44 protein-coding genes (1 of these 44 running past the window's edge) are annotated in these 57671 nt (G+C 47.4%); 26 read left to right on the forward strand and 18 right to left on the reverse strand.

The window, feature by feature from the left end:
- The first annotated feature begins 329 nt into the window (after positions 1 to 329).
- Entirely contained in the window at positions 330 to 2441 is a 2112-nt protein-coding gene (locus H8S65_RS13245) for a M3 family metallopeptidase (protein WP_186930428.1), read from the forward strand.
- Between the two features lie 23 nt (positions 2442 to 2464).
- Positions 2465 to 2845 carry an L-rhamnose mutarotase gene (locus tag H8S65_RS13250; protein WP_186930429.1) on the forward strand — a complete coding sequence of 127 codons (381 nt, stop codon included), beginning with the start codon at positions 2465 to 2467 and terminating at the stop codon, positions 2843 to 2845.
- A 159-nt stretch (positions 2846 to 3004) separates the two neighbouring features.
- On the opposite strand, the gene H8S65_RS13255 is transcribed toward H8S65_RS13250, so the two are convergent.
- The 8 genes from H8S65_RS13255 to H8S65_RS13290 all read right to left on the reverse strand — a co-directional run bounded on the left by H8S65_RS13255 (position 3005) and on the right by H8S65_RS13290 (position 13282).
- Positions 3005 to 3778 (reverse strand): prephenate dehydrogenase, encoded by a 774-nt coding sequence (locus H8S65_RS13255; protein ID WP_008147592.1) that lies wholly within the window; start codon positions 3776 to 3778, stop codon positions 3005 to 3007.
- Between the two features lie 13 nt (positions 3779 to 3791).
- A complete protein-coding gene (locus H8S65_RS13260; protein WP_186930430.1) occupies positions 3792 to 4862 on the reverse strand; it encodes a bifunctional 3-deoxy-7-phosphoheptulonate synthase/chorismate mutase type II in 1071 nt (356 codons plus the stop codon).
- Positions 4863 to 4883: 21 nt separating this feature from the next.
- Entirely contained in the window at positions 4884 to 6080 is a 1197-nt protein-coding gene (locus H8S65_RS13265) for a pyridoxal phosphate-dependent aminotransferase (protein ID WP_186930431.1), read from the reverse strand.
- The gene (locus H8S65_RS13270; protein ID WP_005638685.1) at positions 6055 to 6900 is read right to left on the reverse strand and encodes a prephenate dehydratase; all 846 of its coding nucleotides are present in this window, start codon (positions 6898 to 6900) and stop codon (positions 6055 to 6057) included. The genes H8S65_RS13265 and H8S65_RS13270 overlap by 26 nt, the downstream gene beginning before the upstream one ends.
- 310 nt (positions 6901 to 7210) lie before the next feature.
- On the reverse strand, positions 7211 to 7591 hold the full coding sequence (locus H8S65_RS13275; RefSeq protein ID WP_186930432.1) for an ATP-binding protein: 381 nt from the start codon (positions 7589 to 7591) through the stop codon (positions 7211 to 7213).
- A gap of 255 nt (positions 7592 to 7846) precedes the next feature.
- Entirely contained in the window at positions 7847 to 8260 is a 414-nt protein-coding gene (locus tag H8S65_RS13280; protein ID WP_186930433.1) for a hypothetical protein, read from the reverse strand.
- Positions 8261 to 8318: 58 nt separating this feature from the next.
- Positions 8319 to 9245, reverse strand: coding sequence for a hydrogen peroxide-inducible genes activator (locus tag H8S65_RS13285; RefSeq protein WP_186930434.1), 927 nt, complete (start codon positions 9243 to 9245; stop codon positions 8319 to 8321).
- A gap of 5 nt (positions 9246 to 9250) precedes the next feature.
- Positions 9251 to 13282, reverse strand: coding sequence for a hybrid sensor histidine kinase/response regulator transcription factor (locus H8S65_RS13290; protein ID WP_186930435.1), 4032 nt, complete (start codon positions 13280 to 13282; stop codon positions 9251 to 9253).
- Positions 13283 to 13623: 341 nt separating this feature from the next.
- Here H8S65_RS13290 and H8S65_RS13295 point away from each other — a divergent pair, with 341 nt between their 5' ends.
- The 14 genes from H8S65_RS13295 to H8S65_RS13360 all read left to right on the forward strand — a co-directional run bounded on the left by H8S65_RS13295 (position 13624) and on the right by H8S65_RS13360 (position 37134).
- Positions 13624 to 16797 carry a SusC/RagA family TonB-linked outer membrane protein gene (locus H8S65_RS13295; protein ID WP_436277882.1) on the forward strand — a complete coding sequence of 1058 codons (3174 nt, stop codon included), beginning with the start codon at positions 13624 to 13626 and terminating at the stop codon, positions 16795 to 16797.
- Positions 16798 to 16810: 13 nt separating this feature from the next.
- Positions 16811 to 18502, forward strand: coding sequence for a RagB/SusD family nutrient uptake outer membrane protein (locus H8S65_RS13300; protein ID WP_255489216.1), 1692 nt, complete (start codon positions 16811 to 16813; stop codon positions 18500 to 18502).
- Between the two features lie 293 nt (positions 18503 to 18795).
- The gene (locus H8S65_RS13305) at positions 18796 to 20163 is read left to right on the forward strand and encodes a DUF6055 domain-containing protein (protein WP_186930437.1); all 1368 of its coding nucleotides are present in this window, start codon (positions 18796 to 18798) and stop codon (positions 20161 to 20163) included.
- A gap of 33 nt (positions 20164 to 20196) precedes the next feature.
- Complete coding sequence (locus tag H8S65_RS13310; protein ID WP_186930438.1) at positions 20197 to 22194, forward strand: retaining alpha-galactosidase; 1998 nt, start codon at positions 20197 to 20199, stop codon at positions 22192 to 22194.
- A 4-nt stretch (positions 22195 to 22198) separates the two neighbouring features.
- Positions 22199 to 23692: a M61 family metallopeptidase gene (locus tag H8S65_RS13315; RefSeq protein ID WP_186930439.1), complete on the forward strand. Its 1494-nt coding sequence runs from the start codon at positions 22199 to 22201 to the stop codon at positions 23690 to 23692.
- A 144-nt stretch (positions 23693 to 23836) separates the two neighbouring features.
- Positions 23837 to 26296, forward strand: a complete 2460-nt coding sequence (locus H8S65_RS13320) for a glycoside hydrolase family 127 protein (protein ID WP_186930440.1) — start codon at positions 23837 to 23839, stop codon at positions 26294 to 26296.
- Positions 26297 to 26443: 147 nt separating this feature from the next.
- A complete protein-coding gene (locus H8S65_RS13325; RefSeq protein WP_186930441.1) occupies positions 26444 to 28840 on the forward strand; it encodes a glycoside hydrolase family 127 protein in 2397 nt (798 codons plus the stop codon).
- A 38-nt stretch (positions 28841 to 28878) separates the two neighbouring features.
- The gene (locus H8S65_RS13330) at positions 28879 to 30990 is read left to right on the forward strand and encodes a S9 family peptidase (RefSeq protein ID WP_186930442.1); all 2112 of its coding nucleotides are present in this window, start codon (positions 28879 to 28881) and stop codon (positions 30988 to 30990) included.
- A gap of 133 nt (positions 30991 to 31123) precedes the next feature.
- A complete protein-coding gene (locus tag H8S65_RS13335) occupies positions 31124 to 31612 on the forward strand; it encodes a Dps family protein (protein ID WP_186930443.1) in 489 nt (162 codons plus the stop codon).
- 399 nt (positions 31613 to 32011) lie between these two features.
- Positions 32012 to 33568, forward strand: a complete 1557-nt coding sequence (locus H8S65_RS13340) for a DUF7824 domain-containing protein (RefSeq protein WP_186930444.1) — start codon at positions 32012 to 32014, stop codon at positions 33566 to 33568.
- A 48-nt stretch (positions 33569 to 33616) separates the two neighbouring features.
- Entirely contained in the window at positions 33617 to 34645 is a 1029-nt protein-coding gene (locus H8S65_RS13345) for an agmatine deiminase family protein (protein ID WP_186930445.1), read from the forward strand.
- 29 nt (positions 34646 to 34674) lie between these two features.
- Positions 34675 to 35562 (forward strand): carbon-nitrogen hydrolase, encoded by an 888-nt coding sequence (locus H8S65_RS13350; RefSeq protein ID WP_186930460.1) that lies wholly within the window; start codon positions 34675 to 34677, stop codon positions 35560 to 35562.
- A complete protein-coding gene (locus tag H8S65_RS13355; RefSeq protein ID WP_186930446.1) occupies positions 35559 to 36560 on the forward strand; it encodes an aminodeoxychorismate synthase component I in 1002 nt (333 codons plus the stop codon). Before H8S65_RS13350 ends, H8S65_RS13355 begins: the two co-directional genes overlap by 4 nt.
- Complete coding sequence (locus tag H8S65_RS13360; RefSeq protein ID WP_186930447.1) at positions 36544 to 37134, forward strand: aminotransferase class IV family protein; 591 nt, start codon at positions 36544 to 36546, stop codon at positions 37132 to 37134. Before H8S65_RS13355 ends, H8S65_RS13360 begins: the two co-directional genes overlap by 17 nt.
- On the opposite strand, the gene H8S65_RS13365 is transcribed toward H8S65_RS13360, so the two are convergent.
- The 3 genes from H8S65_RS13365 to recQ form a co-directional block, all read right to left on the reverse strand.
- On the reverse strand, positions 37056 to 37802 hold the full coding sequence (locus H8S65_RS13365; RefSeq protein WP_186930448.1) for a murein L,D-transpeptidase catalytic domain family protein: 747 nt from the start codon (positions 37800 to 37802) through the stop codon (positions 37056 to 37058). The genes H8S65_RS13360 and H8S65_RS13365 overlap by 79 nt on opposite strands.
- Positions 37803 to 37835: 33 nt before the next feature.
- Positions 37836 to 38846, reverse strand: coding sequence for a L,D-transpeptidase (locus H8S65_RS13370; RefSeq protein ID WP_255489219.1), 1011 nt, complete (start codon positions 38844 to 38846; stop codon positions 37836 to 37838).
- A gap of 68 nt (positions 38847 to 38914) precedes the next feature.
- Positions 38915 to 40744 carry a DNA helicase RecQ gene (gene recQ, locus H8S65_RS13375; protein WP_186930450.1) on the reverse strand — a complete coding sequence of 610 codons (1830 nt, stop codon included), beginning with the start codon at positions 40742 to 40744 and terminating at the stop codon, positions 38915 to 38917.
- 130 nt (positions 40745 to 40874) lie between these two features.
- Here recQ and H8S65_RS13380 point away from each other — a divergent pair, with 130 nt between their 5' ends.
- On the forward strand, positions 40875 to 42134 hold the full coding sequence (locus tag H8S65_RS13380; protein ID WP_186930451.1) for a DEAD/DEAH box helicase: 1260 nt from the start codon (positions 40875 to 40877) through the stop codon (positions 42132 to 42134).
- A 76-nt stretch (positions 42135 to 42210) separates the two neighbouring features.
- Complete coding sequence (locus tag H8S65_RS13385) at positions 42211 to 43626, forward strand: Gfo/Idh/MocA family protein (RefSeq protein ID WP_186930452.1); 1416 nt, start codon at positions 42211 to 42213, stop codon at positions 43624 to 43626.
- Between the two features lie 194 nt (positions 43627 to 43820).
- Here the strand turns inward: H8S65_RS13385 and H8S65_RS13390 are convergent, their stop codons facing one another.
- Entirely contained in the window at positions 43821 to 44996 is a 1176-nt protein-coding gene (locus tag H8S65_RS13390) for a phosphoribosylaminoimidazolecarboxamide formyltransferase (protein WP_186930453.1), read from the reverse strand.
- Positions 44997 to 45022: 26 nt separating this feature from the next.
- Positions 45023 to 45514 carry an NUDIX hydrolase gene (locus H8S65_RS13395; protein ID WP_186930454.1) on the reverse strand — a complete coding sequence of 164 codons (492 nt, stop codon included), beginning with the start codon at positions 45512 to 45514 and terminating at the stop codon, positions 45023 to 45025.
- Positions 45515 to 45622: 108 nt separating this feature from the next.
- Here H8S65_RS13395 and H8S65_RS13400 point away from each other — a divergent pair, with 108 nt between their 5' ends.
- The gene (locus H8S65_RS13400) at positions 45623 to 45844 is read left to right on the forward strand and encodes a hypothetical protein (RefSeq protein ID WP_186930455.1); all 222 of its coding nucleotides are present in this window, start codon (positions 45623 to 45625) and stop codon (positions 45842 to 45844) included.
- Positions 45845 to 45893: 49 nt separating this feature from the next.
- Here the strand turns inward: H8S65_RS13400 and H8S65_RS13405 are convergent, their stop codons facing one another.
- Positions 45894 to 47963, reverse strand: coding sequence for a DNA topoisomerase 3 (locus tag H8S65_RS13405; protein WP_186930456.1), 2070 nt, complete (start codon positions 47961 to 47963; stop codon positions 45894 to 45896).
- Positions 47964 to 48034: 71 nt separating this feature from the next.
- On the opposite strand from H8S65_RS13405, the gene H8S65_RS21095 reads away from it, so the two are divergent.
- Positions 48035 to 48169, forward strand: a complete 135-nt coding sequence (locus H8S65_RS21095; RefSeq protein WP_255489220.1) for a hypothetical protein — start codon at positions 48035 to 48037, stop codon at positions 48167 to 48169.
- A gap of 75 nt (positions 48170 to 48244) precedes the next feature.
- Here the strand turns inward: H8S65_RS21095 and H8S65_RS13410 are convergent, their stop codons facing one another.
- Positions 48245 to 49453, reverse strand: a complete 1209-nt coding sequence (locus H8S65_RS13410) for a BT3233 family polysaccharide utilization protein (RefSeq protein ID WP_186930457.1) — start codon at positions 49451 to 49453, stop codon at positions 48245 to 48247.
- 183 nt (positions 49454 to 49636) lie between these two features.
- Positions 49637 to 51232: a beta-N-acetylhexosaminidase gene (locus H8S65_RS13415; protein WP_186930458.1), complete on the reverse strand. Its 1596-nt coding sequence runs from the start codon at positions 51230 to 51232 to the stop codon at positions 49637 to 49639.
- Between the two features lie 353 nt (positions 51233 to 51585).
- Between H8S65_RS13415 and H8S65_RS13420 the strand changes: the two genes are divergently transcribed.
- The gene (locus tag H8S65_RS13420; protein ID WP_004291422.1) at positions 51586 to 52821 is read left to right on the forward strand and encodes a site-specific integrase; all 1236 of its coding nucleotides are present in this window, start codon (positions 51586 to 51588) and stop codon (positions 52819 to 52821) included.
- An 11-nt stretch (positions 52822 to 52832) separates the two neighbouring features.
- On the forward strand, positions 52833 to 53195 hold the full coding sequence (locus tag H8S65_RS13425; RefSeq protein ID WP_004291423.1) for a hypothetical protein: 363 nt from the start codon (positions 52833 to 52835) through the stop codon (positions 53193 to 53195).
- A 77-nt stretch (positions 53196 to 53272) separates the two neighbouring features.
- Here H8S65_RS13425 and H8S65_RS13430 read toward each other — a convergent pair whose 3' ends face one another.
- Positions 53273 to 53578: a helix-turn-helix domain-containing protein gene (locus tag H8S65_RS13430; protein ID WP_004291424.1), complete on the reverse strand. Its 306-nt coding sequence runs from the start codon at positions 53576 to 53578 to the stop codon at positions 53273 to 53275.
- 31 nt (positions 53579 to 53609) lie between these two features.
- Positions 53610 to 53909 carry a helix-turn-helix domain-containing protein gene (locus H8S65_RS13435; RefSeq protein WP_004291426.1) on the reverse strand — a complete coding sequence of 100 codons (300 nt, stop codon included), beginning with the start codon at positions 53907 to 53909 and terminating at the stop codon, positions 53610 to 53612.
- A 138-nt stretch (positions 53910 to 54047) separates the two neighbouring features.
- Between H8S65_RS13435 and H8S65_RS13440 the strand changes: the two genes are divergently transcribed.
- The 4 genes in view from H8S65_RS13440 to H8S65_RS13455 are tightly spaced (at most 60 nt apart) and all read left to right on the forward strand, a layout consistent with a single transcriptional unit that may run on beyond the window.
- A complete protein-coding gene (locus H8S65_RS13440) occupies positions 54048 to 54473 on the forward strand; it encodes a helix-turn-helix domain-containing protein (RefSeq protein ID WP_004291432.1) in 426 nt (141 codons plus the stop codon).
- A gap of 3 nt (positions 54474 to 54476) precedes the next feature.
- Positions 54477 to 54827, forward strand: a complete 351-nt coding sequence (locus H8S65_RS13445) for a helix-turn-helix domain-containing protein (protein WP_004291454.1) — start codon at positions 54477 to 54479, stop codon at positions 54825 to 54827.
- A 20-nt stretch (positions 54828 to 54847) separates the two neighbouring features.
- Positions 54848 to 56419: a DUF3945 domain-containing protein gene (locus H8S65_RS13450; RefSeq protein WP_004291455.1), complete on the forward strand. Its 1572-nt coding sequence runs from the start codon at positions 54848 to 54850 to the stop codon at positions 56417 to 56419.
- A gap of 60 nt (positions 56420 to 56479) precedes the next feature.
- Positions 56480 to 57671 carry the 5' portion of a type IA DNA topoisomerase gene (locus tag H8S65_RS13455; RefSeq protein WP_004291456.1) on the forward strand. The gene runs 896 nt beyond the window's last position, so the window shows 1192 of its 2088 coding nt (coding positions 1–1192); its start codon is at positions 56480 to 56482; its stop codon lies beyond the right edge, outside the window.

Here is a 57671-nt window from a genome sequence, read left to right on the forward strand (position 1 = left end):
AATGATTTTGTCCATATTTTTTGTTTGCACTTATAATATAGACTTTTATTTTTTAAGCTGTGCTCTTTTATTAATCAAATACACTAAAAGCAGCCATACAGCAAATGTGAACAAGACCCATTTGAATTAGAAGGGGTAGAAAATCGAATTAGATGCGGTAGTAGTTTCGATCCGAACCAATGGCTTTTTTATAAATGTGACAATAAGGGGTGAAAAAGGCAAGAAATCAGTCGCAGCCGCCCTGACCGTTTTTATCTCCGAAAGATATTGCCTATTTTTGTAACGGTTATCGAAATAGTTATTTATTCATATATAAACCAGGAAAAAGAATGAAGAGAACATTTATTGCTGCCGGTTTGGCCGTTATGTTGAGCGCATGCGGTTCGACCGACAAGAACGAAAAAACAACAGAGAACCCTTTTATGACAGAGTTCACCACTCCGTTTGGCGTCCCTCCGTTCGACAAGATTACGTTAGCCGATTACAAGCCTGCTTTTTTGCAAGGTATGGAAGAACAGAAACAGGAGATCGATGCGATCGTGAAACAGCGTTCCATGCCTGATTTTGAAAATACAATTGTCGCGCTCGACCAGAGCGGAAAGTTGCTGAAAAGGGTGAGTTCCGTGTTTTATGGCCAGAACAGCGTAAATACGAATGACGAAATGCAGGCGCTCAGCCGCGAACTCTCTCCGCTGCTTTCTAAACATAGTGACGATATCAGCCTGAATCCGGCCCTTTTTGACCGTGTGAAGTCCGTTTATGACAACCAAGCCAAATTCAATCTGGACAAGGAGCAGAAGAAACTGCTGGAAGAAACCTATAAGGATTTTGTTCGTGGCGGAGCCAATCTGCCTGCCGACAAACAGGAGAAGTTGCGTGAGCTGAACAGCAGCATTTCCATGCTTCAGCTTACTTTCGGCCAGAACATGCTGAAGGAAACAAACGATTTTCAGTTGGTGGTCGATAAAAAGGAAGACCTTTCCGGCCTGCCCGAAAGCCTGGTTGCGAATGCGGCCAAAGCAGCTAAAGCAGCCGGGATGGAGGGGAAATGGCTTTTCACGTTGCATAATCCGAGTGTGATGCCTTTCCTGCAATATGCGGATAACCGCGCTTTGCGTGAGAAAATCTTCAACGGCTACATCAACCGGGGCAATAACGGCAATGAGGCCGACAATAAGAAAGTCGTCCGCGATCTGATCACCCTGCGCCTCGAAAAGGCGAAACTGATGGGATATGACGATTATGCTTCCTTCGTCCTGGAAGATCGCATGGCGAAATCTTCGGATAAAGTATATGCCTTGCTGAACGAAGTCTGGACACCTGCTCTCGCTAAGGCCAAAGAGGAGCTGGCCGATATCAATGCCGAAATCAGGAAAGAAGGCGGTAACTTCGAGGCGGAAGGCTGGGACTGGCGTTATTATTTTGAAAAAGCGAAAAAAGCGAAGTTCGATCTGGACGAGAACCAGGTGCGTCCTTACCTGAAATTGGATAATGTCCGCGACGGCGCTTTCTATGTCGCCAATAAATTGTACGGTATCACTTTTACACCGGTCCGGAATATCCCGTTGCCCCATCCCGAAGCGCAGGCTTTCGAATGCAAGGATCAGGACGGTACGCATTTAGGAATCTTGTATTTCGATTTCTTCCCGCGTGCAAGCAAAAGGGGAGGCGCCTGGTGCGGAACCTATCGTTCGCAGACCTATAAGGATGGCAAGCGGCTGGCCCCGGTTGTTACGATCGTATGCAACTTTACCCAGCCGGCGGAAGGGCAACCTGCCTTGTTGAGCGCCGACGAAGCGGAGACGTTGTTCCATGAGTTCGGTCACGGCCTGCATAATCTTTTCAAAGATGTTCATTATTACGGAGTGTCGGGTGTCCCACGCGATTTTGTCGAGCTGCCGTCTCAGATTATGGAACATTGGGTATTCGAACCGGAAGTGTTGAAAGTGTACGCAAAGCATTACCAGACGGGCGAAGTCATTCCGGCTGCCCTGATCGGGAAACTGGATAAGAGCGGCAAATACGGACAGGGCTTCGCAACGACCGAATATCTGGCTGCTTCCTTGCTCGATATGGATTTTCATATCCTGAAAGAAGTACACGACGGCGCTGATGTCATGATGTTTGAAAAGGCGGTCTTGGGTGACCGGGGTTTGCTGGAACAAATTCCTCCCCGCTACCGGACGACTTATTTCAACCATACGATGGGCGGCGGCTATACAGCCGGCTACTACAGTTATATCTGGGCGGAAGTGCTGGATGCCGACGCTTACGAAGCATTCAAGGAAACTGGCGATATCTTCAATCCTGAAATGGCAGCCAAATTCCGTACGTATGTCCTGACACCGGGCGGAATCGACGATGCGATGGATATGTACAAGAACTTCCGCGGCAAGGAGCCGGGCACGGAACCTTTATTGAAGAACAGAGGTCTTAAATAAATCCCATAATCAGATTTGAGAAGATGAAACAGACTGGATATAAAACGAAGGAGTACGGCGTACCGACAAAACGGTATTGCCAGACATTGGATCTGAAAGATGATCCCGAACTGATCGCCGAATACCGGAAACGGCATACGGAGAACGAGGCGTGGCCGGAGGTTCTGCAAGGTATACGGAGTGTCGGCATTTTGGAAATGGAGATTTATATCCTGGGTAACCGTCTTTTTATGATTGTGGAGACTCCGCTTGATTTTGACTGGGACGAGGCTTTTGCACGGTTGGCTGCTTTGCCTCGCCAGGAGGAGTGGGAGACGTATATGTCCATCTTCCAGGTTGCTCGTCCGGGGGCAACCTCTGCCGAGAAATGGCGGATGATGGAGCGGATGTTCCATCTATATTGATCCCGAAATCATAAGCCTCACATTTATTCTGTCAATCGAATAATCCCTGATTTGAACAGGCTCGAAACTACAAATCCCCTTGTTCCTGCGCTTGACGACTATGGCATAAAGCGTGGGGACAAGGGGATTTTGACATACCTCCGGTCAGGATGAAGACGTTTATTCGATATTCTTCCTGATCTTTGTCAGGTATTCCTTCATCCCTTCCGAATCTTTGTCTTTGATGATTCCCTGCAAGATGTCCAGTTCTTCCTGGATACGTGCAATCTGATGAGGCGTGCGCGGGTTGAAAAGGATTTCCGTCAATAGGTAATCGTCTTCGGAAAGCAGGCCTCTGGCAATCTTCATGTGACGTTTGAAGGTCGTACCCGGAGCATCCTGGTGCTTCATCGTGGCAGCGAATACCATGGTGGATGCAAACGGAATGCCGAGCGAGTAAGCCACGACTTTGTCATGTTCCTCGAAAGTATATTCGCAGATATGCAGGCGCAGGCTGGAATAGATATCTTTGAAGAATATTTTCCCCAGATGATCCCCTTCGGAGATAATGATCGTATTTTCTTTTTCCAGTTGCCCTAAGTTGGCGAATGTCGGGCCGAACATCGGGTGGGTGGAAACATACGGGAAACCGCATGTCTCGTAGAATTCTTTCAGATGCGTCTTGACCGATGCGATATCCGAAATGATGCAATATGGTTGCAGGTAAGGCATGACACTCTTGAACGCTTCGATCGTATAGCTTAGTGTCACGCAGTTGATGACTAATTCAGGTTTGAACTCGGCTACTTCTTCCGGCTTCTGCAGGCGAAGGGCGTTATAAATGAAGCGCATCCGTTTCGGATCGTTTTCCAGCACAGCCACTTCATGTTCAAAGCTAAGCAAATCGGTGAAGAAAGATCCCATCTTCCCTGCACCCAATATCAGTATTTTCATTATTGGCAAATTATTATTGTTCATTCATGATGATCATCTGTTGGCGGACGGATTCTTCATGAATTTCTTTCAGGATTTCTTTGACAAAGTCCGTGTTCAGTTCCATCTGTTCACCCATGTTGGAACGCTTTTCCAAAATCTCGCTGTAGCGTGGTGATTGCAGGATCGGCATATTGTGTTCTTTCTTATAGACACCGATCTCGCGGGAAATGCGCATGCGTTTAGCCAACAGTTCCAACATCTGTTCGTCGATACCGTCGATCTGGCGGCGGAGTTCGGCCAGGTTTTCCGTTGTCTGGTTGGAGTCGCGGATGACCAATAAATTCAGGACGTAATCCAATACATCCGGCGTGATCTGCTGTGAAGCGTCGCTCCAGGCACAATCCGGGTTGCAATGCGATTCGATGATCAAACCGTCGAAACTCAAGTCCATAGCCTGCTGGCAGAGGGGAGCGACCAGTTCGCGTTTACCTCCGATATGGCTCGGATCGCAGAAGATCGGCAGGTTCGGCATACGGCGGCGCAGTTCGATAGGAATATGCCAGAGCGGGAGGTTGCGGTACATCTTCTTATCATAAGAGCTGAAACCGCGGTGGATAGCACCCAGGCGGCGGATACCGGCTCCATAGAGACGTTGGAAAGCGCCGATCCACAACTCCAAATCCGGATTGACCGGGTTCTTGATCAAGACAGGAACATCCACACCTTTCAGGGCGTCGGCAATTTCCTGTACGGCGAACGGGTTAACCGTTGTACGGGCGCCGATCCACAACACGTCGATCCCTGCTTTCAAGGCTTCGAACACATGGTCTTTCGTTGCCACTTCGGTAGTCACGTACATACCCGTTTCCTTTTTTACCCGTTTCAACCATTGCAGGCCTTCTGCACCGATTCCTTCGAATCCGCCCGGTTTGGTACGAGGTTTCCAGATTCCTGCTCGGAACAGCTTGATGCCTTTGTCGGCGATTCCTTTTGCTGTTTCCATTACTTGCTCTTCTGTCTCTGCGCTACACGGACCGGCGATTACGACAGGGCGTTGCGGGTCTATACCGGGTAACATGATCGATTCTAATTCCATTTCCATATGAATAATGATTTTAATTTGTCAATATGCTAATGTGCCAATGTTTTCAATTCTCTTCAGTGCTTCTTCCAAAGTCTCGTTTTTACAACAGAGCGAGATGCGGATGTAACGTTCGCCCTGGCTGCCGAAGATGAATCCCGGTGTCAGGAATACATTAGCTTCGTACAAGACTTTGTCGGCTATCGCTTCGCTGCCTTTTGCCTCGGCGGGGATTTTTCCCCAGAGGAACATGCCCACCTGCTTTTCGTCGTATTCGCATCCTAACGTGTGCATGATCTGTCCCGCCAGGTCACGTCGGCTGCGGTAGACGCGGTTCATATTGTCGTACCATTCTTTCGGGGCGCTCAGTGCTTCGACGGCTGCGTGTTGCATCGGCTTGAACTGTCCGGAGTCGATATTGCTTTTCACTTTCAGGACCCACTGTACGAACTGTGCGTTGGAAGCGAGCATTGCCATACGCCAACCCGGCATATTGTGCGCCTTGCTCATGGAGTTCATTTCGATACAGATGTCTTTCGCTCCCGGCACGGACAGGATGCTTAACGGATGTTCGTTCAGGATGAAGCTGTATGGGTTGTCGTTGCAGATGATAATCCCGTGTTCCTTTCCGAAAGCGACCAGCTTTTCGTAGAGTTCCATGCTGGCATTGGCTCCTGTCGGCATATTCGGGTAGTTGGTCCACATCAGCTTGACGTTCGAAAGGTCCATCTTTTCCAGCTCTTCGAAGTCCGGTTGCCAGCCCAGTTCCTCTTTCAGCTCGTAAGAGATCAGATTGGCCTCGACCAGTTTGCTTACCGAACTGTAGGTCGGATAACCCGGATTGGGAACCAGCACGCCGTCGCCCGGATTCAGGAATGCCAGCGAGATGTGCAGGATTCCCTCTTTGGAACCGATCAACGGTTGGATTTCCGTTTTCGGGTCGAGATCCACGTCATACCATTTTTTATACCAGTCGGCAAAACCTTTACGCAGTTCGGGAATACCGACATACGGCTGATAACCGTGTTCGTTCGGCTGATGAGCATGTTCGCACAATGTCTCGATTGTCCGTTCCGAAGGAGGAAGGTCGGGACTGCCTACGCCGAGGTTGATCACGTTTTTACCTGCGGCATTCATTTCGGCTACTTCTTTCAGTTTCCTGGAAAAGTAGTATTCCTGTACGCTACCTACACGGTCAGCGGGTGTAATTGTTTTACACACTTTGTTTTCCTTCTGCATATTCGCCTAATATTTTTAAGTCTTTTGTCAACGGTCTGATAGCATCCAATGCCTGTTTGTAGCGCAGGTAATCCGTGAATGTCAGATTGATATAGAACAGATATTCCCATTCGCGGCCGATGATCGGCAAGGATTGTATTTTGGAAAGATTCATGTCGTAGAAAGAGAGGACGGAGAGTACTTTGGAGAGGCTGCCGGCTGTGTGGGGGAGAGCGAAAACGACGGACGCTTTGTTTTTGTCTTCACCTTTGAGCATCTCGTCTGCCGTCCATCGGTCGGCTATTGCCAGGAAGCGGGTGAAGTTGCGTTTGTTTGTCTCGATCCCTTCGGCAAGGACTTCCATATTGTAGATCTGGGCGGCCAGTTTCCCGCAGATGGCGGCGTGTCCTTTCAGTTGGTTTTCCGAAATCCACCGGGCACTCATGGCGGTGTCTTCCTTCTCGACCACTTTCGCGTTGGGCAGCGTATCGAGGAAGTCGGTACATTGCATCAGGGCGATCGGGTGGGAGTTGACCTCTTTGACATCGTGTATATTGGTTCCCGGAAGTGCAACCAGCGAGTGGGAGATACGCAGTTTGTATTCGCCGATAACCTGCAAGCCGCTTTCACGGATCAACTCATGGTTCTGCAACAAGCTGCCTGCGATTGTATTTTCGATCGCCATCATTCCTAAAATGGAAGGATCTTTCTTGATGGTCGAAATAACGTCTCTGAATGTATTGCAACCGATAATTTCAATCTCTTCGCCTTCGAAATAATTACGGGCGGCTATGTCGTGATACGAACCGGCTATTCCCTGGATTGCTACTTTCTTTTTCATCTTCTCTTTATATTTTCTTTAAATTGTCAACTGTCAACTGTCAATTTTCAATTGTCCGTTACAAAAAAAGTCCCACCGAAACCGGCAGGACTTCATATATTGTTATTGATATATACATTCATTCATCAACGCTTTACATACAAACTCCTGCCTTCACTCTGCTAAAGTAAAAGTAATAAAAGTAATATGTAAAGCTAAATCGATTCATTTTGTCTCTTTGTTTTTAAATACGCAGCAAAAGTAACGCTTTTTTGGAAACTACAAGCATAAAGTGATAATTTTTTTCATTACATCCGAAATATTTATTCCGTCAGGGTTGTCTTCTTAGCCAGATAGACATGAATCGGTCGTATATCATGTATCCTTTTGCCGACTTGTAGGCAATCTCTCTATCAATCAGTTTTGCTAATGCCGTGTTCACGCTGCTGGCGGCTTTCAGCTTGTATTTCGAGATGAATTTTCCGGAGTTTATTTCGGCTACGGTTCCCTCTTTCGCTATCGCTTTCATTAATTTGGCCGCCACTCCGGAATAGGCTGCTATCAGATTTTGGTATCCATAGACACCTTCGTCCGTCAGTTCCTGTATGGCGCGATTGGTGAATGTTTTGTCTGCTATATCTGTGTCATAACCGTATAATCTGTTTATCAGTGCCTGCATATACCTGGTATGTCCTTCAAACTCGTCATACATATAATAGAACGTGCCACTGTCGAATTTTCGGTTTACCTCTTGGAAGGAATGTTTTCTTGAAACTATTGGGATGATTTCGGGCAGTTATACTGATGATTGCTGAAAATGATTTAGATCATTGGAGGAAAGTGGTTCGAGAAAACGAAAAAGTTGTCCTGTCTTTCTTGGATAATATGTTTTCAAGCAGTTTTTTAAGGTTGAAACCTTCTACACTTGCATGACAAAGAAAAGGCAGTTGTTTTATCATTTTGTAAATTACTTCTCCTTTTGCGGTTTGGAGACTGTGAATTTGGAATACTTTTCATATTGGCTTCCTCGGCTGAAGACATCCGGCAAATGTTTGGCGGCGAACCGTAATTTTTCTTCATCTGTATGGAAGTCTTCCCCTTCGCAATATCTTTCTATGGTTGCGGCTGCCCCAATAAGAGCGTTCTTTTGAGATTCTGTCACGATCGGCAGTTCGGCGAAGTCCGTCTCAATCACGTTTTGGGGATTTACAGGCGCAATTATAAAGATTTTTTCGTCACATTCTCCTTCTTTCAACCGGAATAGCCGGTACTGTTCATCTGTAAGTTCAAGGAAATCTTTTTCCTGAGGAATAAATCCCAATTGGAATATAGCCTGGAGCGCTTGCCCTCCCAAACCGAATAATAAATCAAAAACATCCATAGTGTAAATTTTTATTATAGTCTATTAGAAAATCCGATGATAAACAAGGTGGTCTTTTTCAGACCACTTTCAATCCCGCTTGCAGCGTACGCATCTCTTTTGGAACAGATTTCTTGATGCTTTCGATCAGAATACCTGCGACCGAATGCCGGATAAAATCTTTGCGGGTTACCCAAACGATTTCACGTGCCGGTTTGGGGATGGCAAACGGGCGTACCAGTTCTTTTTGTTGTTCGCTTAACTGATAGGTTGCCAGCTCCGGAATGAAAGTGACGCCGTTGCCGCTTTCTACCATACGCATAAAAGTTTCCAGACTTCCTAAACGGTAAGCAGCCTGACGGAGTTTGACCTTTTCCATCTGGCAGAAACGCATCAACTGATCGCGGAAACAATGTCCTTCATCTAATAGCCAAAGACGTTCGTCGCTGATATCGGCGGAACGGACCATCTCTTTTTTGAACACGCTTTCGTTGCGGGCTACATAAGCATAAAACTGTTCGTAGTATAGAATGTCTCCCTGTATCTGCATCTCTGTCGGTTGGTTTGCGATGATGGCAGCGTCTATCTCGCCGTTCAGGAGGGCTTTCATTGTAGGGGCCGTTTGCATTTCCAGGATGCGGATATCCAGATCGGGGTGCTTCTCCGATACTTGCTGGAAAAAGCGGGGGAGCAGATAAGGAGCGATTGTCGGTAACACTGCGAGGCGGAACGTCCCTTTCAAAGACTGTTCTTCTTCGTTTACAATATCTTTAATGAGAGAAGTCTGGTAGAGGACGACACGTGCCTGGTCGATCACCTTACGGCCGGCAGGGGTAGGGCAGACCGGCTGGATATTGCGGTCGAAAAGTTTCACGCCCAATTCATCTTCCAGTTTCTGGATCATCATGCTTAATGTGGGTTGAGTTACACGGCAATGTTCTGCAGCTTTGGCAAAATGGCGGTAGGTGTCTACAGCCAGGATGTATTCGAGTTGTTGTATGTTCATAATCGTTATTCAATTGTTTTGTTTATAAATTCTTTTGGCAGCATTCCAAATTGTTTCTGGAAACATTTGGAAAAATAAGAGGGATTGGTAAATCCCACCTGATAGCAAATCTCGTTAACTCTGTATTTTCGGGTAGCCAACAGTTGGGCTGCCTTCTTTAGACGGACGACTTGTATCAGTTCGTTCGGAGTCATTCCGACCAGATTCTTAATCTTTGTAAAAAGGCCGGAACGGCTGATTCCCAACTCTTCTGCAAGTTGGTTTATTGAAAAATCCATGTTTGAAAAGTTTTTCTCTATACATTCGTCCAACTTCGCAAGAAAATCTTTATCTGCATCGTTGCCGGCGATGCTGTCTAACTGGACAAAAGGCATCTCTGAAAATTTTTTCCGGAGTTCTTTGCGTGATTCAATCAAATTTTCGACTTGCGCACGCAAGACTTGCAACGAAAAAGGTTTTTCCAGATAGGCATCCGCCTTATTACGGATGCCGGATAATTTGGAAAAATTGTCTGTTTTTGCCGTTAATAAGACTAAGGGTATATGGCTATATGAAAGATTGGACTTAATCTCTCTGCAGAATGCGATACCATCCATTACCGGCATCATGACGTCACTTATGATCAAGTCTACCGGATGGCTTTTCAGTATATCCAAGCCCACTTGCCCGTTTTCTGCAGCTAAAATATGGTACGAAGATACGAAACTGTCTTGTAAAAACATACGTAAATCGGAATTGTCTTCTACGATAAGTAGTGTAGGAGAAGAAATCTGGTTCGTTTTTTCGGTTTCTTCAGGAATGGTTATTTTTTCCGGAAGTACATCGGATGGCAGATCGATTCGGCTGGCATTTTTGTCCTGTTCTTGCCGGATTGGGAGCGTCAGGATAAAAGTTGTATATTCGTTTGCGACGCTCTCTACTTCGATCATTCCATGATGGGCATCCGTGAGCAGTTTGGCTAACGAAAGCCCCAGGCCTGTGCCGGGCTTGCTGTTCTGGGATATCTGGTAGAACGGCAGGAAAATGTTTTTCTGTTCTTGTTCGGAAATACCCCGACCGTTATCGGTCACTTTGATTGTTAGCAGCTTGTCTGTAGAGCTACATTCGATTACGATCTTATCTTTGGTATACTTGAGCGCGTTTGTCAGGAGGTTACTGATGATCTTCGTCACGGCTTCCGCATCCACGTCGGCTGTCACAGTCTTGCCTTCCATTAGTATTGAGATGGTTATGCCGCTTTGTTCCGCCATCGGTTTGAAACGAATATACAGGTTTTGCAACAGTTCGGCGATGTTCTGTTTGGAGAAACGGATAATGAATGCGTTTTGTTCCGCTTTCCTGAAATCCAACAACTGGTTGATGAGCGACAAAAGTCGTTGGCTGTTTCTGTCTATGATTTTCAGATTGTTCTGTAGAGCAGGGGGCAAAGTTTTCAGATTGTCCATGATTTTCTCCAACGGGCCGATGATTAGAGATACCGGTGTTCGGATTTCGTGGGCGATAAGCGTGAAGAAGTTGATTTTAGCATCGTGCAGTTCTTTTTCTTTTTCTGTCCGAAGTTGCCGGATTCGTGCATTTTGGCGGCGTTCGGTTCGCTTGCGGTTCAAATAGATCAGGCTCCCCGTCAGACTAAACAACAGGAGTATGTAGACAATGTAGGCGGCTGTTGTTTTCCAGAAAGGAGGATGGATCATGATCGTTAATGAAGTCCCTTCTTCATTCCAGTTGCCATCGTTATTGGATGCTTTTATTTTTAAGGTGTATGTGCCGGCTGGCAGGTTGGTGTAGGTCGCTTTGCGCTGGTTACCGACAATGTTCCAGTCTTTGTCGAAACCCTCCAGTATGTATTGGTATTGGTTTTTGACCGGTACGCAGTAACTGAGGGCGGCATATTCCACGCTGAAAACATTCTGGTAATGAGACAACTCTATCTTATTGGTGTGGCTAATCGATTTCCGCAGGACGCCTTTAGACCGGATTGTTTCGTCTTGATTGAATATTTGGAGATTAGTAATGACTACCGGTGGAATATAGTTGTTTTCGAATGCTACAGTCGGATTCAGGATGCTGAATCCGTTGATTGTCCCAAGATACAGTAATCCGGATGAAGCCAAAAGCCCGGCTTTCATATTGAACTGGTCGCTTTGCAATCCGTCACTCTTGAAGAATACACGGTTTTCATTCGTTTCGGGCAGATAGGTGATAAGTCCGTTGGCCGTTGTTATCCATAAATAATTACGCTCAGAGATGATGGTTCGGATCGAAACGTTGGGAGCTTTCAAGTGCACAGGAATGAATCCTTTTCGTTCTGGGTCGTAGAGGCATAACCCGTCGTCTGTCCCGACCCACAATCTCTTTTGTGTATCCAAGCAAAAGCAGTTCACTTGATTGCTCGGTAGTGCATACAGCGCGGACCGGTCATATACGAAATGTTCCCATTCATTCGTTTTCGGATCAAAGCGGAACAGGCCTTTTCCCCAAGTGGCGAACCAGAGGAAGCCGTCGTCGTCTTGTATGATGTCACTTGTAGTCGTTTGTATGGTCTTTAGGTGTGTAAAGTTGTCCTGTTCAGGGTTATACAGTGAAATGCCATACATGCTTCCCAGCCATATTTGTCCGTCCCGGTCTTTGAAGATGGAATAGATACTGTTTCCATCGATCGAATTGGGATCATTGGGATCGGCAATGTACAGTTTAAATTTTCCTGTTTTTAGGTCCAGTATGTTTAATCCGCCGGAGTAAGTCCCGATCCACAGTTTGTCTCTGTCCAGGAAAAGTGCATGTATATTATGGTAAGAAAGGCTGTTTTTACCGGTTTCAGGTATGTAGTTGGTGAACGTTTTGGTTCGGGTATTGAAATGGCTGAGTCCGCCGTCGTCCGTGCCTATCCATATATTCCCATCCCGGTCTTCACAGAAGCGACTGATGATATTCCCGTTAACTGAATTACTGTAAATAGAATGTTTGTAGCCTTCCACATGTTTTTTCTGTGGAGATGAATAGTTGATACCGCCGTAATAAGTCCCGACCCACAATCCTCCTTCCCGGTCTTTATATATCGGATAGGCGAACTTGTTAGACAGGCTTTCATCGTTAAATTCTGTAGCAGTCATAAGGGTTGTTTCCTGTGTTTGTGTGTTGAAAGCAGTCAGACCGTCATCGGAACTAACTATCAGGATGTCGGGTTGATAGAAGCAGAGAGCATGTACGTGCAGGATGCCGCCATGTGTACCGGGTGCGATATAGGATGTTAGTTCGTGGGTTTGGAGGTCTATTTTGCAGATTCCGTTGTCCCATGTTCCAAGCCACAGGGAACCGTTGTCGTCTCCTGTTACGGCATAAATGGACAGGTTTTCGGTTATTTTGTCGGACCCTTTCACCGGAAAAGGTTCGAATGTCTGTCCGTTGTATCTGTTCAGATGTCCTCCCGTAGCTGGCGACATGGCCCATAGAGTCCCCGTCTTGTCGATATAGAGGCTACTGATCGAATTGGAACATAGGGTGTTCGATTGGTCTGCAGTATGCTGTACCAGTTCGTTCGTTCGATGGTTGAATACAAAAATTCCCTGTCCGAGCGTAGCAAACCAAATATTTCCTTCGCCATCTTCTTGTATGCAACTGATTTGGCTCCTTATCATTTCACCCTCGGATGTCTGTCTGTCGAAGAATGAGAAAGTCTCCATCTCCGGATCGTATAGATATGCTCCTTCATCAGATCCTACCCAGAAAGAATTACGGCTATCTTCCAGCAATGCGTAAATATAGTTGTTCCCAAGGCTGGTCGAATCTCCCGGGTTTGTTTGGAATACTTTGAATGTGTAACCATCGAACCGGGAGAGTCCGTTTTCTGTCCCGAACCACATAAAACCACGACTGTCTTGTGTGATACAACGAACTGTATTGGATGGTAATCCGTCTTCTACTTCGTACTGGATAAAACGGAAAGGTAAAGCTTGTACCTCTTTTGAAATGAAAGGTAAGAGAAAATAAAAAAGAATGGCGAAAGCGACTTTCTTTATGTCAGACTGTGTTCTCATACTGCTTTAAACATATTATGACAAAGGTAGAAAATATATGTTACATTCAGTCTCTAAGAATACAAATAGTGTCTATATAAATGATAAAATCGTCCATGGCTGCAATCTAATATGCTGTATATTATTATTATACCGGAAATATTAAGGCTGCTGCCGATTGGACTATTTTTTATTTAGATTGCATTATTTTTCTATAACAAATGTTGAATATCCTTTTCCTTTGCAAAAACGGACAGGTTATACGATCTAATAATCTATTGTATATGAAAAAGAGTAAAAAGAACAAATCGCAATGTTTGCGTTCCGATGGAGGCCGAAGTGCTTTTTTCGGAAACAAGTCCATGCTGGCAGCAATTGGGATGTTGTGTTTATCACCTGTATTTTCTGTAGCGTTCGCTACAGGATCTGATGCTTTGCATCAGATGGGTGGTTCTACACAGGTAAAGGAGAGTTTACAACAGCAGAAAAGAGTTACCGGGACTATTGTCGACCAACACGGCGTTTCGATACCCGGCGCCTCTGTGCAGGTAAAGGGGGTGGTTGTCGGGACTGTGACCGATATTGACGGCAAGTTTGAACTGGAAGTTCCATCGGGTGCCGTTCTTATCGTGTCTTATATAGGTATGCAATCCCAAGAAATTTATGTTGGCGACAAAACCGTTTTCGACATAGTATTGCAGGAAAGCAATATCGGTTTGGATGAGGTTGTGGTTGTCGGTTACGGTACACAAAAGAAAGCGACACTGACTGGTTCCATTTCTACAGTCGGAGGGGAAGATCTGAAAAAGATCGCAGCCGTTAACCTTAGTAATACACTGGCTGGTAAGACTGCCGGTGTGATTGCTAATACACGTTCGGGTGAACCGGGCGAAGATGGGGCGACTATCCAGATACGTGGCCAGGGTACATTCGGAAGTACCAGTCCGCTGATTGTGGTGGACGGTATCGCTGATCGTAGTTTCAGCCGTCTGAATCCGGAAGACATCGAGTCTATCTCTGTGTTGAAAGATGCTTCTGCAGCCATTTACGGTGCACGTGCCGCCAATGGTGTCATCCTGGTAACGACCAAACGAGGCAAAGAGGGAAGAACTTCCCTGACGTATAACGGTCGTGTCGGTTTCTCACAGCCTACGCGAGTGCCGAAGATGTTGAATTCTTATCAATATATGACTTATATTAATGAGTACCAGACTGGGCATGGGGCAACACCTACATTTACAGATGATGAGGAATCGGGGATTATGCAGCTAACTTGGGCACAGAATGGAGATAATCCCTATCAGTATGCGAACACAAACTGGTGGGATACTGTTGCTAAAAACTGGGCAACACAGACCGAACACAGTGTCTCTGTTAATGGTGGAAACGATAAGATATCGTTTTATACTTCTGCGCAATATATGTGGCAAGATGCTATTTATAAAAAAGCAGCTCAGGATTACGGTCAGTATCAATTGACTTCTAATATCGATGCGAAAGTCGGCAAATGGATCAAAATAGGTCTGGATATTCGGGGGCGTCAGGAAAAACGTACACGTGGCGTGTTTTCCACGAACTATTTGTTTGACTTTCTTATGAAGTGTAAGCCGATTTATGGCGCTTATTCTCCTGACGGGCAGTATCCACTGGTTGGTATGGAATATGCTTCAACCAACCCGGCGGTGATGGTAACCAGAGATCCGGGAGAAACTAAATATGTATATAATTACTTGAATCTGAAACCGACTATACGCGTGGATTTGGATTTCCTTACGAAAGGGTTGTATCTGGAAGGATATGCAGCTATGGACTTTATGTTTCGGAACGGAAAAACCATTAATCATCCGTATGATGTGTATGAATATGTATCTTCGGGACAGGAAAAGGATAAAGTGTGGGGTGATTATGTGAATCGCCGTGATCAGACCGGAGCAATCAGTGTCAATCAATGGTCGGACAATTCCACCAGTGTGACTTTGAATGCCCGTTTGGGATATAGCCGTACTTTCGCAGATGATCATAAGGTAGATGCTTTCGTCGCTTACGAACAGAATAAATATGATTTCGGTAGTGTAGGCGCATACCGGACAAATTATTTGTCAACGACAATACCGGAAATCAATGCCGGTAGTGATAATCCGGAAGATCAATCAAATAGCGGTTATTCAACCAAAACGGCCCGTCAAAACGTATTTGGGCGTATCAATTATGGATATAAGGATAAATATCTGGCCGAAGTAACGATGCGTTATGATGGTTCCATGAACTTTGCTCCCGGCCATCGTTGGGGATTGTTCCCAGGTTTCTCTTTAGGCTGGGTAATGTCTGAAGAAACGTTTTGGGAAAATTTGAAACCAACGATCAATTTCTTTAAATTAAAAGGCTCATGGGGAAAGATGGGTAATGATAATATTACGGCCTTTCAATATTTGTCTCAATATTTATTTAATGAGAGCAGCATACAACTTGGTTCTGTAAATAAGGCCATGTATTTGTCTCGTACAGCAAACCCGGAGGTTACTTGGGAAACTGCCCGCACGACAAACCTTGGTTTTTCTTCCCAATTTTTGAATGGTAAGTTTAGTTTAGATGTCGATTATTTCTTCTCTAAGCGTAGTGATATTTTGGCATATCGGAATGCTTCCATCCCAAGTTATTCCGGCTTGTCGTTGCCTGCAGAAAATATAGGCAAGATGAATAATAAAGGTATAGAATTTGTCGCTTCTTATCAGGATAAGTATGATGAATTTTCCTGGGGAATAACCGGAAACTTTACATTTGCCAAAAATAAGGTTGTTTATCAAGATGAAGCAACGAATAAAGCTGAGTGGCGAATGGTGACCGGTCATGCTTATGGTGGTATGGAACTGTATCATGCTTTGGGAATTTACCAGACACAGGACCAAATTGATAATTCACCCCATTTGGCTGGAACCCAGATTGGAGATTTGCAATATGAAGATCTCAATAAAGACAATGAAATCACGTCTGACGATATGCAATATTATGAAAACTATTCTCCTATACCTAAAATTATTTATGGATTTACATTAAATGGTGATTGGAAAGGTATCGATCTGAATATCTTTTTCCAAGGACAGGCCATGGGGCATCAGTTGATTACGCCGACCATGAATATGTTGACTGATTTTTATGATGGACGGTGGATCTCAACTAATTCGGCAGAAGAAAATGTTGCAGCCCGTTGGCCACGTGCTTGTATAAATGATTCCGGTTATATGGATTCCGTCAACGGAGTTTCTTCTACCTGGTGGTTGAGGAATGCTGCATTCCTTCGTCTGAAATCGGTTGAAATCGGTTATACATTGCCTAAAAATGTTTTGCAGAATATAGGAATAGAACGGGCACGTGTATATCTGAATGCGAATAACCTCTTTACATTAGATCAGATTAAAGTATGTGATCCGGAAGTGGCAAGTTATTATAATGATGATGGCTATCTGGTTTCTTCCGGAGGTATTTTGGGCTACCCGTTGCAGCGGACTATAAACTTTGGCGTAAGTGTAACATTTTAATTAGTTGGAAATTATGAAGATGAAGAAATATATATTGAGTATGGCTTTTGCCGGCGCATTGATCGGAATATCTTCTTGCGACGTGTTGGACGTTGCTCCGACGGATTCGTTTACGGACGAGGCTGTTTGGGGAGATTTGGCATTGGCTGAAACCTATTTGAACAATTGTTATTTAAGTGTAGAATCTGAAAGCGCTGAAATTTCTCGCTTTTCAAGTTTGACGGACGAAGTACATCAGATGCATACCTATTGGACGGAACATGCTTTGGATGGAACTTTGGGACCGGATTATCCTTATTTTGCGATTGGCTATGGTTCTGGTAAATATGATATGTGGAGCTATTATTATGGAGCGATTAAGAATGTGAATTATTTTCTTGAACACATAGATGACGTTCCGGCCGAAACGGAAGAGTTTATGAAATGGAGGTCTGATTTGAAGGGGCAAGGGTATTTCCTTCGGGCTTATTTCTACCATATGCTGTATGCTCTATATGGACGTGTTGTACTGGTTAATCACACGCATGAATTGGATTCCGAATTTACGGAAACCCGTGCAGATTTGGATGAAGTAGGTAATTATATCGTTTCTCAATGCGACAGTGCTGCGATGTATTTACCAGCAGTTTATAGTTCGGAAGATGATTTGGGGCGTGCGACGAAAGGAGCTGCATTGGCATTGAAGGGACGTGTTCTCTTGTATATGGCAAGTCCATTGTTTGGTTCGCCTTCTTCTGAAAAATGGCAGAAAGCGGCTGATGCGAATAAAGCGGTCATCGATCTGGGGGTTTATTCTTTGCAAGCTGTTTCAAGCTCGGATGATTATGCCAATTTATTCCTTGATCCTAAAAATCCGGAAGTGATATTCGAAAGGTTGTATGACACGCAATATAAAGTCACAGCTAACAACCTTTCATTCTTGATGCAGGCTCCATGTGGAACCGGTAGCGGTTTTGGTGGTTGGTGCGCGATGGTTCCGACATTGGAATTGGTAGACCGTTTCCAATGTGCCGATGGTACGGATTATGAAATAGGGGCAGCGAATGAAATTCCTTGGAATGATCGGGAGATCCGGCTGAAAGCCAATGTCCTGTTGGATGGAGAACAGTGGGGATATGGAGCGGATAGGCGCAATGTTGAATATTTTCTGCCTGCTGAAGACGGCGTTGTCGCTGGTTTGGACAGTCGTTATGGACCTGCTTATTGGAACGCGACTTTGACGGGCTTCTGTATGCGTAAATTCTTGGATCCGAATTATGATACCAATGGTACGCAATCGAATAATACTCCATGGTTTATACTTCGATTGGCAGAAGTTTACTTGAATTATGCCGAATGCCAACTCGAGTTAGGCAATACAGCCGAGGCTTTAAAATATATTAATATGACACGTGAGCGTGCTTTGTTGCCCCCTGCTGTCGGAAAAGATATTCGGGCGGAATATGAACAGGAACGTTTGATCGAACTTTGTTTCGAAGGACAACGCTGGTTCGATTTGCGTCGTTGGAAAAAATTGGAAGAGGTTTACAGTCATCCCCGTTATAGCATGACGATTTGGAAATATAAGGATGGTTCGAAGCTGTATGTAAGAGAAACAGAGCCGATCCGGACTATGACGTTTGCCGGAGAGAAAAATTATTGGATGCCGGTTCCTCGTACAGAAAACGAAAAGGCTCCTCAAATCGATTTGCTTCCATACGAATAATTAGATGTTCAATTTGTAAATAACAAATAAGGAGATGTGGCAAATTCCATATTGGTACATCTCCTTAAATCTAACACTAAATAAAATAATCCGGTAAGCATCCGAGCCCAAATGGATGAGCATGGAATTGGGCTTATATGCCTATGCTATAAAAAAGCCTCCTGTATTCCCGTGAAGATTAGGACTTTCGGAAAATAAAAATAATAGTTTTGAGGTTCATGGTAATATGTTATTATTTAGATAATTATGGATGTGTGAACCTGAATTGTAAAAAATGAAAGAAGATAAATGTTATGACAATATCCAAATATATCAAATACGTTCCGGTTGTAACTATGTTGTTGTTTTGCGCCTGCTCATGCAGCAAAAGTGAAGGTAGTGAGGACAGTGGTGTTTCGGAAGGTAAACTGCCTGAGGGTAAATCCCTTTACCGACCGGAAGAATTTTCAGGTCAAAACTGGTGGAAGGACGATTTCGATTATTCCTATAAGCGAATGGCCTGTACTGACAATCTGGTGATTTATTGGCAGAAAGGATTCGGAGATGATTTGGCTAATCCGCCGGCATTGGAAGGAAAGTCGATGCAGGTCGATCTCAATAACCTGAAGGAAAAGCTGGAAGAGTTTTATACCTATTATCGTGACAAACTTAAGTTTGTGAAGCCTGGTTCCGAAAGCGAGAAATACCGGATGATGGTGATGATTATGTATTCACTGGAAGGAACGGCCTATGGCGGGACGTATGACAACAAGATCGGTGCTTTCTGGGCTGCTCCTAACCGTCTACAGGATAAAAAATTGAATGCTGTGGCACATGAACTCGGCCACAGTTTCCAGTTGCAGATCATAGCCGACGGACAGGGAGCCGCTTGGGGCGGAAACGGTATTTATGAGATGGCTTCCCAATGGATGCTCTGGCAGGTAAATCCGGACTGGATGAAAGACGAAAATTATCATTGGATAGCTTTCAAGGATCTGACACATAAGGCATTTCTTCATGTTGATAATATATATCATTCGCCTTATGTCCTCGAATATTGGGGTGATAAGCACGGCTTGCCTTTTATAGCGGAAATGTTTCGGCAAGGATTGGAGGGTGAAGATCCGGTCATGACCTACAAAAGGATGACGGGTATGACACAGGAACAGTTTAACGATGAAATGATGGATGTCTATTTGCATTTGGTTAATCTCGATTACGATCGAGTGTATGACGAGACTCGGCAATGGGCGAACTCGTTCGCCTCTTTTAAGACGAATCTGAAAGACGATGGCAATGGCTGGTTACAGGTCGCAAAAGAAGTTTGTCCAGAAAACTACGGATTCAATGTTCTTCGGTTGGACGTGCCGGAAGCCGGACAAACAGTAACAGTTGATTTTAAGGGTTTGCCGGATGTAACCGGCTATGATCTGATCCATGCCGATAAGGCAGGTTGGCGGTATGGTTTTGTTGGCGTTACGGCAGCGGGTAAATCGCTGTTGGGCACTGTCGGGCGTGATGCCGAAGGAAAGATATCTTTCACCACTCCTGCAGATGCCAAATTGTCTTATCTCTGGTTGGTAGTGATGGGTGCGCCGGTAGAACACTGGATGAACGGCTCTACTGACAAAGATGCGCAATGGCCTTATAAGATTAAGATAACGGGAAGCAAGGTTGATTGAAAATTGAAAGTTGAGAACTGAAAAATAAGGATTATGATAAGGGAAGTTTGGATTGGGTTGTTTTTGATGGTTGCGAGTTGCGCGTTCGCGACAGGAGAGAAAGTGTTTAGGTTGGGATCGCCGGACGGAAAGCTGGAGGTGGCGGTTTCTGTCGGTCGACAGGTTACCTATACATTGACACGTGATGGGCGAGTATTGCTGGACAAAAGCGCCGTTGGCCTGGTGCTTGGAGGAACGGAAAATAAAATATTCGGACATGATTCGCGCTTTATCCGAAAGAAAATGCGGTCGGGTACGGAAAAAATTATATCACCATTTTATCGCTGTCCTTCGTTTACAGTGGAGTATAACGAGATGAGCTTATCTTTCAAGGAATCTTTCACTCTTGTTTTTCGTTCATATAACGAAGGGGTCGCTTACAGGTTCGTGACCGCTGTTCGCGATTCTTTGACGATCCAGAATGAGGTGGCGGAGTTCAATTTCGACCGGGATTATAAAACCTGTTTGGCGTGGTCGACTGCCGCAGAGGGCAAAGATCCGTATGCGATGGCTTTCCAGAATGTATATGAGAAACAGACGTTGACCGGACTGGATACAGGAAAGGTTGCCTTTCTTCCGTTTGTGGTGGATTATGGCGATGGGGTGAAACTGACGGTGACGGAAGCTGATCTTGAAGGTTATCCGGGTATGCACATAAAAGCCGGTGGGCAAAAAAAACAATTGAAAGGCGTCTTTGCCGGCTATCCTGCGCAAATGGCTTATCACCCGTGGCGGCACATGACCTATGTGGCTGAACGTAGTAATTATATCGCACGGACGGAAGGAACGAAAAGTTTCCCGTGGCGTGTGTTGGCTGTTTCAAGTAAAGATACGGAGATGCCGGTGAATAATTTAGTCTATGCTTTGGCATCCTCGAACCGTATTGGTGACTATTCCTGGGTAAAAACAGGGAAGGTAGCCTGGGATTGGTGGAATGATTGGGGAATTTCCGGTGTCGATTTCAAAGCTGGAATTAATACTCAAACGTATAAGTATTATATTGATTTCGCATCTGAAAACGGAATACCTTTTATCGTGTTGGATGAAGGTTGGTATGATCCTTATAAAGGAGATATGATGACGGTTGTACCGGACGTGGATTTGCCCGAACTGGTCCGTTATGGAAAGGAAAAACAGGTGGATCTGATTCTCTGGACGGTGTTCAATGTGCTCGACGAACAGTTGGAGGCAGCTTGCAGGAAATATGCAGAGATGGGCATCAGCGGCTTCAAAGTCGATTTTCTGGACCGGGACGACCAGACTGCCGTCGAGATGGTTTACCGGATTGCTGAGGCTTGCGCGCGGCATAAACTGTCGCTCGACCTGCATGGTATTTATAAACCTACGGGGTTGAATCGAACTTATCCGAACGTGATCAATTTCGAAAGCGTTTTTGGAATGGAAGAGATGAAATGGAGCACGGTGGAGAAGGATATGATGCAGTATGATGTCGAGATGCCTTATATCCGTATGATGGCAGGGCCGGTAGATTACACGCCTGGAGCGATGCGCAACGCTTCGAAGAAAGATTTCAAAGATATTTATTATAATCCGATGAGCCAAGGGACTCGTTGCCATCAACTGGTAGCCTATGTGGTGCATGACTCACCACTGACAATGCTGGCCGATAACCCGACAGTCTATCGGAAAGAACAGGAATGCACGGACTTTATCGTGAAAATACCGAACACAGGATTTGATGAAACACGTATCCTTCAAGGAGAAATGGGTACATATATCGTGACGGCCCGTCGTCTGGGTGATGATTGGTTCTTGGGTGGAATGACTAATTGGGATGCGCGTGATGTTTGTCTGGATTTCTCTTACTTGGGTGAAGGTAATTATAAAGCGGTTCTTTTCAAAGATGGCGTGAATGCAGAGAAACAGGCCACGGACTATAAAAAAGAAGAACTGACGGTGACTGGGCAGAGTCGGCTGAAGATCCGGATGGCTCCAGGAGGTGGTTTCGTTATTTCCATCACTAAAAAGTAAAAGTATGGTACAACGGATTTGTCTTTTCCTTGTCTTTGGGCTATTTAGTCATGGACTGTTTGCTACGGATTTGTTTTACCGAGTCTCCTTTGAACCGGTAGAACATTATATTCAAGTCGAACTCTCGGCTTCAGAATTGCAGGGTGACTGCACATTATTGAAAATGCCGGTCTGGGCTCCCGGTTATTACTTGATTGTCGATTATCCTAAGAATTTGGTTGGCTTTGCCGCAACTGATCTGCAAGGAAGGTCTTTGTCCTGGGAGAAGCAGGGCAAGAGTGGTTGGTTGGTGAAGCATAGTGATACAAAAGAGTTCCGTGTTTCCTACCGGATCTATGCGAATGCACAAAGTGTGGCAGAGTCGATGGTAACCGTCGATAAGGCTTTTGTTGTTCCAAATGGCGTCTTTATGTATGTGGAGGGAGAGAAACAGCAACCGGTGACGGTTGCATTCAGGCCTGATGCTTCTTGGAAGAAGGTGTCGACGGGGCTTGAACCTGTGGCTGGAGAGCTTTTTATGTTTAGGGCTTCCGATATAGATAATCTTTATGATTGTCCTGTGTACATCGGAAATCATAGGACGATTGATTTCGAGTTGGATGGACGGTCTTACCAGTTGGCGTTGGAGACACCCGAAGGATTGGAAAAGACGACTTTCGTGGAAGATCTGAAGAAGGTGATCACGACATCAACGGCTATCTTCGGCGATGTTCCCTACCAGCATTACTGCTTTATTCTGATGGGAGCGGGTGGAGGAGGATTGGAACATCTCAACTCACAGGCCTGTTTTACGAGCGGGTCGTTTATTTTTAAGGATCGGGTCACTTATATCAATTTTCTGTCTTTCATCACACATGAGTTTTTCCATCTGTATAATGTGAAGAGCATCCGTCCTGTTGAGTTCGGACCTTTCGATTATGAACGAGAGGTGTTTACGCCATCGCTTTGGATATCAGAAGGCTTTACGGTTTATTATGAAACCGTGCTACTTCGCCGGGCGAAAATTATTGATAGCGAGGTGGTACTGGATTATCTGAGTAATTATATTCGAACAGTCGAGAGCGCTGAAGGCCGAAAGTATATGAGTTTACGGCAGAGTAGTTACGATATCTGGCTGAACTTCTTCAACCGGAATGCCAACGGAAAGGAAACGCGGATATCTTATTACGACAAGGGTCCGATTCTTGGCCTTCTGATGGATATTGAAATACGCAGGTTGACAAACAACCGGAAAAGTTTGGACGATGTGATGTATATGCTTTATCATTCCTGTTTTCGGGAAAAAGGATGTGGATTCACTGAAGCGGAATTTTGGAAAGTATGTGAAACGATTGCCGGCTCTCCATTGGAAGAGATAAGAAAGTATGTCGATACGACTTGCGAAATAGACTATCTTAAATACTTAGGATATGCCGGACTGGTACTTGGATCGGACTGGCAACTTCAGAAAAAAGAGTGTACAGGCATTCAAAAGGTAATACAAGATTCTATTTTATGATAAAGAGCTGCGTTTTTTTATTGATTTATCATTTTATTGTATGATAGTTATATTGTTTTACACTTATTTTTGGTTCTTTTGTAATCAGTATACAATTGCGGAAATGAAACTTAATTATTAATAGTCATAAAAACATTTACTATCATGTTAAAACAAATAGTATTGCTATCGGTTATCGGACTTGGATTCGTCGCTTGTAGCGATCACGGAGATCAGGGATATGTCTCAACGGAACCGATCGTGGAGGTCCCTTTTACAGGAGTGCATCTGACTGATTATTTCTGGGCTCCTCGTATTGAAGTGAACCGGACGGTTTCTATTCCTTCCGCTTTCAGGCAGTGTGAAATAAACGGTCGTTTTGACAATTTTGCTCTGGCGGGAGGATTGATAAAAGGTGAACATAAAGGGGATTTCCCATTTGACGATACCGATCCGTATAAGATTATCGAAGGAGCATCCTATTCACTTGCCGTTGAATATGATCCGAAGTTGGATGCTTATCTGGATAGTGTCATTACGCTGATTGGGGCGGCGCAGGAACCAGATGGTTATCTGACTACTTGTGTGACGAATAAATGTGAACGATTGAACCGCTGGTGGGGAACTCATCGTTGGGAGAAACTGAATAGCCATGAGCTTTATAACAGTGGCCATTTATATGAAGCGGCTGTCGCTCACTATCAGGCAACGGGGAAACGGAGCCTGCTCGATGTCGCAATCAAAAATGCCAATCTGGTTTGCAAAGATTTTGGTCCGGGTGAAGGACAGAAACATGTTCCTTCCGGTCATCCGATCATCGAAATGGGGTTGGCTAAGATGTACAAGGTTACTGGCGACAGAAAATACTTGGATATGGCCAAATATTTTGTGGAGGAAACTGGACGTGGAACGGACGGGCATAGACTGAGTGCTTATAGCCAGGATCATAAGCCGATTCTGGATCAGGAAGAAATTGTTGGACATGCCGTCCGGGCGGGATATTTGTATTCTGGTGTGGCGGATGTCGCTGCTTTGACGAAAGATTCGGCTTACTTCAATGCAATTTGTCGGATATGGGATAATATGGCGACAAAAAAGCTGTATATCACGGGAGGAATCGGGTCGCGTGCCCAAGGAGAAGGCTTCGGGCCGGAATATGAGTTGCATAACCATAGTGCATACTGCGAGACTTGCGCATCTATTGCCAATGTGTATTGGAACCAGCGTATGTTCCTTGCGACCGGGGATGCCAAATATATAGATGTATTGGAACGTGCCTTATATAATGGCGTCATTTCAGGAGTTTCGTTGAGTGGTGACAAGTTTTTCTATGATAATCCGCTTGAATCGATGGGGCAACACGAGCGGGCTCCTTGGTTTGGTTGTGCCTGTTGTCCGGGCAATGTCACTCGTTTTATAGCATCCATCCCTAAATATATGTATGCAACACAGGGAAATAATATTTATGTCAATTTGTATGCAGGCAGTAGTAGCAAGGTCGTTGTGGCCAATGATACGGTAGCTTTGGTCCAGAAAACTGAATATCCTTGGGACGGTATTGTCAAACTGACAGTTTCACCTCAGAAACCTACCTCTTTTAATTTGAGACTTCGTATTCCTGCTTGGACGGGTGATGAACCTATTCCTGGCAGCGACCTGTATACATATACTAAAAGAAACCGGCAACCCTATGCAGTTTTTATTAACGGAAAACCTTTGAAAGATAAGACTTATCGAGGATATGTTGTTATTGATCGCGAATGGCAGGCAGGAGATGTCGTCGAACTCCGTATACCGATGGAGGTACGCCGGATCAAGGCACACGATAAAGTGCATGCTGACGAAGGATTGCTGACTGTCGAACGTGGGCCGGTGATATATTGCCTGGAAGGCATTGATATGCCAGACCGACATGTGTTCAACAAATATCTACCGGAAGATGCTGCTTTTACTTGCCAATACGAGAAAGATAAATTGAATGGAATTATGGAATTGTCGACAGTTGTCAAGGAATTGGATCGTGACAAGGAAAGCGGTATCGTTTCTGAAAAAGAATACCCTGTCAAGTTGATTCCTTATTCTACTTGGAATAATCGTGGCAATGCTGAGATGGCTGTTTGGATTCCGGCTTCGGCTGCTTATGCCAAACCGACTCCCGAACCGAGCATTGCTTCCCGTGCACAATCCTTTACGCTCGTGAGTGCTCCGATCCAGAAAGACGGCATTGCGCATGAACGCCGTGAATGGTGCTACGGTGTGAACGACCAGTGGGATCCGAAAAGCTCGGATGATATGTCGAAGCCTTATTGGTATTTTTGGTTGAAAGAGGGGACGCAGGAATCGATCGAATATGTGTTCGACAAACCGGAGACTGTACGCAATGTACAAGTCTATTGGCTCGACTTTGATCATTATGACGGTAACTTCCGTGTTCCGAGCAGTTGGAAAATTCAGTATCGAACCGGCAACGATTGGAAGGATGTGGCAGCTCAAAGCGAGTATGGTTGCAAGAAGGATTGCTATAATTCTGTAGACTTCATGCCTGTCGAAACTAATGGATTGAAACTGGTGATCCAGTTGCAGAAAGGCGAGTCGGGCGGTGTAATTGAATGGAAAGTGAATTGATCCATACTTTTGAAAAATAGACTTTTATAGACACATTTTTATTAAGTATTTGAATTGTGAAAAGAGGCTTGGCGTGAGCCATTGCCTCTTTTATAGTTTGAGACGGAAAAACTTATGAAATAATCGGAAACATAATCCTAAATAAATATGAAACGAATAGTATTGATAGCACTTGTCGGTATAAGTTTGGCGGGCAATGCGCAAACACATGATGGTGGATATCCGATCACCCCTGTCCCTTTTACTTCCGTTAAGGTAACGGATTGTTTTTGGGGGCAACGGTTGAAGGCAAGTCGTGAAGTTACTATCCCGCTCGCATTTAGCAAATGCGAGGAAACGGGGCGTTATGAGAACTTCGTAAAAGCGGCTCATCCAAGTAGCGAATACAAGGTAGAAGGATATTCGTTCGATGATACGGATGTCTATAAGACGATAGAAGGAGCAAGCTATTCAATGCAGACCTATCCGGATAAGAGGCTGGGGCGTTATGTCGACAGTATTCTGACAATCGTGGCTTCAGCACAGGAAGAGGACGGCTATTTGTATACGGCCCGTACCATGAATCCGCAACATCCGCATGAATGGGCGGGAAGCAAGCGTTGGGAAAAGGTGGAAGACTTGAGCCATGAGTTTTACAACCTCGGACACATGATTGAAGGTGCTGTCGCTCACTACCAGGCGACGGGGAAAAGAACATTTCTGGATATTGCGATTCGGTATGCCGACTGTGTGGAAAAGGCGATAGGTGATAAGCAGGGACAGCTTGTCCGCGTGCCTGGACATCAGATTTCCGAGATGGCGCTTTGTAAGCTTTATCTGGTAACAGGGCAGAAGAAGTATCTTGATCTGGCTAAGTTTTTTCTGGATAAACGAGGTTATACAGAACGCCGGGATGCTTATAGTCAGGCACATAAACCAGTGCTGGAACAAGATGAAGCTGTCGGACATGCCGTACGGGCAGCTTATATGTATTCTGGAATGGCTGACGTAGCTGCCTTAACGAGTGACACGGGTTACATCCGTGCCATCGATCGTATCTGGGACAATGTGGTGACGAAGAAATTGTATATTACAGGAGGCATTGGTGCTACTAATAACGGAGAGGCTTTCGGTGAAAACTATGAATTGCCCAATATGTCGGCTTATTGTGAAACTTGCGCTGCGATTGGAAATGTGTATTGGAATTACCGGCTATTCCTGTTACATGGCGAATCAAAATATTATGATGTGTTGGAACGTACTTTATATAACGGTTTGATTTCGGGGGTGTCGCTGGATGGCGGTGGCTTCTTTTATCCCAATCCGCTGGAGTCTATTGGACAGCATCAACGCCGGCCGTGGTTCGGATGTGCTTGTTGCCCGTCCAATATCTGCCGTTTTATACCTTCGTTGCCAGGTTATGTATATGCTGTGCACGATAAAGATGTGTATGTCAATCTCTTTATGAGTAATACATCCGAATTGAATGTGAACGGTAAACATTTGAAACTGGTTCAAACGACTGAATATCCCTGGAACGGCGATATTCGACTGGATGTAATGCCCAAAGATAAACAAGATTTTATTTTGAAGATACGTGTTCCGGGGTGGGTGAAGGGTGAAGTTGTACCCAGTAATTTGTATACATTCTCCGACCGTAAACAATTGAGCTATTCTGTAAAAGTGAATGGTGAACCTGTGGAGAGTGATTTGGACAAAGGCTATTTTTCTATTTCCCGTTCGTGGAAAAAAGGGGATGTCGTGGAGGTGCATTTCGATATGGAACCGCGTACGGTTAAAGCAAATACAAAGGTTGAGGCTGATCGGGGACGTGTCGCAGTGGAGCGGGGACCGGTGGTTTATTGTGCAGAGTGGCCGGATAATGATTTCAGTGTTTTGAGTGTGTTGATGAACCAGAAACCAGAATTCACGGTTGAACGCAAATCTGATCTTTTATGTGGTATCGATGAAATCAAGACGGTGGCGCAGGCTTTGAGCTATGATGAAAAGGGATGTTTGGCTGTTAGAAATGTGATGCTGACTCTGATTCCTTATTATGCTTGGGCACATCGTGGCGCAGGCGAAATGGCGGTTTGGTTGCCTCAGGAGATGAACGCTACCCGTCCGACTTTGCCTCCGACGATTGCATCTTCTTCCAAGATTATTGCATCCCATTCGTCCAAATCGATTTCAGCTATCAACGACCGCTTGGTTCCGAAAGATGAAAATGACCGGACAATTCCCTATTTCCACTGGTGGCCGGAAGAAGGCACGACGGAGTGGATCGTTTATGAGTTCGAAAAGCCTCAAACAGTTTCGACTGGTACGGTTTATTGGTATGACGATTCACCTTGGGGCGGTTGCCGTGTTCCGGCAAGTTGGAAGTTGTATTATCGGGATTTGGAGGGAAACTGGAAATCTGTCACGAACAGTACGGCTTACGGAGTGGAAAAAGGGAATGGCAATACCGTCACTTTTGCACCTGTCACGACAAATGCTTTAAAATTGGAAGTCGTGCAACCGGAAAAGAGTTCATCCGGCCTATTTGAGTGGTCTGTCGAATGAGTTTTCATAAATAGAAATTAATAAATCATAAAGTATAGATGAAACGAAATTTAGTATTAATATTGTTAGGAGCCAGCTTGTCGGGCTCCTTTTTGTATGGACAAGGCACGGTGGAAGATTATTCCCGCGCTTTTTCTTTGCCGGAGAAGTATAAGAATACGGTTTTTTATTCGGATGTAAATCCGCGATGGATAGGTGATACTCATAGTTTCTGGTATATACGTCATACTCCTGAAGGTGACCGCTATGTAATTGTTGATGCCGAAAAACGAGAGCGTGTGGCTATGCCCGACACGATGAAACAGCGTATATTGTCAGAAAAACCCCGCCGGTGGTGGGGTGAAGGTCGCTATTGGGCGGAGACAGATGAGGAACGTGTGGGCGACAGTATCCCTTCACCGGACAGGAAACAGGTCGCTTTCATCAAAAACAACAATGTATATGTAAAGGATGTTGCTACTGGTGTGGAAAAAGCGTTGAGCATGGATGGTGCGCCAGGCGAATATTACTCAGCCTATATCCGATGGTCGCCCGATTCTCGTAAAGTCGCAACCATGAAGATACGTCCGGCGGAAAAAAGGTATATCTATTTTATTGAATCATCTCCGAAAGATCAGTTGCAGCCGAAGTTGCATAAACGTGAATATGCAAAGCCGGGCGATGCGTTGCCTTTCCGTATTCCTCATATTTTCCATATAGAGACGGGAGAGATGAGCAAGCCTTCTTCCACAGAACTTTTTGCTTCCCAATTCGATGTGCATGGCTTGGATTGGGCGGCAGACAGCAACAGTCTCCTTTTTGAATACAACCAGCGTGGACATCAGGTCTACAGGGTGCTGGAACTGGCTGCTGAGAGTGGGCTTGTTCGTACGGTGATAGAAGAGACCAGCGATACATTTGTCAATTATACCCGTTATTTCCGTCGTGATTTAAAGAATGGAAAAGAAATTATATGGATGAGTGAACGCGACAATTGGAACCACCTTTATCTCTACGATCGGCAGACGGGAAAGGTAAAGCAGCAGATAACCAAAGGTGAATGGTATGTGCGTGACGTATTGGATGTCGACGAGGCAAATCGAGTAGTTTATTTTTCTGCCAACGGTATGGTAAAAGAAGAAGATCCTTATTTAATCCGTTATTACCGGATCAATATGGATGGAAGTGGCCTGACTTGTCTCACGCCGGAAGAAGGAACGCATACGGCTTGGTTTTCGACAGATAGAAAATATCTGGTGGATGTCTATTCGAAGGTGAATGTCGCTCCTAAAGCCGTTTTGCGTAGCGCGAAAGACGGAAAAATCGTGATGCCATTGGAAGAGGCGGATATTAAGGCTCTCGAAAAAACCGGCTGGCAGGCTCCTGAGCCATTCGTTGCTAAAGGGCGTGACGGGAAAACGGATATCTGGGGCGTAATCTTCCGTCCTTCCAATTTTGATCCGTCGAAAAAATATCCAGTGCTGGAATATGTGTATGCCGGACCGGGAAGCGCATATACCCCGAAGGCTTTCCGCCAGTTGCACTGGTATCATCAGGTGACGGCGGAGCTTGGGTTTATCGTTGTGCAGAGCGATGGTATGGGAACCTCATTCCGTAGTAAGGCGTTTGAAAGTATCATCTATAAAAATTTGAAAGATGCAGGTTTCGAGGATCGTATTGCTTGGATAAAAGCTGCCGGTAAGAAATATCCTTATATGGATACGGACCGTGTCGGCATTTTCGGTGGTTCGGCTGGTGGACAGGAGGCGATGGCTGCCGTTCTCTTTCATCCTGATTTCTATAAAGCGGCTTATGCCGGTTGTGGTTGTCATGATAACCGGATGGATAAAATCTGGTGGAACGAACAGTGGATGGGGTATCCGGTAGATAGCAGTTATGTGGCTTGCAGCAATGTTGAGAATGCCCATTTGCTAACCCGACCTTTAATGCTGATGGTGGGTGAAATAGACGACAATGTTGACCCGGCTAGCACCATGCAAGTGGTGAATGCCTTGATTAAAGCGAAAAAGGAGTTTGAACTGGTGGTCGTCCCCGGTAGCAACCATACGTTAGGGGGAGATTATGGTGATCGGAAAAGGTTCGACTTCTTTGTCCGGAATCTGCTGGGGGTGACTCCGCCGGATTGGAATACGTGGAATTGGAATCGGTAACAGCTTCGGTTTGAATGCTGATAGAATATGTCTATTCGTATATAGAAATTATCTGTTTGACAGGCACTTATATCTGATGTATCTTTGCAGTACAAGAAAAACGAAAAGTATAACAATTAAAAAGTAAAGTATTATGAAGACATTAGATTATATCCATTTGGATGCAGTTGCAGCAGGTAAAGTAGTTGAAGCATTACAACAGTTATTGGCCGATTATCAGGTATTCTATACAAACCTTCGTGGTTTCCACTGGAACATCAAGGGACACGGTTTCTTTGTTCTTCACAGCAAATTTGAAGATATGTATAATGATGCTGCCGAAAAGGTGGACGAACTGGCTGAACGTATCCTGATGTTGGGCGGTGTTCCGGTTAATAAGTTCAGTGAATATCTGAAAGTTGCCAAAGTAAAGGAAGTCTCGGACGTATCTTGTGCAGACGAAGCGTTGGAAAACATTCTGAACACTTACGGCCAGTTTATTGCCGAAGAACGTAAATTGCTTTCTCTGGCTTCCGAATCCGGAGACGAGGCAACAGTTGCGCTGATGAGCGATTACCTGAAGGAACAGGAAAAATTGGTTTGGATGTTAGTGGCTTACTCTTCTTGCGACTGTAAGAAATAATAAGTGTGTAAGTAATTAATAATTTATTCGTTGCGTTTGGAAAAGGCGGTCTCCTCACGAGACCGCCTTTTTGATTTGTGCCCGAACCATGCGGAAGTGCGTTTTTGGGCAAGTATCATTTTGTTATCTTTATTGTGCTAAAGCATGACCGATTGATTTGTTAAAAAATATTACCTGCAATAGTGATTCCAAAAACATGCACTACTAATCTGATTTACATAGGGTAGTAGTGACATTTTGATAATCTTGCATTCGTATTCCTTTATCATGTCGGGTGTGTTTTAGAAAAGCAAGAGTGTTTAAATGAAAGAACCGTGGGCCAAATATAGGAAGACCTTGAAGTGATGAGGGTTTTGTCCGTTTTTCTGTTTATATTTGTCCGAAAATAAGATCAGAATTATGGACAGGATGGAAAAAGAACCGCTTATACAGGAAGGCAGACGTCTTCCGGATGTGGCGGATGTAAACGGTTTGGTTTCTTTTATGGGCCGGTTGATGGATGGTCAGGAGAGTTTTTATCTTGATTTGCTGTTGGCTTCTCTGGTCCGTTTGCACCCGTTTATAAAACCGGATGATGCGGAACGTATGATGCCGGTTTTCGAATGGGCCGGAACTGTAATGGAGATGCCGGAAAACGAGATAGGAGGGTTGGATATGCTTACCGCCTCTTTTCTGCTTGATTATGCCGAAATGCTTTCCGGATCGGAAAAACGTGCCAAAAGCTCGAAACAACAACCTTACCAGGACTATAAGCCATATCTGGATCTTGTAAAATTGGCTTTTAACCGGATAAAAGATCATAATACGTTGCCTTTGCTCTCGACACCGACCCACCGTCCGGCCTGGGTCGATCCGGTCGTGCTTGTCTCCCGGCTGTCGGAATATCAGAAAAAGGGGGTGAAGCCGGACAATCTGGACTTTCAAATTGCAGTTTCGCGTGTGGCATTGGATGATACGGACGAGGCTGTCCGGTTAGTCGAACAAGAGATGGCGGGCGAATATCGCGAGTTGTTGCTTTTCCTGTTCAAACCGGAAGCACGTCCTAAGGGGCCTTTTACGTCTCAGGCCGTTTGGATGACTGCTGCTTTGGTCAAAAGTCCTGATACCGTCTATGACGAGTTTAAGGATTTTCCTTATTCTGCAGTGAACCGGGCTTATTTGACAGGGGATATTCCCAGTGACGTGTTCACGTTTGAAAAACCGTTTGGGAAAGTCGATCGTATCTTGCAGTTGATTCCTCCGGCAAGCAAGAATGTCGCGGTAAAATGGAGGTTTGGAGGTTATGCTTTATACATGACTTATCGGCCTTGTTCCCGCATTCCGCTTTTAGTGGAGACTTTTTGGAAAATACCTTTGCGGGAGAAGGATCTGAAGAGGTTCTTGTTGCTTTCTCCGAATGCACCTCGGATTTGGTTGGCTTTATTGGTGCGGGATCGCGTAAGGGATGCTTATTGGAACGATTTGGAACTGGCAAGGCTTAACCTGGTTGCCCTTGAGACCTTGCGCGAACTTGATTTGGAGTGGAGAGGGGGGATGGCTTTGACATACCTGGCGGTGTGCCTGTTGAGCATCGATCGTCCTGTTCGTTTGTGTGCGGCGGATCTTTGGGGGGAACTTGTGGAAAAAGACCTGATAGACAATGTGGCTTTAGGCCGGGTATTGGGTAAGATCCAATCATTGGAATGGGCTCCTGCGCAGAGAATTTCAGGTTTGGTTGTCGAAATGTTGATAAATAGATCATCTTTTCATAACAAAGAACTGTCTGTGCTGTTTGTCTCTTTTTTGTCTTGCCTGCCGGAAAATCCGGTGAAGGATTTAAAGCGGTTATTGGAAGTTTTTGCGGAACTTCAGACTGTTAATAACTGGCCGAAGGTGAAATATGCCCCACTTCTTTCTTTGCTTGAGACGTGGAAGAAAAACAGCAAATTGACAGAGGTGATAGAATCTTTGTATTAAGAATGATGGAAAATAAGCCTATATTTGTGCTGTAAATTTTAAACGCAGATGGAAGATAAAATCATATTACCGGCGGAATGGTATCCACAAAGTGCCGTCCAGTTGACATGGCCGCATGAGGAAACGGATTGGGCGCCTATACTGGACGAGGTGATTCCTTGTTTCGTGTCGATCGCCAAAGAAGTGATCAAACACGAGAAGCTCTTGATCGTCTGTCCCGACGAACAGGAAGTACGCGGACAATTGGGCGATGTGGATTACAGCCGGATCATTTTCCGGGAGATGGCGACGAATGACACCTGGGCACGTGATCATGGTGGCATTACGGTATTCGACCAGGGAGAACCGGTCGTGTATGACTTTGTGTTCAACGGTTGGGGGATGAAGTTCGCGGCGAACCTGGACAACCTGGTTACGCGTAACCTGTCGGTACAGGGAACATTTGCCGACGGGGTTCCGCTCATCAATATGCAACCGTTTGTCCTGGAAGGCGGCAGTATCGAATCGGATGGCAAGGGGACACTGTTGACGACAGTCGAATGCCTTTCGTCCCTGAACCGGAACGAATACCTGCAAAAGGAAGAACTGGAAGCCTATCTGAAGGATGTCTTCGGCTTTGAACGCATCTTATGGCTGGAAAACGGTTACCTGGCCGGTGATGATACGGACAGCCATGTCGACACGTTGGCACGGTTCTGTAGCGAAGATACGATTGCGTATGTCCAGTGTACGGATGAGTCGGATGAACATTTCGAGGAACTGCAAGCGATGGAACAGGAATTGCTGGCTTTCAAACAGGCTGACGGCAAACCTTACCGGCTGATCGCCCTGCCGATGGCGGACCCGGTGGTATGGGAGGGCGAACGTCTCCCGGCCACTTATGCCAATTTTTTGATTATCAACGGAGCTGTGTTGTTGCCCTATTATAATTCTCCGAAGGACGAACTGGCGAAGGATGCTTTGCAACAGGCTTTTCCGGATCGGGAGGTGATAGGAATCAATTGTTTGCCGTTGATTAAACAACATGGTTCGCTGCATTGCGTGACGATGCAGTACCCGGAGGGAGTTATTAGTTGAAAGTTGAGAGTTGAAAATTGAAAGTTATGATGGAAGATATGTTAAAAGTTGGGCTGGTGCAGCAGGCGAATACGGGGAATCGGGCTGCTAATATTGAGAAACTGGAACAAAATATACGAGCTTGTGCTTTGCAAGGTGCTGAATTGGTCGTTTTGCAGGAATTGCATAACGGGCTTTATTTTTGCCAGACGGAGAATACCGAAGTGTTCGACCAGGCTGAACCGGTTCCGGGACCTTCTACGGAAGTATTCGGAGCATTGGCAAAGGAGTTGGGCGTCGTGCTGGTTCTTTCTTTGTTTGAGAAACGGGCTCCCGGTTTGTATCATAATACGGCTGTCGTAATTGAGAAAGACGGTACTATTGCCGGGAAATACCGTAAAATGCATATTCCGGATGATCCGGCCTATTATGAGAAGTTCTATTTTACTCCCGGTGACCTCGGATTTGAGCCGATTCAGACTTCAGTTGGTAAATTGGGCGTATTGGTTTGCTGGGATCAGTGGTATCCCGAAGCTGCCCGCCTGATGGCGATGAAAGGAGCGGAACTACTGATTTATCCGACCGCCATCGGTTGGGAAAGCAGTGACGCGGAGGATGAGAAACAACGCCAATTGGATGCTTGGATCACCGTACAGCGGGGACATGCCGTGGCAAACGGCATTCCGGTTGTTGCAGTGAACCGTGTCGGACATGAAGACGATCCGTCCGGTCAAACGAACGGTATTCAGTTCTGGGGGAATAGCTTTGTGGCCGGTCCGCAGGGTGAATTATTGGTTGAATTTTCCAATGGAATGGATGAAGTGGGAGTCCTGACGGTCGACAAGACCCGTAGCGAGAATGTCCGCCGTTGGTGGCCTTTCTTCCGGGATCGCCGTATCGATGCTTTTGGGGGGTTGACCGAACGTTTTCTGATATGAAATTTTATAATCGTATAGAGGCCGTCTGCCGTATGAACCGATTGGGTGCGGAAAGGCGGCCTTTCCTGTTTGTGATCGATTACAAGCAAGACCAGGTGATTGTGGAAGAGCCGGATCAGGTCGATCCGGAGGTGTTGCTTTACGACCTGGATGGTGTGACGAATGCCGCGGCTGTAAGCCGTATGAATGACCGGGAGAATCCGGCTTCTGCAATCCGATGGGAAACATTCCCTATGACACAAGAGGCCTATGCAGACTCGTTTCATAAAGTTGTCGGACATATCCGGGCCGGAAACTCTTACCTGGCCAATCTGACTTGCGCCACTCCTGTCCGGACCGATCTGAGTTTAAAGGATGTTTTTGTCCGTTCGGAAGCCCGGTATAAGCTCTGGATGAAAGACCGTTTTGTCGTTTTCTCCCCTGAGATATTCGTGAAGATACGGGATGAACATATCTATTCTTTTCCGATGAAGGGAACGATCGATGCCACGCTGCCGGATGCCCGCAGGCGGATATTGGACGATCCGAAGGAAATGGCCGAACATGCTACGATTGTCGACCTGATCCGCAATGACCTGAGTATGGTGGCTACCGAGGTGATGGTGGCCCGTTATCGGTATATAGACGAGCTGCCGACACATAAAGGCGCTTTGTTGCAGGTAAGTTCGGAGATCCGGGGCCGTCTTGCCGGGAACTGGCAGGCAGAGACAGGGGAATTGCTATTCCGTCTCCTTCCGGCAGGTTCCATTACCGGGGCGCCCAAAAAGAAGACAATGGAGATTATAGCGGAAGCCGAGACATACGAAAGAGGGTTCTATACGGGCGTCATGGGCTATTTTGACGGGAATAGCCTGGACAGTGCCGTCATGATCCGCTTTTTGGAACGACAAGCGGATGGCTCTTTGATCTTTAAGAGTGGAGGAGGCATCACCTCCCGAAGTGATTTGGCAAGCGAGTATGACGAAATGAAACAGAAAGTCTATGTCCCCATTTATTGAAACAATCCGGATCGAGGACGGGCGGATTCATAACTTGCCCTATCATAACCGGCGTATGGACGAGACACGCCGGAGCGTGTTGCATCAAACCGGTACGCTTGATTTGAGTGACTACATCCGACCTGGAAACTACCGGGAACGGACAAAGTGCCGCGTTGAATATGATAAAGATATCCTGAAAGTGGAGTATGCCGCCTATCACATCCGTCCGGTATCTTCTTTGCGGCTGGTCGCCGATGACGAAGCCGCTTATCGGTATAAAAGTACGGACCGGAGTGTGCTGGACCGTTTGTTCGCATGTCGCGAAACGGAAGACGATGTGCTGATCGTCCGGAAAGGATTGTTGACCGACACCTCTATTTGCAACATTGCGCTCTGGAACGGGAAACAATGGATTACCCCCTCCGTGCCGTTGCTGGCAGGAACGAAAAGAGCCTCTTTGCTGGATCAGGGAGGGATTGTTGCAGGTGATATCCGTCCGGAGGATTTGCCGGGTTATTCCCGTATCAGGCTGTTCAATGCGATGATCGAGTTTGGAGAAATCGATCTTCCGGTAGATAAGATCGTGCTTTGACTCAAATAGTTCTTGTCGTTGGCATAGATGTAGAGCAAGGTTCCGTTCTTGATGGTGTTGATGATCGGCTTGGCGAGCGACTGGGGCAGGGCGGGACAACCGAAACTTCTTCCTAAGCGGCCTGCCGATGCTGCAACAGACGGGTTGCAATAATTAGCCCCGTGCACCACGATCGCCCGTTCTTTTGCCCGGTCGTTAATACCTTTTTCCAAACCGTTGAGGACTAAGGAATAGCCGTTTTTACCCTGATAAGTATTCTCCGTAACGAAAAATCCCAATGAACTTTTGTAAGAATTGACTTTGTTGGAGAAAGAAGTGGCGTAATTTCCTCCGCTGTTTTTCCCGTGCGAGACGAGAGATGAGAACAGGAGTTTCTTATGCCGGATATCCAGGACGTAAAGTCGCTCTTCCGTGGAAGGTTTCGTGAAGTCGATCAGGGTAATGATATCCTTGTTACGCCGTTCGATCGCCTGCGCTCCGGTTATCGCCTGTTCGAAGGCTGTATAGTCTACCATATTGTCCAGTTGCATATCCGTATAGAGCTGCCGGCATACCGAAGACATGGCCGCCGCAGGATCAGCCGGGATTAGGGGAGACGAACTTCTGGTAGCCGTGTAATTAGCCGGAAGAAATAATAAAACCAAATATAAACAGATGCGCAATAACATAAGATTGAATAATGTCGCACAAAGATAAGATTTTTAATCAAAAACGAAAACAATTGTCTCATTTACAGGCGCCCAATCATAAACGAACTTGGCGTGAGAGGTTGCATTACGGACGCACATGTGGGAGCGTGGAGTCGTCCCAAGCGTTGGACTGTATTCGATCAGCGACTTGCGCGGTGCGTTTACCGGGACCCCGTGGATATAGCCTCCGTTGGTGAACCGGCTGGCATAAGGAGCGAATCCGCCTGTCTCTTTGCTGCCGTCTACCAGGTAAATCATCCTTGCCTTCTTTTCCTGGACGACAAATATGCCTAATGGCGTTTCCTGCGCGTATGGAGGGCGGTGTTGCCCGGTCGTTGCCGGATTCATGCTTCTGACAAGCCATTTGGAACCTGCATGTTCGAGTGTCGCTATGTTCTGGTTGGTGACATCGACGAATATGGCCTTGTCGAATGTGACGCTATCGGCTATCGGTTTGACATATTTTCCGGGAACCAGCCATTCCCCGTTTGTATAGATCGTTTGGATGCGGAAAAGGCGGTCGCTGTCGTCCAGCAATTTCACAAGGGCCCCGTCACGGCCATAGCGTTCGGCTGTCAGCGTGTCTTCCGGCAGATATAGCGGGACAGACTGGTAACGTTCGATACCCAAGGTGTCGGAAACCCGTTTGTAAGCATCGCGATGAAAATTCCGGACCAGCGGGGCTTCCCCGTTCTTGTTCCTGTAGTTTTGAAAGATCGCCCAACGGGACGGCTTTTGCTGGATCGAATCGAGCAGACGGAGACCGGCACGGATCTTATCCCATTGGAATTCCCGCGTCGTATCTTTATATGGGTAGGTATCGGCCAACGTATGCTGGTCGTAAAGCAGTTCCTTTTCTATAACGGTCTCGATAGGGGGAGGGACTGCCGCCGTTTCCGGCTTTGTTTCGGTAACCAGAGTGTCTTGTACGGGTGAACCGGATTCCTGTGGCTCTCCCGGCTTTGTCGTACAGAAACTCAGTGTGGAAAAGCTAAGCAGTAAGAGTATGGGAACTATCTTCATTGTATCTATTATTCTATTCATTATGTAAATATAAACAAAAGAGTAGAATGATTGTTTGTTTCTCTTTTTTATTCTTTTTTAGGTAAACGAAGGACAAAGCGGATCAGGGCGACGAATATCTTTCCGTATTTGTCCAGCTTGAGCTGTCCGACACCTCGTATTTCGCTGAACTCGTCGAGCGTGACCGGTTTCTTCTGGACCATATCTTCGAGGGCGTCATCCGAAAAGAGGATATAAGCCGGGGTATGTTCGCGTTCGGCAATCTGCTTGCGGAGTTGTTGCAGGGAGTCGAGCAGCGTTTCATCCACGGAGGCGGATTCGATCGGGCGGATCGGACGGTATTTGTAGCCGCCTTTCTTGGTCGGCAGGGCAAAATCTTTTGTCTTTTGATAAATGGTCATGAGCGCCTGTTGTTCGCCGAAGAGGACTTTACGTCCTAATGGAGTCACTTTCAGGTGACCGGCCGACATATAGTCGATTTCGATATAACCGAGCTGAAGCATCTGATATAAATATTCTTTCCACTCTTTGTAGCTGAGGTCTTTGCCAACACCGTAGGTTTTTAGTTTGTCGTACCCTTTTTCTGTCAGCTCTTCCTTTTCGGCTCCCCGGAGTATATCGATCAACAGGTGCATATTAGCCGTTTGCCCGGTACGGAAAATGCCGCTCAAGGCCTTCTGGACCAAGATGCTCCCGTCGAAACGCCGGGGAGGGTTCTTGCAGACGTCGCAGTTCCCGCAATCCTTGTCCGTCTCTTCTCCGAAATAGCTCAGCAAGATACGGCGCCGGCAGATGTCCGCCTCACAATACCGGCGCATCCGGTTCAACTTCTGCAGACTGACGTCTTTCTGCCCGCTTTCCTCCGCAAAACGGCGGAGGAGCAGGATATCGCCCACGGAATAGAAAAGAAGCGTGTCGCTTTTCATCCCGTCCCGTCCGGCACGGCCTATTTCCTGGTAATAGTTCTCGATGCTTGCCGGCATATTATAATGAATGACCCAGCGGACATTGCTTTTGTCTATTCCCATCCCGAACGCGACCGTTGCGCATACCACGTTGACACGGTCGTTGATGAAATCGTCCTGTGCTTTCTCGCGTTTGTCGGGGCTGAGCCCGGCATGATAGGCGACTGCACGGATGCTATATTCGGACAGTTCTTCGACCAAAGACTCCGTACTGTTGCGGCTCATGCAGTAGATGATGCCGCTCTGCCGGTGGTGTCGGTTGATGAAATGGACAATCGCAGCGATCTTTTCCTTTTTACTCAGTCCGCGACGGATAGTGAGCGACAGGTTCGGGCGGTCGAAAGACGAGATGAATGTTTTAGGATCACGCAGTTTCAATTGATTCAGGATGTCCGTCCGGGTGATTTTGTCTGCCGTAGCCGTCAGGGCGACGATCGGTACTTTCGGGAAATTCTCTTTCAGAACGGACAACTGGGTATATTCGGGACGGAAATCATGCCCCCAATGCGAGATACAATGCGCTTCGTCGATAGCGATCAGCGAAATGTCGATGCGGGGCAGGAGCCAGTGCAGTTCACTTATGATCCCTTCGGGCGAGATGTAGAGCAGTTTCACTTTTCCCTGTATGCAGAGTTGCCGTACCCGGTGGCGTTCTTCCTCCGGCATCATGCTGTTGAGTGCTGCCGCGGGGATGCCGTTGGCGATCAGTCCTTCGACCTGGTCCTTCATCAAAGCGATAAGGGGAGACACTACGATGGCAGTTCCCGGCATATAGATCGCCGGAAGTTGGAAGCAGATCGATTTTCCGCCACCCGTAGGCATCAGGACCAACGAATCTTCTTTCTGCAAGATGCGCTGTATGATTTCGGCCTGTAAAGGGCGAAATGAAGTGTATCCGAAGAACCGTTTGAGTAGTAACAATAATTCTTTCATGAGAATTAAAAAGAACTGAATGTTTTTAAAAAGCACGCAAATATAGCAAATAATTGCAGAGATGCCGGATTTTTGTGTATCTTTGTCACCATTATTTATTTAACGAGCCGCGACGGCTCATACTTATTATATGACATTTGAACAATTAGAACTGATCGAGCCGATACACAAGGCTCTCAAAAAAGAAAAGTATACAACTCCCACTCCCATACAAGCCGAAGCCATTCCCGTAGTATTGGACGGATCTGATTTATTAGGTTGCGCACAGACCGGAACCGGCAAGACGGCAGCTTTCTCCATCCCTATCATCCAAAAGATCGAAGAACAGATTTTAAGTGGACGTAAACCGGGTGTCAAAGCCTTGATCCTGACTCCGACACGCGAATTGGCGATCCAGATTGGCGAAAGCTTTGCGGCTTACGGGCGTTATACTCACGTAGAACATACCGTTATTTTCGGTGGCGTGGGACAGAAGCCGCAGACGGATGCATTGGAACGGGGCGTGGATGTATTGATTGCAACTCCCGGCCGTTTGCTGGATTTGATCAATCAGGGTTTTATCCGCCTGAACACATTGGAATATTTTGTTTTGGACGAAGCGGACCGGATGCTGGATATGGGATTTATCCATGATATCAAACGCATCCTGCCTTTGCTGCCCAAAAAGCGCCAGTCCCTGTTCTTCTCTGCAACGATGCCGCCGGAGATCGAGCGCCTGGCCGGAACGATCCTTCACGAACCTGAAAAAGTAGAGGTGACTCCTGCTTCTTCCACCGTCGATACGATCGACCAGTCTGTCTATTTTGTAGAGAAAGTGGAAAAGATCAACCTGCTGAAGGGCCTGCTGGAAGACCGTTCGCTGGAATCCGTCTTGGTTTTTACCCGTACGAAGCACGGAGCCGATAAGGTTGCCCGTGTCCTGAACAAATCCGGGATCGGCGCGGAAGCCATTCATGGAAACAAAGGACAGAACGCCCGCCAGCGTGCCTTGTCCAGCTTTAAGGATCATACGCTCCGTGTCCTGATCGCGACCGATATCGCCGCCCGCGGTATCGATGTCGACCATCTTTCGCACGTCATCAACTATGATTTGCCGAATGTGCCGGAAACGTATGTGCACCGTATCGGCCGTACCGGTCGTGCCGGCTGTAGCGGGATCGCTTTCTCTTTTTGCGATGTGGAGGAAGTTCCGTATCTGAAAGATATCCAGAAGCTGATCGGCAAAGAAGTGCCGGTTGCCGGAGGACATATGTTCGAGACTGCCGAGGTAAAAGAAGCGGTGGCCGAAAAGAAAAAAGCGATAAAAGAAGAGTCCAAACGCCGGAATATGTTCGGTAGCAAACGCGATGGAAGTTTTTGGCGGAATAAGAAAAGAGCGGCAAATAAATAAAACTGCCATTTATCCTTTGAAATATTCATAGATTATTATAAATTTGCCCACTTAACATAAAATTCTAAATTGAAAAATGGAAAACACTCGTCGTTCATTCCTGAAAAAGATGACCGCTGCCGGAATCGGTACAGCTGGTCTTGCATTAAGTAGTAACGCCGCTGCTGCTACAGTTACAACAGAAACAAGTGCGGAAAAGAAAAAGAAACCTGCCGGCAAAGACGATGGCAAGTTGCGCTTCGGTTTTATCGGTACAGGTTCCCGTTGTCACGAACATATCAACAACGTATTGTCTATCCCCGGAAACAAGATCGTGGCTATCTGCGATATCCAGGCTGGTCCGATCCAGCGTACACTGGATCATATCGCCAAGTTCAATGTTCCGGCTCCGAAGGTATATACAGGTAGCGAACGTGAATTTGAAAAGATGTTGAACAACGAAGAATTCGATTGTGTCATCATCGCCAGCCCGTGGGAATGGCACGTGCCGATGTCGGTTGCAGCCATGAAAGCAGGTGTTCCTTATGTCGGCGTGGAAGTGTCCGCTGCCAATACGCTGGAAGAATGCTGGGATCTGGTCAACGTATCGGAAGCTACGGGAAGCCATCTGAACATCATGGAAAACGTTTGCTATCGTCGCGATTGTATGGCTGCTTTGAATATGGTTCGTCAGGGCCTGTTCGGTGAATTGCTGCATGCGACTTGCGGTTATGAACATGACTTGCGCGAAGTGAAATTCAATGACGGACAGCACTACAACTATGTACCGGGAAGTGGCGACTTGCGTATGGGCCCGACTGCTTTTGCTGAAGCTCAGTGGCGTACGAATCATTCCGTACACCGTAATGGCGATATCTATCCGACTCACGGCATCGGTCCGGTTGCAAACTGTTTGGATATTAACCGTGGTAACCGTTTTATGTCTTTGTCTGCAATGGCAACTCAGCCGCGTGGCCTGCATAAGTTCATTGTTGACAATGGCGGTGCAAACCATCCGTTGGCAAAGGTTAACTTCAACCTGGGCGATATCGTAACTTCCATGATTAAATGTTCTAATGGACAGACAGTCATCGTGACTCATGATACGAATTCTCCTCGTCCTTATTCTCTGGGCTTCCGTATTCAGGGTACTGAAGGTTTGTGGATGAACGATGGCGACCATGTATATGTTCAGGGCAAATCCAAACCTCACCGTTGGGATGATTCAGAAGAATGGTTCAAGAAATACGATCATACTTTGTGGTCTAAACACGAGGCCGAAGCTGCTCAGGCCGGACACGGTGGTATGGACTACGTGATGATGTTCGACTTGATCAATGCCATCCATAATAAGAAACCGGCTCCTATGGACTGTTACGATGCTGCTGCATGGAGTGCTATTTCCGGTTTGTCTGAAATGTCTATCGCCCGTGGCGGCGCATTGGTTGACTTCCCCGACTTTACTCGTGGACAGTGGATTCACCGTAAACCGGCATTTGCTTTGTCTGAATAAGAAAAACTGAAATATCTATTAAAAGGCTATCGGGTTCCGGTAGCCTTTTTTTGTGTTCGCCCAGCACGAACGTATTCTGACAGGTGTGTAGTCTCTTTGATCCACCATTATCTGAATGCCGGAGTAATGTTAGGCCATAAGTTTAGTATTTTCTTTTCGAAACACCTATGTTTTCAAAACGAAGATACTTTCCATTAATGATGGAACAAACGTACGCCTGTGAATGCCATTGCGATGCCGTATTTGTCACACGTGTCGATCACATGGTCGTCACGGACGGAACCGCCTGCCTGTGCGATATAATCTACGCCGCTCTTATGTGCCCGTTCGATATTGTCACCGAAGGGGAAGAATGCGTCGGAACCCAATGAAACGCCTTTCAACGTGTCCAGCCAGGCACGTTTTTCTTCACGTGTCAGGATTTCAGGCTTTTCAGTGAAGAACTGCTGCCAGATACCGTCGGCCAAAACATCTTCGTGATCGTCGCTGATGTAGACGTCGATCGTGTTGTCGCGGTCTGCACGGCGAATCTTCTCGATCCAAGGCAGGTTCATTACTTTCGGATGCTGGCGCAAGTACCAGATATCCGCTTTATTGCCTGCCAGGCGGGTACAGTGGATACGGCTTTGTTGGCCGGCTCCGATACCGATTGCCTGTCCGTCCTTGACGTAGCAGACTGAGTTGCTTTGTGTATATTTCAGCGTGATAAGGGCGATGATCAGGTCGCGCTTCGCTTCGTCCGGGAAGTTTTTGTTGTGGGTCGGGATGTTGGTCAGCAGGCTTTCGTCCAGCTTGATCTCGTTACGTCCCTGTTCGAATGTGATGCCGAAAACATCTTTGTGCTCGATGGAGGCAGGGCGGTAGGCCGGATCGATTTTGATGACATTGTAAGTGCCTTTCCGTTTGTTCTTCAGGATTTCAAGTGCCTCCGGCGTATAGTCGGGAGCAATGACGCCGTCGGAAACTTCGCGGTTGATAAGGCGTGCAGTCGCTTCGTCGCATGTGTCGCTGAGTGCGATGAAGTCGCCGTAAGACGACATGCGGTCGGCACCGCGGGCGCGGGCATAGGCGGTTGCAAGCGGAGTAAGCGGAAGGTCATCCACAAAATAGATCTTTTTCAACGTATCGCTCATCTCTATTCCCACGGCGGCTCCTGCCGGGCTTACGTGTTTGAAGGAAGCGGCGGCAGGCAGCCCGGTTACTTCTTTCAGTTCTTTTACTAATTGCCAACTGTTGAAGGCATCCAGGAAGTTGATATATCCGGGACGTCCGTTCAGGACTTTTATGGGCAATTCCCCTTGTTGCATGAAAATGCGCGACGGCTTCTGGTTGGGGTTGCAGCCGTACTTGAGTTCTAATTCTTTTGCCATTGTTTATGCTTTAGTGTTTTTGCAGTTTACATGAATAGCCGTTTATATTCCCCTTCGAAGTTGGGTGTGAAAACTCCTTTCCCTATATTTTCGAGGATTTCGGCAGGGGACCAGAAACGTCCGCCGTCCAGTTCGGAAGGGTCGGGGGTGACCGGACCCTCGTAAGTGGTGCGGTAGGTGTTGACCAACTCTTTTTCTATAGCCGATTCGAATACATAACGGGTGATGAATTGCGGGATGAAATCTGTTATCCCCAATTCTTCCCGTACTTCCCGGCGAAGGGCTTCTTCGACCGTCTCTCCGTAGTCGATATGGCCTCCCACGGCCGTATCCCATTTACCGGGTTGGATATCTTTGTTCATCGAACGCTTTTGCAGGTAGAGGTCGCCTGCCTCATTGAAAATATGCAGGTGCACTACCGGATGTAACATCTTCGATCCGCTATGACACTCCTTGCGGGTAGCTTTTCCTATTGTCTCCCCTTCCTCATTAACCAAAGGGAACCATTCTTCTTTCATAAATCAATAATTAATGAACAAATATAGGGAAACTTTTAAGATTCGTCTTGAAATCGTAACCAATTTAATTGTTACTTTTGTCAGATACAAAATAAAGAGGAGTTGACTATGACGAAATCAACAATGGCTATGGAAGCTGAAAAAGCGGAATTGGCAAGAATCATATTGGCTCTGGATGATATGGAACTAGTAAAGAAAGTGGAAGCATCCATCAAACGTATTACCACTTCAAAAGAAGATCCTTTCTTTACCAATCCTGCGAATCTTGCTCATTTTCATAAATCTGTGAAGCAGAGGGAGAATGGAGAGCGGTCGAGGATGACAAAATGATTGCGGTGGTACAAGCAAAAGATCACTACGGTGACAGATAAAGATGCTCTTACTGTTTGCTAATAACCTTGACCAACTCCTCGTCCGATAATCCTTCCCCATAAGTGGCATAGTCCATGCGGAAAGTACAACCACTCTTATATTCGGAACAGCCGTAAGCTGTTTTACCACGCAGGATGCTGCCTTTCTTGCAGATCGGGCATATCGGCTTCGCGGGAACGTTTTTTTCTTCCGGTTGACTGGCTGTCTTTTCCTTTTTGGCACGCGGCTTGCGCGGTTTCTTTTCTTTCGGCTCTTTTTCGGATTGGGGCTTTTCCGGGGCGGCCTGCTCGATCGTGATGGTGCGTCCCGTCTGGTCGGAGAGGACGTTGATCACTACCTGGTGGACCATCTGCTTAAGCTCTTCGAGGAAAGTACGGGCCTCGTAAGTGCCCCGTTCGATCTGGCGGAGTTTCTTTTCCCAGAGACCGGTCAGTTCGGCGCTTTTCAACAGCTCTTCCTGTATCGTACCGATGAGCTCCACACCGGTAGCCGTAGGGAACAGGTTCTTGCGTTCCTTGCGGATATAATTGCGTTTGAACAACGTCTCGATGATGGCGGCGCGGGTGGAAGGACGACCTATGCCGTTTTCCTTTAATGCGTCTCGCAATTCGTCGTTGTCAACAAGTTTACCTGCGGTTTCCATGGCGCGGAGCAACGTCGCTTCGGTGTAGGGTTTGGGCGGCTGTGTCCATTTTTCGCCTAATGTCGGTTTGTGGGGGCCGCTTTCTCCTTTTACGAAATCCGGCAATACGCCTTCTTCGTCTGACAGTTCGGCATCCGGGTCCTTCTGCTCTGCTCCGAACACGACGCGCCATCCCGGTTTCAGTATTTGTTTGCCTGTTACCTTGAAATCCACTTTGCCGACTTTGCCCAATACCGTAGTAGTCGAGATTTCGCAGTCCGGATAGAAAGCCGCGATGAAACGGCGGGCGACCAGGTCGTACACCTTCCGTTCGTTGTCTGTCAGGTTACGTGCCGGTACGCCGGTCGGGATGATGGCATGGTGGTCCGTCACCTTCGAGTTGTCGAATACACGTTTGTCTTTCCGTATCTTCGCTTTCAGCAGCGGGGCTGTCAGGTCGGCGTAGTCGACCAGGCCGCTTAGCGTGTTGGGGACTTTCGGATAGATGTCGTCACTCAGGAAAGTGGTATCGACACGCGGATAAGTCGTCACTTTCTTTTCGTATAGTGATTGGATCAACTTCAACGTATCGTCTGCCGTGAAAGCAAATTTTTTATTGCATTCCACCTGTAGCGAAGTCAGGTCGAAGAGGCGGGGAGCATATTCCTTGCCTTTCTTTTCAGATATGTCGGTGACGGTGAAATCCTCTTGCCGGGCTATTTCCAGGAAGGCTTCCCCTTCTTCCTTCTTCGTGAATTTGCCTTTGGTGGCCGAGAAGGTCGTATTCCGGTAGACTGTTTTCAGTTCCCAATAGGGTTCCGGCTTGAAGTTGTCTATTTCGGCCTGCCGGTTTACGATCAGTGCAAGGGTAGGCGTTTGTACCCGTCCGATGGAGAGCACTTGCCGGTTCTGCCCGTAGCGGAGCGTGTAGAGGCGCGTCGCATTCATCCCTAACAGCCAGTCGCCGATGGCACGGGAAAGGCCGGCCTCATACAACTTGGTGAAATCGGACTGTTCTTTCAGGTGTTGGAAACCTTCGCGGATCGCTTCTTCTGTCAACGAGGATATCCACAGGCGGTAGACCGGACATTTGCAGCCGGCCTTTTGCATCACCCAACGCTGGATCAGTTCTCCTTCCTGGCCGGCATCCCCGCAGTTGATGACCATTTCGGCGTTCTGCATCAACTCTTCGATTGTTTTGAATTGCTGTTCGTATGTCGGGTTGCTGATCAGCTTGATTCCGAACCGGGGCGGGATCATCGGAAGGGAAGCCAGGCTCCATCGTTTCCAGTTGTCCGAATAATCGTTGGGTTCTTTAAGAGTGCACAGATGTCCGAAAGTCCAGGTTACTTGATACCCGTTTCCTTCAATATACCCGTTCATCCTTTTGGTCGCCCCGAGTACTTCTGCAATTTCGCGCGCTACACTGGGCTTTTCAGCTATACATACCTTCATCCGTAAAACACTCTTTTTTTAAATAAACATACAAAAATACGTTTTCCCGATGACTTTCCGAAATCATATGTATGATTTTGCCTTATCTTCGTTATCATCTTTGGTCTCGTATCCGGCCTGCCGACCGGATGCGGGAAGAACTTGGCGATAATTTGACCCGTATGAAGGAAAAAGAACAGCGGGAACCTGAGATGGTTTCCCGCTGATGGTAAGATTATATGAAGATATGATTTGTAAGGAGGTGTGTCGTAACTGCCCTGTTCATTTTATTTGATTCAGATTTATTTTATCGTTACAACCAGCGGCTCTTTCAGATTTTGTGCGAATTTCTGTACATAATCGAACCATTTGCCGGAATTTTCAAAACCCCATTTGCTCCAACCGGCACCACTGTAATATGTATAGCTGCTACCGGGATTGTAGGTGCTGTAAGCCAAAACATGCCCGTCTGCACCGCGTTCCGCCTTTTCTTTGTCGGAGAATGTAACAGCTTTAGCTTCATTGACTTTTTCCGGGAATACGGCTGCTACATAAATTTGTCCGTTTGCAGGATCAACAGGGTCGGCATAGGCGATGTAACCTTTCTCAGCGTCGGCCTGGTAGTCTTCGCTCGGCTCGTGCAAAACGATACCGGTCACAACCGGAGTCGATTCAGTCAGATTATCGTAAGTGATTGTGAATTTATTCATCTGGGAACCAGCGTCGAGAGAGATCACACGGGTTTCGATTACATTATTGTTCCCTTTTACGGTCAAGGGATTGTAAACCAGCTTGACTGTGAAACGCAGGGGGCCATTGTCCAGAATCTGGTAGTCTTTGTAACAATACGGATAAACGATTGAGTCGTTTGCCAGCAAGGCAGAGGTTCCGGCACCTAAGGTCGGGCCTACCTTATAGTAATCCAATCCGTTACCATGATCGATATGATAGGAAACAGATTCGGCCAACTGCTGTGCAGCTTTCGGATCGGTCTTGCGCAGTTCTGCAATCTTAGCTCTTGTTTCCGGATCAAGTTCGGTTTTGTAACGCATGTCGACGATCGGTTCGGATACACATTTTACCCAGATATCGCAACCATAAGCTTTCTCGCCGGTAGCCTGCAAAGCCGGACCGTAGGTGCGGAAGGCGATGCGGTCGTTTTCCCAGGCAACATCGTCCACACGTTCGGGATATTGTTTACCACAGGCGATTGTCTTGAACGCTTCGGGTGTTCCAGGTGCGATCTTGTAGGTCACATTTTCGCCGGCCTTAACGGAAACAGGGAAAATGATCTTGTTGTCATACGTTACCTGATAGGGTACTTGCGAACCAGTATTGTCAGAAATGACGAATGTCTCACCTTTCATTTTGTCAATAGCGTCCGAAGTGATTTCGGTGATTTCGTTCGTGCGGTCCGTGGCAGACGGATTGCTGATGGTTATCTCGACCACTTTCTCCTGCGTGCACGCAAACGCGGAGGCCGCTAATAATAAACTGAAAATCTTTTTCATAAATTTGTTATGTGTTTAATTTTAATATATTCGTTGATGCCGGTTTCTCAAAATCCGGTTGTAAAAGTAGGGAATATTCGTTAAGTTTTCAAAAGTAACCATCAGTTTGTTGAGTCGATTTCGGAAATTATCCGCCTGAATGAAGAAATTCGTTCCGGAAACTGGAATCTTTTCCTCATTCTTTTATTTCTTTTGCGGATAACGGACGATCTCGAACGGTACTCGAACGGAAACGCCGCGCTTCATCAGTTCCGACAGGTTCGGGTACATACGTTTCTTGAATGATTCCCAGTCGCGATGTTCCATCTGTGTCCATCCGGCTTCGGCAAGTGCCAGACCGCGAGGATACGTCATATAGGTGACGCGGTTGATGTCAGGCATCGCTTCTGCCCACAATGTACCGTTTACACCTGCGATATGAGCTTGTTGGCTGGCGGGCAGACCGTAGCCTGGGTCGAACTGGTAAGTGGTTTCCAGCGTAGTGACCGGCATTCCCCAGTTGTTGAACTCCGGAAAATCGTTCTTATATTGCGGATAATCGAGGTACGTGTATTCTCCCGGTGCCATAATCAGTGTATTTCCGTGACGCGCGGTCAGTTCCGTACATAGCGGTGTCAGGCCGTAACGCCAGGTTATCAGGACTGCGTCTTTCGGATAGTCGAACAGATATTCGTGCGCCGGCATGCGGATATTGTCCAGTTCACACCATAACATCGGTTTTTTACCGTTTTCGCGTACGACAGGCAGAATCTTGCCGAAGAAGTAGTTCATTAACTCGGTCGGTTTCGTATAACCCAACTGTTTCATAAGCGAACGGCAGTGTTCGCATTTGCCCCAGTTCGCATCGATAATCGCTTCATCTCCTCCTAAATGGATATAGGGGGCAGGGAAGATGGAGGCTACTTCTGTCAGGATATCCTTATATAAGGTATATACATTGTCGTTATTGGCACAAAGCATCAGGTTGACGGTCTCGCCGACAATCTTGGGAATGGTGTCGGTATGGCTGCAACCCAATTCGGGATAAGCGGCCAGTACGGCTACCGTATGTCCGGGAATATCCAGCTCAGGAATGATCTGAACATTCCGTTCGGCTGCATAATGCACCAAATCCTTTAATTCTTCCTGCGTATAAAATTCCCCTTTCCCGGTCAGCCGGGGATGTTTCTTTATTTCGATACGCCAGCCTTGGTCGTCTGTCAGGTGTAGTTGCAATACATTATATTTATATCGTATCATCTGGTCGATATAGAACTTCACATCTTCGACCGGCAGGAAATGACGTGCCGGATCCAACATCAGCGAACGGTAACCGAAACGGGGTTGATCGTCGATTTCGACCGGTGCGATCTTTCCTGATAAAGTCCGGCATACATCTCCCAGCAGAATCTGATCCAGGGTCATAAGCCCGTACAGGATGGCGCCCTGTGTTGCTCCTTTAATGGCAACGGTTCCCTCAGATACGGATAGCTGGTAGTGTTCATCCCCTTTGACCGAAGGATCCAGCATGAGGCGAATGACGGAGCTACCGGATCCGGAAGAGGATAGGGCAAGCGTTTTCCCTGTTCTTTCCCGCAGGATATCTTTTAGCTCTGCAATGCAAAAGGCATCCTCCGGCAGATTCGTTTGTATGGTTGTCTTACCGCTTATGACGAAATCTTTCTTACCCTCGATTTGTTTGACCTGGTTCGGCATAGGAAGTAATGCCGACAAATTGTTCTGTGCCGACAAACACCCGGCAAACAGCAACATACATGTGATGAGTTTGTACTTTTTCATGGATTTATTTTTGACATTTGCAATGCAAAGTTACTACAAAAAAGTGAAATGCGGAAAGATATAGTGATAGAATTGAGTTACAAGGGTTTTGGTTGAAGTGGCGATAATCCGTGAAGCCATTACAATCCCTGCCGAAGCCAAATCCTGACGCCGCTACGTTACTTGTTCGTAACCATGCCCGAAAATGCGACAAACGGGTACGAATAGCGAAACAAGGCTCTAAGGAATAGTGAGTTATCCATAACTCATGCGAAAAATCAGGTTACGGAAAAAGATTGCGCCGTTCCTCCCCGTTTTGCGTACCAACACCGGACTCTTCACCAACTAATTTTGAAACCCAAAAATTAAGGACAATGAAGAGTACATTTTCAGTAATCTACTACCTCAAGCGTCAGGTAGTGAAAAAGGACGGGACAGTTCCCGTCATGGGACGCATCACGGTGGACGGCAGCCAGACACAGTTCAGCTGCAAACTGACTGTCGATCCGAAACTGTGGGACACCAAAGGTGGACGTGTCACGGGCAGAAGCACGGCGGCACTCGAAACGAACCGTATGCTTGACAAGATGCGGGTACGCATCAACAGGCATTATCAGGAAATCATGGAGCGTGACAACTTCGTCACGGCGGAGAAGGTGAAGAACGCCTTTCTCGGACTGGAACACCGCTACCACACGCTGATGCAGGTGTTCCGCCAGCACAACGAGGACTACGAGAAGCAGGTGGAGGCAGGCATGAAAGCCAAAGGCACGCTGCTGAAGTACCGCACCGTTTACAAGCACATGCAAGAGTTCCTCGACATCCGCTACCATGTGAAGGACATCGCCCTAAAAGAGCTTACCCCGGCTTTCATCTCCGACTTCGAGATGTTCCTGCGCACGGACAAGCACTGCTGCACCAATACCGTGTGGCTGTACGTCTGCCCGTTACGGACGATGGTATTCATCGCCATCAACAACGAGTGGCTGACGCGCGACCCGTTCCGCGAGTATGAAATCAAGAAGGAGGAAACAACACGCAGTTTCCTGACCAAAGATGAGATCCGCCTGCTGATGGAGGGGAAACTGAAAAACGCCAAACAGGAATTGTACCGCGACCTCTACCTGTTCTGCGCCTTCACGGGGCTGTCGTTCGCGGATATGCGCAACCTTACGGAAGAGAATATCCGCACCTACTTCGACGAACACGAGTGGATAAACATCAACCGCCAGAAAACGGGCGTGGTGTCCAACATCCGCCTGCTCGACATCGCCAACCGCATAATCGGCAAATACCGGGGACTGTGCGGGGACGGCAGGATATTTCCCGTTCCGCATTATAACACGTGCCTTGCCGGTATCCGTGCCGTCGCCAAGCGTTGCGGCATCACCAAGCATATCACGTGGCATCAGAGCCGCCACACGGCAGCCACGACGATATTCCTCTCCAACGGTGTTCCCATCGAAACGGTCAGCTCCATGCTCGGACACAAGAGCATAAAGACGACGCAGATTTACGCAAAGATAACCAAAGAGAAGCTCAATCAGGACATGGAGAACCTTGCCGCAAGATTGAACGGCGTCGAGGAATTTGCAGGTTGCACCATCTAAAAAGAAAAGCCATGAAACGTGACACAATCATCATCGAGGACAAGGCAGTCAGCGTAACCGGTAACGACGTGTGGATGACCGCCACCGAAATAGCCGGATTGTTCCATACGACCGTCCCGGCAGTGAACGCCGCCATCAGAGCCGTCCGCAAGTCGGACGTGCTGAACGACTACGAGGTGTGCCGCTACATGCAGCTTGAAAACGGGCTGCACGCGGACGTGTACGCCCTTGAAATCATCATCCCGGTCGCTTTCAGGGTGAATACCTACAACACCCACCTGTTCCGCACATGGCTGGTGGGAAAGGCACTCTCACAAGAGAAACGGCAGACATACGTGATGTTCATACAGAACGGAAAAGCCGGGTATTGCTGATTGCACATACCCCATAAGACAAGTAAACGGGTAGCACCACAAAAGGTGTCACCCGTTTACTTTTTCATGAAACCGCCTCACTCCAGCGGCTTGCGGTAGTTCGCTTCCAGTACCCCGCGCAGCCCCGTTTCCGGGTAAAGCACCTTCCCTCCCAAAAGTATGAAGGGCAACACGCGGTTGTTGCGGTATTCCTGCAAGGTGCGCCGGCTCACACGGAGCAGTTCCGACACCTCGCCGTCCGTCAGGTAACGTTCCCCGTCCAGCGGAGGACGGTAGCTTTCCAGAAATGCGGACAGCCATTTCGAGCCTTTGCGCATATCCTGCACCACAGAGGCTATCGGCTCGTCTTCCATCGTAAAAACATCGTTGTTCTCGTTCATCATAACTTCGGATTCAGTGGGTGAATAAATCAAATCATCTGCCGTGCGGATAGAGCGTGCCGACAAGCGGTATCAGCCGCTTCACCTCCTCTGGCTTGTAATAGAACCTGCGGTTTATCTGCGAGTAGCCGATAAGCCGCCTGTCACGCAGCGTCTGCAACGTGCGCGGGCTTATTCTCAACTGCCCGCAGACCTCCTCGCCCGTGAGCCATCTTTCCATGCGCCCCGTGTCGCTTTTGCGCCTCAGGGCGGCGACCTTCTCCGAGAGTGCGCCGAATGCCGCCACCATCATCTCGAAAGTCTTTTTCTCGATAGATACTATTTCCATATTCATGTCATTTAGAGTTTGCCGCAAAGGTAACGAAACGGCATACAAGACGTATCGTTTTCCGCTGAAAGGCTGCCTGTTGCGCCGTTTGACCGGGTTACGGAGCCATCTTCCGCAAAAATCTTACGTGAGTCACGTAGTGAGTTGTTAAAGCCCCTTTTGTTTATTGCCGAATTTTGTCGCAGAAACAAAAAGAAAGGACTGAACATGAAAGTGATAACAATGGAAAGTTCCGCCTACAAGGAGATGATGGCGCAGATTGCGAACATCGCAGGGTACATCCGCGAGGCAAGGGACGAGAAGAAACGGAAGCGGGAAACCGAAGACAAGCTGCTTGACACGGCACAGGCGGCGAAGATGCTCAACGTGAGCAAGCGCACCATGCAGCGTATGCGCACCGACCACCGTATCGAGTATGTGGTGGTACGCGGAAGCTGCCGCTACCGCCTTTCCGAGATACTGCGGCTATTGGAGGACAACACAGTAAGGAACGAGGAAGGGACAATAGACACCCTGTTCCACAACCACACGCTGCGCACGGGCGGCAAACCAAAAGGAAGGAGGACATAGGTCATGGAACTGCTCACACGAAACAACTTCGAGGGCTGGATGCAGAAGCTGATGGAACGGCTCGACCGTCAGGACGAACTGCTGCTGGCGATGAAGGCTGAGGGGAAACAGCCCACTATCACGGAAAGCATCCGCCTTTTCGACAATCAGGATTTGTGCATGTTGCTCCAGATAAGCAAACGCACCCTCCAACGCTACCGCAGCGTAGGCGCATTGCCCTACAAGACGCTGGGCAAGAAGACCTATTACAGCGAGGAGGACGTGCTGACATTCCTTTCCAACCATATCAAGGACTTCAAAAAGGAAGATATAGCCTTCTACAAGGCTCGTATCCATAATTTCTTTCATAAATAACCCATTAAAACATTTTTCAGATGGCAAAGAAAAAAGACGAAAAGGACGTGCTGGTAGTCCGTGACGAGAAGACAGGCGAGATCAGCGTGGTAGCCGGGCTGAACGCGGACGGCACACCCAAGCGCACCCCCGCAAAAGCGGAGAACGCGCAGAGTTTCCTGCAATTCGACCGACATGGCGACGTGCTGGACAACTTCTTCAAGAACTTCTTCCGGCAGTGCAAGGAACCCAGCCGCTTCGGTTTCTACCGCATTGCGGCAGACCAAGCTGAAAATCTCTTAGAGGTGATGAAGCAACTGCTGAAAGACCCCGAAGCGAACAAGGAGCTGCTCGCCCCTCACAAGGTGGACACCTCCGACTATGAGAAGAAGGTGCAGGAAGAGATGGCAGCACAACAGACAGAGAAACAAGAACCTCAAAAACAGGAGAACATGGAACAACGGAAAGAACAGCAACAGGACAAATCCGAACAGATGCAGGGCAAACGTGGCTACCAGCCCATCGACGAGAGTAAAATCAACTGGCAGGAGCTGGAGGACAGATGGGGCGTAAAGCGGGACAACCTTGAAAAGTCCGGCGACCTTACGAAGATGCTCAACTATGGCAAGTCCGACTTGGTAAAGGTCAAACCGACCTTCGGCGGCGAATCATTCGAGCTGGACGCCCGCCTCTCCTTCAAGAAGGACGGTGAGGGAAACATCAGCCTCGTGCCGCACTTCATCCGCAAGGAGCAGAAGCTGGATGAGTACAAGGAACACAAATTCTCCGACAATGACCGGAAGAACCTCCGCGAAACGGGCAATCTCGGTAGGGTCGTGGACATTGTGGACAGGGAAACGGGCGAGATCATCCCCTCCTACATCAGCATCGACCGCAAGACGAATGAAATCACGGACATTCCGGCAAGCAGGGTGCGCATCCCGGAGCGCATCGGCAAGACGGAAATCACCACGCAGGAGCGGGACATGCTCCGCGCCGGACTGCCCGTACGCGACAAGCTCATCGAGCGCAACGACGGCAGAAAGTTCGTCACCACCCTGCAAGTGAACGTGGAGCAGCGCGGCGTGGAGTTCGTGCCGGGAACCGGCAAGTCGCCCCGTACCGCACAGACACAGGAAACCAAAGGCGACACATCGAAAAGTCAGGCGCAGGGCGGGGAAAATGCCGCACAGACCAAGAAGGAGCAACGCCGCAACACGTGGACGAACGAGGACGGCAGCATCCGCCCCATCAGCAAATGGAGCGGCGTGAGCTTCACCGACCAGCAGAAAGCCGACTATGTGGCGGGTAAAGCCGTGAAGCTGGAGAACGTGACCGACAAGCAGGGCTTCCATGCCACGATGTATATCAAGTTCAACCCGGAGAAGGGACGCCCGTACCGCTACGACACGAACCCTGACAATGCACAGCAGGTTGCTCCGTCCAACGAGAGCCGCACGCAGGTGGCGGTGAACAACGATGGCAAGACCAACGAGGCTACAAAGAATCTGAGAGAGCCGTTGCAGAAAGGTCAGACCAACCCGAAGGACGCCCGCCAGCAACAGCAGCAGGAGAAGCCGCAGAAGAAAACGGGCAAGGGCATGAAAATGTAATCCCGTGTCCGCCACTGAATCCAAAATAAAATCCAAAGTATCAACAAAAAAGAAGAAGACATGAAGACAATCATTGCAGAAAAGCCCTCCGTGGCACGTGAAATCGCCCGCATCGTGGGCGCGACAAAGAGAGAGGAAGGATATTTCGAGGGAGGCGGTTATGCCGTGACATGGGCATTCGGACACCTCGTTCAGCTTGCCATGCCCGACGGCTACGGCGTGCGCGGATTTGTCCGTGACAACCTCCCGATTATTCCCGACACATTCACGCTCGTCCCCCGTCAGGTCAGGACGGAGAAAGGTTACAAGCCCGACAGCGGCGTGGTGTCGCAGATAAAAGTCATCAAAAGACTGTTCGACACAAGCGAACATATCATCGTGGCGACCGATGCCGGACGCGAGGGAGAGCTTATCTTCCGCTACCTCTACCACTATACGGGTTGCACCACTCCTTTCGTGCGCCTGTGGATCAGCTCTCTCACCGACAAAGCTATCCGCGAGGGACTGCGGAAACTCGAAGACGGCAGCAAATACGACAACCTCTACCTCGCCGCCAAAGCGCGGAGCGAATCCGACTGGCTCGTGGGCATCAACGGCACACAGGCGTTATCCATCGCCGCCGGACACGGCACGTATTCCGTGGGGCGGGTGCAGACACCAACGTTGGCTATGGTATGTGAACGCTACTGGGAGAACCGCCGCTTTACGTCCGAAGCATTCTGGCAGCTCCATATCGCAACGGACGGTTGCGACGGCGAAGTCGTGAAATTCTCATCCTCCGAGAAATGGAAAGAGAAAGAACCGGCGATGGAACTATATAATAAGGTAAAGGCGGCAGGTTGCGCCACTGTCACGAAAGCCGAGCGCAAGGAGAAGACGGAGGAAACTCCCTTGCTCTACGACCTGACCACGCTCCAGAAAGAAGCCAACGCCAAGCACGGCTTCACGGCGGAACAGACGCTTGAAATCGCGCAGAAACTCTACGAAAAGAAGTTGATAACCTATCCGAGAACGGGAAGCCGCTACATCCCCGAAGACGTGTTTGCCGAAATTCCCAAACTGCTCGCTTTCATCGGCACACAGCCCGAATGGAAAGACAAGGTGCGGGCAAAAGCCGCCCCGACACGCCGCAGCGTGGACGACGGCAAGGTGACAGACCACCATGCCCTGCTCGTCACGGGTGAGAAACCGCTCTTCCTCTCCAAAGAGGACAATACCATCTATCAGATGATTGCCGGGCGCATGGTCGAGG

Origin of the sequence: Parabacteroides hominis, from assembly GCF_014287585.1 — a bacterium.
Classification (GTDB): Bacteria; Bacteroidota; Bacteroidia; order Bacteroidales; family Tannerellaceae; genus Parabacteroides; species Parabacteroides hominis.

Coding starts and splice junctions, on each gene's coding strand:
- H8S65_RS13245 (WP_186930428.1), top strand. CDS start 330: ATGAAGAGAACATTTATTGCTGCCGGTTTGGCCGTTATGTTGAGCGCA.
- H8S65_RS13250 (WP_186930429.1), top strand. CDS start 2,465: ATGAAACAGACTGGATATAAAACGAAGGAGTACGGCGTACCGACAAAA.
- H8S65_RS13255 (WP_008147592.1), bottom strand. CDS start 3,778: ATGAAAATACTGATATTGGGTGCAGGGAAGATGGGATCTTTCTTCACC.
- H8S65_RS13260 (WP_186930430.1), bottom strand. CDS start 4,862: ATGGAAATGGAATTAGAATCGATCATGTTACCCGGTATAGACCCGCAA.
- H8S65_RS13265 (WP_186930431.1), bottom strand. CDS start 6,080: ATGCAGAAGGAAAACAAAGTGTGTAAAACAATTACACCCGCTGACCGT.
- H8S65_RS13270 (WP_005638685.1), bottom strand. CDS start 6,900: ATGAAAAAGAAAGTAGCAATCCAGGGAATAGCCGGTTCGTATCACGAC.
- H8S65_RS13275 (WP_186930432.1), bottom strand. CDS start 7,591: ATGTATGACGAGTTTGAAGGACATACCAGGTATATGCAGGCACTGATA.
- H8S65_RS13280 (WP_186930433.1), bottom strand. CDS start 8,260: ATGGATGTTTTTGATTTATTATTCGGTTTGGGAGGGCAAGCGCTCCAG.
- H8S65_RS13285 (WP_186930434.1), bottom strand. CDS start 9,245: ATGAACATACAACAACTCGAATACATCCTGGCTGTAGACACCTACCGC.
- H8S65_RS13290 (WP_186930435.1), bottom strand. CDS start 13,282: ATGAGAACACAGTCTGACATAAAGAAAGTCGCTTTCGCCATTCTTTTT.
- H8S65_RS13295 (WP_436277882.1), top strand. CDS start 13,624: ATGCTGGCAGCAATTGGGATGTTGTGTTTATCACCTGTATTTTCTGTA.
- H8S65_RS13300 (WP_255489216.1), top strand. CDS start 16,811: ATGAAGATGAAGAAATATATATTGAGTATGGCTTTTGCCGGCGCATTG.
- H8S65_RS13305 (WP_186930437.1), top strand. CDS start 18,796: ATGACAATATCCAAATATATCAAATACGTTCCGGTTGTAACTATGTTG.
- H8S65_RS13310 (WP_186930438.1), top strand. CDS start 20,197: ATGATAAGGGAAGTTTGGATTGGGTTGTTTTTGATGGTTGCGAGTTGC.
- H8S65_RS13315 (WP_186930439.1), top strand. CDS start 22,199: ATGGTACAACGGATTTGTCTTTTCCTTGTCTTTGGGCTATTTAGTCAT.
- H8S65_RS13320 (WP_186930440.1), top strand. CDS start 23,837: ATGTTAAAACAAATAGTATTGCTATCGGTTATCGGACTTGGATTCGTC.
- H8S65_RS13325 (WP_186930441.1), top strand. CDS start 26,444: ATGAAACGAATAGTATTGATAGCACTTGTCGGTATAAGTTTGGCGGGC.
- H8S65_RS13330 (WP_186930442.1), top strand. CDS start 28,879: ATGAAACGAAATTTAGTATTAATATTGTTAGGAGCCAGCTTGTCGGGC.
- H8S65_RS13335 (WP_186930443.1), top strand. CDS start 31,124: ATGAAGACATTAGATTATATCCATTTGGATGCAGTTGCAGCAGGTAAA.
- H8S65_RS13340 (WP_186930444.1), top strand. CDS start 32,012: ATGGACAGGATGGAAAAAGAACCGCTTATACAGGAAGGCAGACGTCTT.
- H8S65_RS13345 (WP_186930445.1), top strand. CDS start 33,617: ATGGAAGATAAAATCATATTACCGGCGGAATGGTATCCACAAAGTGCC.
- H8S65_RS13350 (WP_186930460.1), top strand. CDS start 34,675: ATGGAAGATATGTTAAAAGTTGGGCTGGTGCAGCAGGCGAATACGGGG.
- H8S65_RS13355 (WP_186930446.1), top strand. CDS start 35,559: ATGAAATTTTATAATCGTATAGAGGCCGTCTGCCGTATGAACCGATTG.
- H8S65_RS13360 (WP_186930447.1), top strand. CDS start 36,544: ATGTCCCCATTTATTGAAACAATCCGGATCGAGGACGGGCGGATTCAT.
- H8S65_RS13365 (WP_186930448.1), bottom strand. CDS start 37,802: ATGTTATTGCGCATCTGTTTATATTTGGTTTTATTATTTCTTCCGGCT.
- H8S65_RS13370 (WP_255489219.1), bottom strand. CDS start 38,846: ATGAAGATAGTTCCCATACTCTTACTGCTTAGCTTTTCCACACTGAGT.
- recQ (WP_186930450.1), bottom strand. CDS start 40,744: ATGAAAGAATTATTGTTACTACTCAAACGGTTCTTCGGATACACTTCA.
- H8S65_RS13380 (WP_186930451.1), top strand. CDS start 40,875: ATGACATTTGAACAATTAGAACTGATCGAGCCGATACACAAGGCTCTC.
- H8S65_RS13385 (WP_186930452.1), top strand. CDS start 42,211: ATGGAAAACACTCGTCGTTCATTCCTGAAAAAGATGACCGCTGCCGGA.
- H8S65_RS13390 (WP_186930453.1), bottom strand. CDS start 44,996: ATGGCAAAAGAATTAGAACTCAAGTACGGCTGCAACCCCAACCAGAAG.
- H8S65_RS13395 (WP_186930454.1), bottom strand. CDS start 45,514: ATGAAAGAAGAATGGTTCCCTTTGGTTAATGAGGAAGGGGAGACAATA.
- H8S65_RS13400 (WP_186930455.1), top strand. CDS start 45,623: ATGACGAAATCAACAATGGCTATGGAAGCTGAAAAAGCGGAATTGGCA.
- H8S65_RS13405 (WP_186930456.1), bottom strand. CDS start 47,963: ATGAAGGTATGTATAGCTGAAAAGCCCAGTGTAGCGCGCGAAATTGCA.
- H8S65_RS21095 (WP_255489220.1), top strand. CDS start 48,035: ATGATTTTGCCTTATCTTCGTTATCATCTTTGGTCTCGTATCCGGCCT.
- H8S65_RS13410 (WP_186930457.1), bottom strand. CDS start 49,453: ATGAAAAAGATTTTCAGTTTATTATTAGCGGCCTCCGCGTTTGCGTGC.
- H8S65_RS13415 (WP_186930458.1), bottom strand. CDS start 51,232: ATGAAAAAGTACAAACTCATCACATGTATGTTGCTGTTTGCCGGGTGT.
- H8S65_RS13420 (WP_004291422.1), top strand. CDS start 51,586: ATGAAGAGTACATTTTCAGTAATCTACTACCTCAAGCGTCAGGTAGTG.
- H8S65_RS13425 (WP_004291423.1), top strand. CDS start 52,833: ATGAAACGTGACACAATCATCATCGAGGACAAGGCAGTCAGCGTAACC.
- H8S65_RS13430 (WP_004291424.1), bottom strand. CDS start 53,578: ATGATGAACGAGAACAACGATGTTTTTACGATGGAAGACGAGCCGATA.
- H8S65_RS13435 (WP_004291426.1), bottom strand. CDS start 53,909: ATGAATATGGAAATAGTATCTATCGAGAAAAAGACTTTCGAGATGATG.
- H8S65_RS13445 (WP_004291454.1), top strand. CDS start 54,477: ATGGAACTGCTCACACGAAACAACTTCGAGGGCTGGATGCAGAAGCTG.
- H8S65_RS13450 (WP_004291455.1), top strand. CDS start 54,848: ATGGCAAAGAAAAAAGACGAAAAGGACGTGCTGGTAGTCCGTGACGAG.